At 39.3% G+C, this 44,682-nt stretch carries 36 protein-coding genes; 28 read left to right on the forward strand and 8 right to left on the reverse strand.

Annotated elements, in window-relative coordinates; translation table 11 throughout:
- Nucleotides 1-1,784 (forward strand): insulinase family protein (locus H5117_RS18015; RefSeq protein WP_182738821.1); only part of this gene is annotated, 1,784 nt, incomplete at its 5' end.
- A gap of 247 nt (nucleotides 1,785-2,031) precedes the next feature.
- On the opposite strand, the gene H5117_RS18020 is transcribed toward H5117_RS18015, so the two are convergent.
- Complete coding sequence (locus tag H5117_RS18020) at nucleotides 2,032-3,414, reverse strand: Na+/H+ antiporter NhaC family protein (RefSeq protein WP_024604188.1); 1,383 nt, start codon at nucleotides 3,412-3,414, stop codon at nucleotides 2,032-2,034.
- A gap of 323 nt (nucleotides 3,415-3,737) precedes the next feature.
- Between H5117_RS18020 and H5117_RS20735 the strand changes: the two genes are divergently transcribed.
- Both H5117_RS20735 and H5117_RS18030 read left to right on the forward strand, forming a co-directional pair.
- The gene (locus H5117_RS20735) at nucleotides 3,738-3,965 is read left to right on the forward strand and encodes a hypothetical protein (protein ID WP_370626123.1); all 228 of its coding nucleotides are present in this window, start codon (nucleotides 3,738-3,740) and stop codon (nucleotides 3,963-3,965) included.
- A gap of 201 nt (nucleotides 3,966-4,166) precedes the next feature.
- Entirely contained in the window at nucleotides 4,167-4,508 is a 342-nt protein-coding gene (locus H5117_RS18030; RefSeq protein WP_310736084.1) for a GNAT family N-acetyltransferase, read from the forward strand.
- Here the strand turns inward: H5117_RS18030 and H5117_RS18035 are convergent.
- The 3 genes from H5117_RS18035 to H5117_RS18045 are packed head-to-tail and all read right to left on the reverse strand — an operon-like array spanning nucleotide 4,505 to nucleotide 7,931.
- Nucleotides 4,505-5,113 carry a PqiC family protein gene (locus H5117_RS18035; protein WP_182738822.1) on the reverse strand — a complete coding sequence of 203 codons (609 nt, stop codon included), beginning with the start codon at nucleotides 5,111-5,113 and terminating at the stop codon, nucleotides 4,505-4,507. The two genes, H5117_RS18030 and H5117_RS18035, sit on opposite strands and share 4 nt — an antisense overlap.
- Nucleotides 5,113-6,768, reverse strand: coding sequence for an intermembrane transport protein PqiB (gene pqiB / locus H5117_RS18040; RefSeq protein ID WP_002959056.1), 1,656 nt, complete (start codon nucleotides 6,766-6,768; stop codon nucleotides 5,113-5,115). The genes H5117_RS18035 and pqiB overlap by 1 nt, the downstream gene beginning before the upstream one ends.
- Nucleotides 6,765-7,931 carry a paraquat-inducible protein A gene (locus H5117_RS18045; RefSeq protein ID WP_259404553.1) on the reverse strand — a complete coding sequence of 389 codons (1,167 nt, stop codon included), beginning with the start codon at nucleotides 7,929-7,931 and terminating at the stop codon, nucleotides 6,765-6,767. Before H5117_RS18045 ends, pqiB begins: the two co-directional genes overlap by 4 nt.
- A 164-nt stretch (nucleotides 7,932-8,095) precedes the next feature.
- On the opposite strand from H5117_RS18045, the gene H5117_RS18050 reads away from it, so the two are divergent.
- On the forward strand, nucleotides 8,096-8,842 hold the full coding sequence (locus H5117_RS18050) for an ABC transporter substrate-binding protein (protein WP_182738824.1): 747 nt from the start codon (nucleotides 8,096-8,098) through the stop codon (nucleotides 8,840-8,842).
- Here H5117_RS18050 and H5117_RS18055 read toward each other — a convergent pair.
- The gene (locus H5117_RS18055) at nucleotides 8,831-9,646 is read right to left on the reverse strand and encodes a thioesterase family protein (RefSeq protein ID WP_182738825.1); all 816 of its coding nucleotides are present in this window, start codon (nucleotides 9,644-9,646) and stop codon (nucleotides 8,831-8,833) included. The genes H5117_RS18050 and H5117_RS18055 overlap by 12 nt on opposite strands.
- 241 nt (nucleotides 9,647-9,887) lie before the next feature.
- Between H5117_RS18055 and dnaK the strand changes: the two genes are divergently transcribed.
- From dnaK to H5117_RS18115, 12 genes are all read left to right on the forward strand, one after another.
- A complete protein-coding gene (gene dnaK / locus H5117_RS18060) occupies nucleotides 9,888-11,804 on the forward strand; it encodes a molecular chaperone DnaK (protein ID WP_002959064.1) in 1,917 nt (638 codons plus the stop codon).
- Nucleotides 11,805-12,006: 202 nt separating this feature from the next.
- A complete protein-coding gene (dnaJ, locus tag H5117_RS18065) occupies nucleotides 12,007-13,146 on the forward strand; it encodes a molecular chaperone DnaJ (RefSeq protein WP_182738835.1) in 1,140 nt (379 codons plus the stop codon).
- A gap of 94 nt (nucleotides 13,147-13,240) precedes the next feature.
- Nucleotides 13,241-13,702: a Cys-tRNA(Pro) deacylase gene (ybaK, locus tag H5117_RS18070; RefSeq protein ID WP_024595562.1), complete on the forward strand. Its 462-nt coding sequence runs from the start codon at nucleotides 13,241-13,243 to the stop codon at nucleotides 13,700-13,702.
- 150 nt (nucleotides 13,703-13,852) lie between these two features.
- Nucleotides 13,853-14,257 carry a DUF1761 domain-containing protein gene (locus H5117_RS18075; protein WP_002959069.1) on the forward strand — a complete coding sequence of 135 codons (405 nt, stop codon included), beginning with the start codon at nucleotides 13,853-13,855 and terminating at the stop codon, nucleotides 14,255-14,257.
- Between the two features lie 92 nt (nucleotides 14,258-14,349).
- On the forward strand, nucleotides 14,350-14,718 hold the full coding sequence (locus H5117_RS18080) for a response regulator (protein WP_182712324.1): 369 nt from the start codon (nucleotides 14,350-14,352) through the stop codon (nucleotides 14,716-14,718).
- Nucleotides 14,719-15,022: 304 nt separating this feature from the next.
- Nucleotides 15,023-15,274, forward strand: a complete 252-nt coding sequence (locus H5117_RS18085) for a hypothetical protein (protein WP_024595559.1) — start codon at nucleotides 15,023-15,025, stop codon at nucleotides 15,272-15,274.
- Between the two features lie 161 nt (nucleotides 15,275-15,435).
- Nucleotides 15,436-15,699 (forward strand): hypothetical protein, encoded by a 264-nt coding sequence (locus H5117_RS18090; RefSeq protein WP_024595558.1) that lies wholly within the window; start codon nucleotides 15,436-15,438, stop codon nucleotides 15,697-15,699.
- Between the two features lie 190 nt (nucleotides 15,700-15,889).
- On the forward strand, nucleotides 15,890-17,620 hold the full coding sequence (locus tag H5117_RS18095) for an ATP-binding protein (protein ID WP_039488491.1): 1,731 nt from the start codon (nucleotides 15,890-15,892) through the stop codon (nucleotides 17,618-17,620).
- The gene (locus tag H5117_RS18100; RefSeq protein ID WP_182712321.1) at nucleotides 17,613-18,977 is read left to right on the forward strand and encodes a sigma-54 dependent transcriptional regulator; all 1,365 of its coding nucleotides are present in this window, start codon (nucleotides 17,613-17,615) and stop codon (nucleotides 18,975-18,977) included. The genes H5117_RS18095 and H5117_RS18100 overlap by 8 nt, the downstream gene beginning before the upstream one ends.
- 176 nt (nucleotides 18,978-19,153) lie before the next feature.
- Nucleotides 19,154-20,110 carry a porin gene (locus tag H5117_RS18105; protein WP_002959079.1) on the forward strand — a complete coding sequence of 319 codons (957 nt, stop codon included), beginning with the start codon at nucleotides 19,154-19,156 and terminating at the stop codon, nucleotides 20,108-20,110.
- 9 nt (nucleotides 20,111-20,119) lie between these two features.
- A complete protein-coding gene (locus H5117_RS18110; RefSeq protein WP_182716873.1) occupies nucleotides 20,120-21,595 on the forward strand; it encodes an SLC13 family permease in 1,476 nt (491 codons plus the stop codon).
- Nucleotides 21,596-21,809: 214 nt separating this feature from the next.
- The gene (locus H5117_RS18115; protein ID WP_182738836.1) at nucleotides 21,810-23,204 is read left to right on the forward strand and encodes a coniferyl aldehyde dehydrogenase; all 1,395 of its coding nucleotides are present in this window, start codon (nucleotides 21,810-21,812) and stop codon (nucleotides 23,202-23,204) included.
- Between the two features lie 136 nt (nucleotides 23,205-23,340).
- Here the strand turns inward: H5117_RS18115 and H5117_RS18120 are convergent, their stop codons facing one another.
- The gene (locus tag H5117_RS18120; protein WP_182738826.1) at nucleotides 23,341-24,066 is read right to left on the reverse strand and encodes a tetratricopeptide repeat protein; all 726 of its coding nucleotides are present in this window, start codon (nucleotides 24,064-24,066) and stop codon (nucleotides 23,341-23,343) included.
- 780 nt (nucleotides 24,067-24,846) lie between these two features.
- On the opposite strand from H5117_RS18120, the gene H5117_RS18125 reads away from it, so the two are divergent.
- From H5117_RS18125 to H5117_RS18155, 7 genes are all read left to right on the forward strand, one after another.
- The gene (locus tag H5117_RS18125; RefSeq protein WP_182738827.1) at nucleotides 24,847-25,710 is read left to right on the forward strand and encodes a DUF6279 family lipoprotein; all 864 of its coding nucleotides are present in this window, start codon (nucleotides 24,847-24,849) and stop codon (nucleotides 25,708-25,710) included.
- Between the two features lie 84 nt (nucleotides 25,711-25,794).
- Nucleotides 25,795-26,823 carry an XdhC family protein gene (locus H5117_RS18130; RefSeq protein WP_182738828.1) on the forward strand — a complete coding sequence of 343 codons (1,029 nt, stop codon included), beginning with the start codon at nucleotides 25,795-25,797 and terminating at the stop codon, nucleotides 26,821-26,823.
- Complete coding sequence (locus tag H5117_RS18135; protein ID WP_182716869.1) at nucleotides 26,817-27,410, forward strand: nucleotidyltransferase family protein; 594 nt, start codon at nucleotides 26,817-26,819, stop codon at nucleotides 27,408-27,410. Before H5117_RS18130 ends, H5117_RS18135 begins: the two co-directional genes overlap by 7 nt.
- Nucleotides 27,411-27,610: 200 nt before the next feature.
- Nucleotides 27,611-28,099 carry a (2Fe-2S)-binding protein gene (locus tag H5117_RS18140; protein ID WP_182738829.1) on the forward strand — a complete coding sequence of 163 codons (489 nt, stop codon included), beginning with the start codon at nucleotides 27,611-27,613 and terminating at the stop codon, nucleotides 28,097-28,099.
- Between the two features lie 12 nt (nucleotides 28,100-28,111).
- Nucleotides 28,112-30,403: a xanthine dehydrogenase family protein molybdopterin-binding subunit gene (locus tag H5117_RS18145; RefSeq protein WP_182738830.1), complete on the forward strand. Its 2,292-nt coding sequence runs from the start codon at nucleotides 28,112-28,114 to the stop codon at nucleotides 30,401-30,403.
- Nucleotides 30,404-30,587: 184 nt separating this feature from the next.
- Nucleotides 30,588-31,559 (forward strand): GTP 3',8-cyclase MoaA, encoded by a 972-nt coding sequence (gene moaA / locus H5117_RS18150; protein WP_182738831.1) that lies wholly within the window; start codon nucleotides 30,588-30,590, stop codon nucleotides 31,557-31,559.
- 147 nt (nucleotides 31,560-31,706) lie between these two features.
- Nucleotides 31,707-32,744 carry a GGDEF domain-containing protein gene (locus H5117_RS18155; protein ID WP_182738832.1) on the forward strand — a complete coding sequence of 346 codons (1,038 nt, stop codon included), beginning with the start codon at nucleotides 31,707-31,709 and terminating at the stop codon, nucleotides 32,742-32,744.
- A 10-nt stretch (nucleotides 32,745-32,754) separates the two neighbouring features.
- Here the strand turns inward: H5117_RS18155 and H5117_RS18160 are convergent, their stop codons facing one another.
- Complete coding sequence (locus H5117_RS18160) at nucleotides 32,755-33,693, reverse strand: LysR family transcriptional regulator (RefSeq protein WP_076925596.1); 939 nt, start codon at nucleotides 33,691-33,693, stop codon at nucleotides 32,755-32,757.
- A gap of 119 nt (nucleotides 33,694-33,812) precedes the next feature.
- Here H5117_RS18160 and H5117_RS18165 point away from each other — a divergent pair, with 119 nt between their 5' ends.
- The 5 genes from H5117_RS18165 (at nucleotide 33,813) to H5117_RS18185 (ending at nucleotide 43,183) form a co-directional block, all read left to right on the forward strand.
- Nucleotides 33,813-34,982: an efflux RND transporter periplasmic adaptor subunit gene (locus H5117_RS18165; protein WP_024595653.1), complete on the forward strand. Its 1,170-nt coding sequence runs from the start codon at nucleotides 33,813-33,815 to the stop codon at nucleotides 34,980-34,982.
- 9 nt (nucleotides 34,983-34,991) lie between these two features.
- Nucleotides 34,992-38,144: an efflux RND transporter permease subunit gene (locus H5117_RS18170; RefSeq protein WP_182738833.1), complete on the forward strand. Its 3,153-nt coding sequence runs from the start codon at nucleotides 34,992-34,994 to the stop codon at nucleotides 38,142-38,144.
- Nucleotides 38,137-39,549 (forward strand): TolC family protein, encoded by a 1,413-nt coding sequence (locus tag H5117_RS18175; protein ID WP_024596791.1) that lies wholly within the window; start codon nucleotides 38,137-38,139, stop codon nucleotides 39,547-39,549. Before H5117_RS18170 ends, H5117_RS18175 begins: the two co-directional genes overlap by 8 nt.
- 10 nt (nucleotides 39,550-39,559) lie before the next feature.
- Nucleotides 39,560-40,588, forward strand: a complete 1,029-nt coding sequence (locus H5117_RS18180) for a zinc-binding dehydrogenase (protein ID WP_024596792.1) — start codon at nucleotides 39,560-39,562, stop codon at nucleotides 40,586-40,588.
- 339 nt (nucleotides 40,589-40,927) lie between these two features.
- Nucleotides 40,928-43,183: an acyl-CoA dehydrogenase gene (locus H5117_RS18185; RefSeq protein ID WP_182720662.1), complete on the forward strand. Its 2,256-nt coding sequence runs from the start codon at nucleotides 40,928-40,930 to the stop codon at nucleotides 43,181-43,183.
- 190 nt (nucleotides 43,184-43,373) lie between these two features.
- Here H5117_RS18185 and H5117_RS18190 read toward each other — a convergent pair whose 3' ends face one another.
- Nucleotides 43,374-44,342, reverse strand: a complete 969-nt coding sequence (locus H5117_RS18190) for an integron integrase (RefSeq protein ID WP_182738834.1) — start codon at nucleotides 44,340-44,342, stop codon at nucleotides 43,374-43,376.
- Nucleotides 44,343-44,682: the final 340 nt, after the last annotated feature.

The following is a 44,682-nucleotide window of genomic DNA, read 5'->3' on the forward strand; positions in this document are numbered from 1 at the left end:
GTGACGAAATAGTTGCGACTATTATGCAGTACATCGATTTAATTAAAAAAGAAGGTGTTGATAGCAAGTACTTCAACGAAATTCGTACTTCCCTTAATAACCAATTTAAGTTTTTAGAAAAAGGTGATGAATTTAATTATGTAAGTTCGCTTACGCAAAGCATGCAAGATTATCCGTTAAATCACGCTATTAATGCACCTTATTATTATGCAAAGTTTGACGCTGACGCTGTAAACAATGTACTTGAGCAGTTAAATGCCGACACCCTTCGTATTTGGTATGTATCGCAGCAAGAAGAGACAGACTCACAACTACACTTTTACGACGGTAAATACCGCATCAGTGACATTAGCGATGATGAAATTGCCAGCTGGAAAAAACCAAGCGAATTTAAGTTAGCACTACCAACAGTAAACAATTTATTGCCTGAAAATTTTGCAATAAAAACGCAAGCATTTAAAGAGCAAAAACACCCAGAACTTGCTTACGATAAAAATGGTGTAAAAGTATGGCGCCAAGCAAGTCAAAAATTTGCAGAGCAGCCAAAAGGGCTTGTTGAAGTTTATATAAATACTCAACCAGGTTTGAACGATATCAAAGCAGAAGTACTTTATTCTGTTTGGGCTGATTTATACAATATTCAACAAAGTCAGTTAAGTACCGAAGCAGCAATCGCCGGTATGAGTGTAAGCCTTGCGCCGAGTAATGGTCTTGTTTTATCTATGAGTGGTTTTACAGATAAGCAAGATGTATTGCTTAAACAAGCTTTAACCGGATTAAAAGCCGATGAAACAGCACAAGCATTTAGCCAAGCGGTAGATCGCTTTAAGCGTAATTTACTAAACCAACAAAAGCAGTTTCCGTATGCACAAGCATTTGGCGAGTATTCAAAACTAACCCGTACAGGTGGCTTTGATACAGATGCGCTTATAAAAGCCGCTGACTCACTGAGTGTTGCCGACTTAGCACAATTAAAAACAGCTACGTTTGCACAAAACGATTTACGCGTATTTAGTTACGGTAACTACGATCAGCAAGATATTGACGCGATTGCACAAGAGTTAAGTGCAACATTACCAAGTAATCATAAGCGCAGTGAATTTGCACGAAGCAAAGCGTGGTTGCCACAACCGGGCGAAACACTGGTACTGCAAAAAGATATCGATGTAGCCGATGTAGCGGTGGTTGATATGACCGTTCATCCTGTTGCGGGTTACAAACAAAAAGCAGAAGCAGCTGTATTACAAAGCCACTTTAGAACAGTTGCGTTTGATAAAATGCGTACTGAGGAGCAACTTGCATACGCAGTAGGTGCATTAGCTCGCCCAATCGAGGATTACTCAGCAATTGGTATGTATATTCAAACACCAGTTAAAGGACCAAAAGAAATACAAGCTCGTTTTGATAAGTTTAAAAAAGAATACGCAGTTGAACTTGATAACATGAGCGAAGAGACTTTTGAGCAGCTGAAAAACTCTACCCTTGTATCACTTAAAGAGCAGCCTAAAAACTTAAGTGACGAAATGAGCCCACTTATAAACGATTGGTACCGTGAAAACTTTACCTTTGATTCTAAGCAAAAGCTGATTGATGAAGTTGAAAAAGTAACGCTTGCAGATATAAAAGACTACTACAAGCAAACAATGCTTAACCCTAATGCTGCACGTTTAAATGTGCAATTACGCGGGACTAAGTTTATAGAAAGTGACTTTGCCGATTTACCAAATCAAACTAAAATCACAACGCTTGATGCCTATTACAATGGTATTAAACTACAAAAATAAGCTTTATTTATGTAGCTAAAATAAACCCCAATGTATCACTACATTGGGGTTTATTATTTATCTCACTATATTTACTAATAATACCAATTCGCTTAATTAAGTGATCTATTTTGAGGATGGAAAAACGTGTTGATAGCTAGGCAAAAAATTCGCTATTTAGTTGTTCTAAATGAAATTTTTTTAACGCAGGTAGCGACTCGTTTAGCCCCGCAAAATGATTAAGTATTATTGCGGATTGGTATAGTATTTAAGCCATTATTAAAAAGCCTATAACAGCTAATGCCGCAGCAATTAGCGTGTATGGCAATTGTGTAACAGCATGGCTCATTAAATTACAACCAGAACCTTGCGCTGCGAGTACGGTTGAATCTGAGTAAAAACACGCTTGGCTACCAAAAGAAGAAGCCGATAATAGCGCCCCAATGACCAGTGGTATGTTTGCATCAACCGCATTAGCCAGTGGCATAACAATGGGAATTGATACAGCAAAAATACCCCAGCTAGACCCCGTTGCAAACGCTAAAATAGCCATTGAAATAAATACCACGGCTGGTAAGTATGCAGCGGTCATATAAGGACTTAAGCTGCCAATAACAAACTGAGGCAAACCAATTAAGTCGCATACATCTTTAAATATAAACGCAGCTATAACAGTACCAATCGCGGGGATCATACTTTTAAAGCCATCAAGCATGCGTTCAATCATTTCACTTACACTCATTAATTTTTGTAGAGCATAAAACGGGAGAGTGACCGCCATTGTTGCTAATAAGCCTTTGTATACGTCTATTTCAAAGTAAACAGTAAATGCAACCAGTAAAATAATCGGCACCAAAAAGTTACGTAATTTACCTTTAGGATCAGCATCTTCAAAGTTCTCTTCTACGGCTTTTACCGCATATTCATCTGCTGTTTGAACGTCATTGTATTGAGCAGGGTCGACTTGAGCTTGCTCAATTTGTGCCATTTGCTCTGCTTTTTTCATTGGACCAATCGCAGGAATAATACCCAGCACAACAAGTAAAACAACAAGCACTGCAAACCACGCATAAAACATGTACGGTATGGCTTGGATATAAACTGCAATCCCTTTGCCTTCTTCTGCAATACCGTTATCTACAAGTAAGCCACCAAAAAAAACCGCCCAGGTAGATAAAGGGACAAGTACACAAATTGGTGCAGCAGTAGAGTCTACAACATAGGCAAGCATCTCACGGCTCACTTTAAATTTATCGGTAATGCGTTTCATGGTTTCACCCACGGTAAGCGCATTTAAGTAGTCATCAATAAAAATAACTACACCCAAACAAAAGGTCATAAACAAAGATGAGCGTTTACCTTTAGTGTATTTAAGGGCTAACTTGCCAAAAGCCGATGCGCCACCTGTGCGCACTAATAGCGCGATTAAAGCACCGAAGCCACCACATACAAGTATTAGCCAGCCGATGGTTTCGTCTGTCATCACTTTTAGCGATGTACTCGCAAAGTTAGTAAGTACCTGTGCAGGATCGGCGATAACTAAACCAACTAAAGCACCAATAAGTAAAGATAAAATAGGGCGGCGTAATACAACAGCCAATACAACTACCACCAAAGGTGGCAGTAAACTTAACGCAGAAGGTTCAAGCATTTAAGTATTCACAAAATTAAAAGCATGTATAAAAATTACAATAGTATTAATTTTTAAACTGCTTATACAAAAACAAAGAAGATGATAAGTTTGTTGTAAAATCATCTTCCAAGTCACTGCTTTTGTACGCGAGGGAGAGACACATAAACAGTTATGTTAAATAGCGGCTTAAGTGAAACGCGTTGGCTTTGGCGCCAGACGGTGCAAGGAGTGCAAACCGCTATTGTTGTGCCTGTAAAAACATCGGCGCAAAAATAATCTGCTTTTTAATTTCAGTCAACAAAAAGTTACATGCAAAACAAAGTTTTTTAGAGGAGCTTACATTGAACGCTGTATTTAAAACAAATCGATTGTTGTTGCGCCATGCAAATGAGCTTGATGCAGCTATTTTACTTAAGCTAGTTAATCAGGCGAGTTTCATAGAGCATATTGGTGATAAAGCAATCTATACCCTTGATGATGCCAAGTCGTACATTATAGGGCCTGTTTATCTTTCGAGGTTAAATTTGCAGCAGTATGTTTGGTATTTAGGCAAGGCAGAGCCTATGTAGTGTGGTTATTCCCCATAAATAGGCGATAACACAGCATAAATGCCAAACATGCGCTGCCCGAAGGGTTCTACCTAGGGGCAATTAACTTTTTGTTGCTCGGTTTTTACTTAGCCCACTAGGTTATAAACCTCACGCCGCGATTAAATCGCCCCTAGATTGAACAAATTTTAATCCTGAAAGGTCAACAGGCCCTAGTCATTTATTGCTTCTCATGTACGCCAAGGCTTTGGGCCTTACATTATTACTTTGCATAATGCTGTAGTGGTTGGCGTTGTTGGGTTTTATAAACGCGCCGCGTTACTGCAACCTGATTTAGGTTTTGCACTTGTAAGCGGTTTTGAAAAAAAGGGTTATGTTTTTGAAGCGGCCAGCGCACTTTTGCAACATAAGCATGAATTTGGAATTACAAAACTGTGTGCAATAACATCACCAGATAATAGGGCATCGCAGAATGTGTTGTTAAAATTGGGTTTTAAAATAGAGGGCAAGGCGGTTATCAATGATGACAAAACCGCCGTGATTATATTGTCACTTAACGATTAAAGTCTTGCTTGTTCTATTTGTTTTGCAACATTTAGGTTTATATTTAGCCATGTTGCTTCAAGTGTTGAAACTAAACCGTCATAGCCATCATCATCAATAGGGACCAATTGCGAAAAATTATTAATACTTATAAGGCGTCGGCCTGTTTCAGGGTGTGTGTAATATAAACGCCAAAGCCCAGAAATATCAGCGTTACCTTGCATATCGCCATTAAAGTGGTGAATTTCGTATTCAAGCTCATAAAACGTTTGTTGATCAAGTTCAGTAATGACCGGTAAGCCTTTTATTACCATCCAGTTGGGCATAGCAGTAAAAAGTGTTTGCTGGGCTGTTGCAGTAAGCATTACATCCGGCGATTCGCCCCACAGGTTATAATTTGCAGCATGAATTTGGTTGCTATCTATTTTCATAGCAATGCCCAAATTATTTAAAGCGCCTCTAAGTACAACAGTTTGTATTCTTAGTTGCGCATCTGTATCTGCAACGTTTCGAGACGATGCACCTATAGGCTGCTCAAACTGGTAATACTGTGTCGCAGTTTGTATTGATGAACTACAACCTGCCAATAGTAATAATAAACTTGCAGTTAAAAATAACGATTTCATTATTGCTTCCTTGGTTTTGGATCTGCTGGTAATGATTTATCAAAAATTAGCATATTAGGTTGCTCGTTTAATCCGCGAGTTAGAGGCTGTAGGCCCTCACTTAAACGTTTAAACTCTTTTAATGTTTGCTGTATTTGATGATGAAGTTCAGAACCGGCTTGGTAACTGGCCATGGTTTTATCAAATTGGCGCATAGTGACTTCAAACTGCTCCATGCTTTTTGTCATCTTTTCGAAATTACGGTTAAAGTCGCCAGGTAAGTTTTGTGTATCTTTTTGGCTTAGCAGCTCTCGCATTTCATTAGCAAGCGCTCGGTAATCGGTAAATGTAGCTTGCATTTGTGCCAAGCTATCTTCAACTTTTAAGTTATTTACCTTATTAAGTACGTCAGAAACTTGATCTGCTAATACAGTTATACCGCTTGAAATACTCGGAAAAACATCATACTGCACAAGTTTACCTAGGTGCGCTTCTGGCGCGTCGGGGTATATATCAAAATCTACATACACAGCACCCGTTAATAAATTACCAGGCTTTAACGAGGCGCGCATCCCACTTTCAATCCAGCCCTTTAAACTGCCTTGCCAATACTCTTTTGCTGAAGCACTGTCATGATACAAGCGTCCGTATTCTACTTTTATAAGCACTGGAACCGCCGTATTATGGTTTCTAAAGTGGGCAGGTTTACCGTCAATAATTACATTGGCAGGGGTTTCAACAACAGTACCTACACGCATACCTCTGTATTCGACAGGTGCACCTGTGCGTAGTCCTCGAACTGACTGTTCAAATTCAATTAGGTAGTAATCAAAATCATAAAAGCGCTCTTCTAACGCCTCTTTATAGCTTTGGCTTAATGAAAAGCTATGCCCATCTTGTGCTATTTCACCCGGGGCCTGTTGTTCAGGTAAACCAACCGAAATACCGCCTTTTAATAGTTTACTCAAAGAGCCCGTATTAATATTGATACCATCGGCAGATAGGTCAATTTCAATTCCTGCGTTCACCCAAAATATTGAGTTCATGGTGATCAGATTTTGATAAGGGGCTTTAATAAATACGCCATACTTCATTGCTTGGTTTTCCCAATCAAAAGTGGCGGTTTCTATTTGCCCTATTTTATAATTTTTGAAGAATATACCGGTGCTTACATCAAGTACTTCAGCGTTGTAACTCATTAATTTAAAACGACCACCTTTCACATCTTTACCAATGAGGGCGGGTTCATCTTGTAACTTAAAACGCTCTTTTAGTTCTTTACTTTCACCGGGTGAAAACTCTAAATATACACCAGACAATAACGTACTCATCCCGCTAATACCTGTTTCATCAATGCGTGGTTTTACGACCCAAATTTTGGCATCGTCAGTCAGTAGCTCGTTGTAATTTTTATCTATTTGCGCGCGAGCAATTACGCTGTCTTGCGTGTCGGATAGCCGAACATGATCAATTTGACCTATTTTTACACTGCGCACTTTTATTTCAGTTTTACCTGCAATAATGCCTTCGGCTTGTGGCATCTCGATAAAAATTGTAGGGCCTTTATTAGCTTGGTATTGGTATAACATCCACATGCCCACTAAAAGCGCAATTGCCGGAATGATCCAGATAGCGGAAATTTTCGGTTCTTTTGTTATTTCGGCAGTTTCGGTCATGCTTTGTTCTCTGATTTTTTGTTTTTAGGGGAATCCCACAATAAGCGTGGGTCAAAGGCATGGGCAGCCATCATTTGGCATATTACCATAACTGTAAAAAATACAATGCCTAATCCTGGCGTTACTGACATTAAATTACCCAGCTGAACTAAGGCAACTAAAATAGCAACCACAAATACATCTATCATCGACCACTTTCCAATAAATTCAGTAAGTTGATAAATCCGGGTGTAACTTTTTGTATGCCTATTGGCAGGCCTTGTAACCATAAAGCATAAAAAGCTGAGTACAAAAGCTTTAGCAAGTGGCACCACAACGCTTGCTAAAAATATTATGGCGGCAATAGGGTAGGAGCCACTTTTCCAAAGTGTAATTACACCACCAATTAAAGTCGAAGGCGATTCATCTCCCAAGCTAGTGGTATGCATAATCGGTAAAATATTAGCTGGAATATAACAAACGACAGAGGTTATTAACCAAGCTGCTGCTTTTTGTACGCTGTAAGGGTTTCGCACATGCGTTTTTGTATGGCAACGCTGACAAATATTACCGGTACATAGTTGATGGCAAACATGACAGGCTTTAATATTTTCATCTATTGCACGTTTAGCATGCTCAGCGCCTTCGAGTATTTTTACAGGCTTTATTTGAGCCCATAAGCGCGGGCGATTTAAGTGAACGAGCGCAGCTATGTATAAAATAACAAACCCCACATAAGCCCAAAAACTCGTGCCGAAGCTAATATCAGCCAGCGACATGATTTTAACCATACTAACAAGTACACCAATTAAAAATATTTCAGACATAATCCAAGGCTCTAACGCCAAAGTGAACTTTAGTAGTCGCCTTGCAATGCTCTCTGGTAATGCTTTTAAAAGCCCAAGATGCAAAGGAATTAAAATAACAAGCAAACCCATGGGCAGGGCAATAATGCTCAAATCAATAAATAAGCCAAGTAGCTCACTATCATAATTAAACAAAATTCGAGCCGCGTCGGGCAGTGTAATAGTTTGAGTTATACCGCTACTACTAAATGAAATAAAAGGGTAAAACATACTGCTGAGCAACATTAATAGTGCGCTAAAGCTTAGTGCAACTATGCGACTGTCGTGATTAACATCGGCTTCGCAAAGTTTATGGTGACAATGTGGGCATATCGCCATTTGTTTTGCGATTATGCGAGGTATATCTATGATCAGATCGCAGCAGGGGCATACAGTTTGCAATTTAATACCAAGCAAGAAGAATATTTCTTCAATTTTGCTATATTTAATACATTAATACAACGCGTTCTGCTATCAAGCAGCTCATTATATAAAGGAAGCGTGTGAAATATTATTTGTACTGCATATTAATATGGCTCTTTATTTGTTCGCAAAATGCTGTGGCTATTAATAAAGAGCGAGAAGTAATTATCGCCGCGAGCGCATCAATTCCGCCCTATGTTTTTGCAAAAACAGACTCGGGTATACACCTAGGTTTAATCAAAGCCGCGTTAAAGGCTAATGGATTTGCCAATATTAATGTGCAATATATGTCGAATAAACGCGCTGAGCATCAATTGCACAATAAAGGAGTAGATATACTTTTAAATTATGCTGGAGGAAGTAGTCCTGGTGTTTACCCAAGTAAACCGGTACTTAGTTATGAAAATGTAGCCATTACACTCAAGCGAAATAAATATAATATTGATGAAATAGAAGGCATGTTTAATAAAAACGTTCTTGCTTTTCAAAATGCAATTGCATATCTGCCTTCTATATTTAAAAGTAATGTTAAACACTTTAGCTCATATCAAGAGGTTATTAATCAAAAGGCGCAGGTAGATAAGCTGTTAAAAGGTTGGGTGGATGTAATTGTGTTAGATAAGCGTATTTTTTACTATTACTACAACCAACATAAATCACCCGAAGCTGTGCAAATTTACACTTTATTTCCAAAAGCAGAGCGACCTGCTTATTTTAATAACCTCTCTTTAGCTACTGAGTTTGATATAGGTTTGGCGCTCATCAAGCAAAACGGCACTTATAAAAGAATTGTTGGTGAAGGCCAAACCCATTCATCAATCAAATAATGCCACTGTTTGACGTGTAAGCGCTATTAGCTCACCGGATTGTGACCATATACAGCCATCTTCTAAACCGTAACCATCTTTTGAATGATGAGTGATTGCTTCAAAGCCAAGCCATTCTCCAGGTGTTAAGTTTGGCTCTTGTACAAACTCTAAATACCATGACATGCTACTAGCTGGAGCGGGTTGTTTAAACATTTGTAATAACGTAGGTGGCCATGCATCTGTTAATGCAATTACATGCGCTTCTGTTATTTGCTCTGGGGTGTGCTTAAAGCGCATCCAGCCCCCTAGGTGAGAAGTTTCTGCGCTGCTAAATGGCATGGCACCTTGTTGAGGGCATAAATCAACATGTTGAAAAAATTCAGGCATCTGGCCTTTAATAAAAGGTAGAGTTTGGCGCTCGTCTACCGGTTTTAACCCTAAAGACTTTGAAACAGGCACATTTACACCCGACTCTCTACTTTTAGCAAAACACGCTTGTACAATTACACACACTTGTTCATTTTGAATCGCTTTGGCGAGTACCTGTGTGCTGCTTTTACCTTGTCGTAATATTTCTACCGATAACGAAAAAGGAGTATTAGCTAGTAATGGCCCTACAAAATTTGTACTGAGTGAGAGTAGGCGACGATCATTGGATACTTTTCCTCTGATAGCTTGATACAACAGTGCGGCTGAGAGCCCACCAAAAGCAGTTCTGCCTTGGCACCAGTTTTCTGGAAATTGCATTGTGCTAGTTAATTGTTCGGTATTGTCTGAACTTCCAATTTTTGCAGCTTGGAGAAGTAATTGTTCAAAATGCATGAAGATGTCCTTTTATAGTGCGATTTAATAAATTTATAACACAACCAAACTAGTCAGACCAGTAATTAAAAACGTCTCTGGCGGTGCAAAAATCACCATTCCTTACAATTATTAGGGTTATTTTGTAAATAAATCACAAAAAATGGATTTTTTTTCATTTTTACAGTTGAAATAAGTTTGGCGCATCCCTATTTACTATGTCATCGAACGTATTAACGAATATTGAAGTTGGAGAAGTTTCATGGGTAAAATTATTGGAATAGATTTAGGTACTACAAACTCTTGTGTTGCAGTACTTGATGGTGGCAAAGCACGTGTTATTGAAAACGCGGAAGGCGATCGCACAACCCCGTCTATTATTGCTTACACGCAAGACGGCGAAACATTAGTAGGTCAATCTGCTAAGCGTCAAGCGGTTACTAACCCGACAAACACATTATTTGCAATCAAGCGTTTAATTGGTCGTCGTTTTGAAGACGAAGAAGTACAACGCGATATCGGCATCATGCCGTTTAAAATCATCAAAGCTGATAACGGCGATGCATGGGTAGAAGCGGGTGGCGAAAAACGCGCTGCACCACAAATTTCTGCTGAAGTACTGAAAAAAATGAAGAAAACGGCAGAGGACTTCTTAGGTGAAGAAGTAACTGAAGCTGTAATCACAGTACCTGCATACTTTAACGATTCACAACGTCAAGCAACGAAAGATGCTGGCCGTATTGCGGGTCTTGAAGTTAAACGTATTATCAATGAGCCAACTGCTGCGGCACTTGCTTACGGTATGGATAAAAACCGTGGCGAAAACATCGTTGCAGTATATGACTTAGGTGGCGGTACTTTCGATTTATCAATCATTGAAATTGATGAAGTTGAAGGCGAGCACACTTTTGAAGTACTTGCTACAAACGGTGATACTCACTTAGGTGGTGAAGATTTCGATAACCGTGTAATCAACTACTTAGTAGCTGAATTCAAGAAAGATCAAGGTTTAGACTTAAAAACTGATCCTCTTGCAATGCAACGTGTTAAAGAAGCTGCTGAAAAAGCAAAAATTGAACTGTCATCTGCACAATCAACTGAAGTAAACCTTCCGTATGTAACTGCTGATGCATCTGGTCCTAAGCACATGAACGTGAAACTAACACGTGCTAAGCTTGAATCACTAGTTGAAGATTTAGTAACTAAATCTCTAGAGCCACTTAAACGTGCACTTGCTGATGCTGATTTATCAGTAAGCGACATCAACGATATTATTCTTGTTGGTGGCCAAACACGTATGCCTTTAGTACAAAAAACAGTTGCTGATTTCTTCGGTAAAGAACCACGTAAAGACGTAAACCCTGATGAAGCAGTTGCAGTAGGCGCAGCGATTCAAGGTGGTGTACTTGCTGGTGACGTTAAAGATGTACTATTACTAGACGTTTCTCCATTATCTCTAGGTATTGAGACAATGGGCTCAGTAATGACTGCATTAATTGAGAAAAACACGACGATTCCTACTAAGAAATCGCAAACATTCTCAACAGCTGAAGATAACCAATCTGCTGTAACAATTCACGTGTTACAAGGTGAGCGTAAACGTTCAAGCGACAATAAATCTCTAGGTCAATTTAACCTAGAAGGTATTCGCCCAGCACAACGTGGTACACCGCAAATCGAAGTAACATTCGATGTTGATGCCGATGGTATCTTACACGTATCTGCGAAAGATAAAGATACAGGTAAAGAGCAAAAAATCACAATTCAAGCATCTTCAGGCCTAAGTGATGAAGAAGTTGAAAAAATGGTTCGTGATGCAGAAGCACATGCTGAAGACGATAAAAAGTTTGAAGAACTTGTAGCTGCTCGTAACCAAGCTGATGCTCTAGTACACGGTACTCGTAAGCAAATTGAAGAAGCTGGCGATGCATTACCAAGCGAAGACAAAGAAGCGATTGAAGCGGCTGTTGTAGATTTAGAAGCTGCTATTAAGAGCGACAACAAAGAAGAGATTGAAGCTAAAACTCAAGCTCTTGCTGAAAAGTCTCAAAAACTAATGGAAATTGCACAAGCGAAAGCACAGCAAGGTTCAGCAGATGCAGGCGAGCAACAGCAATCAGCTAAGCAAGACGACGACGTTGTTGATGCAGAGTTCGAAGAAGTGAAAGACGACAAGTAATTGTTGCTAACGCTTCTCGCTAGCCAAAAACACTTAACTCAATCGAGTGTTTAGGTTAGGATGAACAATTGAGGCGCGCGAGCAATAGCTTGTCGCGCCTTTTGCATGTATTTAAGGTTTAAAAATTCAATGATAAATCGATGCGATTTATCGGTTTATCCAGCAGCTCACGCTGCAAACAGAAAAGAGTAGTGTGATAGATATGTCAAAACGCGATTATTACGAAGCCCTCGGCGTAAGCAAAGATGCGAGTGAGCGAGACATAAAAAAAGCGTATAAACGCTTAGCGATGAAATATCATCCAGATCGTACCGCAGGCGATAAAGAGCTTGAAACTAAATTTAAAGAAGTTAAAGAAGCTTACGAGATTTTAACTGATCCTCAAAATCGCCAAATGTATGACCAACATGGTCACGCGGCATTTGAGCAAGGCGGTGGCGGTGGTCATGGCGGCTTTGGTGGCGGTCATGGCGATTTTGGTGATGTATTTGGTGACGTATTTGGCGATATTTTTGGTGGCGGCGGTGGTCGACGTCAATCTCGTCAACAACGTGGTTCTGACTTACGTTACAACATGGACTTGAGCTTAGAAGAAGCGGTTCGTGGTAAAGAAGTTGAAATTAAAGTACCAACATGGGTGGGTTGTGAGCCATGTGATGGCAGTGGTGCTAAAGCAGGTTCTAAGCCTAAAACATGTACTACGTGTCATGGTGCTGGCCAAGTACAAATGCGCCAAGGTTTCTTTGCTGTTCAGCAAACGTGTCCAACGTGTCAGGGACAAGGTCAGATTATTTCAGACCCTTGTAACAAATGTCATGGTCAAGGCCGCGTAGAAAAAACTAAAACGCTTTCAGTTAAAATTCCAGCTGGCGTTGATACTGGAGACCGTATCCGCTTAACTGGTGAAGGTGAAGCCGGAATGCACGGCGCGCCATCTGGCGACTTGTACGTGCAAGTATCTGTTCGCGAACATGAAATATTTGTGCGTGAAGCAAATAATTTATACTGTGAAGTACCAATTAGCTTTACAACAGCAGGTCTTGGTGGCGAAATTCAGGTGCCAACACTTGATGGTCGTGCAAAACTTAAAATACCTTCTGAAACGCAAACGGGCAAAATGTTCCGTATGCGTGGCAAAGGCGTTAAGTCTGTTCGAAGTGGTGCCCAAGGCGATCTAATTTGTAAGGTAGTAATCGAAACGCCAGTTAATTTAAACGAGCGTCAACGTGAACTACTGCAAGAGTTAGATGAAAGTATGGGTACAGATAGCTCGAAAAATCGTCCTAAAGAGCAAGGCTTTTTTGACGGTGTTAAAAAGTTTTTTGATGATTTAACTAAGTAAATTATTATTAATAATGAAACGGCGCTTTTTAGCGTCGTTTTTTTTGCTTTAAATTTTATTTTTGTTACTGTTAAAAAAAACACGATTAAATAGTATGACCCCAGCAATCGAATTACTTAAAAAACAAAAAATCCCCTTTGAAGTACTCAGTTACGAACACGATGCAGGTAATAGTCAATATGGGCTTGAAGCTGTTGAAAAGTTAAATTTAGATAGCGCCCAAGTATATAAAACTCTCGTTCTTGAAACGCATGAAAGGCAGCTAATTGTTGCTGTTACTCCTGTGTCGCAACAAGTTAACTTAAAACAGTTGGCAAAATTATGTGGTGCCAAAAAAGTAGCCATGGCTGCCCCGCAAAAAGTTCAAGCTAGCACTGGTTATATTTTAGGTGGAGTAAGTCCACTTGGGCAAAAAAAACGCTTAGCTACGTTTATTCATAGTAGTGCTTCACTTTTTGATACTATTTATGTGAGCGCCGGAAAGCGAGGTTTAGAAATCGCACTCTCCCCAACTAATTTAGCGGCGTTAACTAGCGCTAAATTTGGCGATTTATAGCCTTTATTTTTAAAATTACTCTCCATAAAGGCAATTAACTCAAGTTAAGCAATTTGCTCAATACCTTATTTGTAACTACATTGAGAGTATCTTTATACCGTTAATATTTAATACCAAACGGTATTACACATTTTGTATACGGCTGTTTGTATGAACCTTTTAGATGTAGATTATTTTGCAATACTGGTGGCTGCACTGTCTTCTTTTATGCTTGGCGGCATATGGTACTCAAAAGCACTCTTTAAAAACGCTTGGCTAGAAAGTATTGGCTTAACTGACCTTGATTTACAATCAGCCAATCCTAAGTTGATATTTGGCGGCAGCTTCTTTTTAGTATTTATAGCGGCTTTAATGTTGTCTCTATTTTTAGGTAAAGACGCAAGCTTAGTTGAGTGTATAGGAACAGGCTTTGTAATCGGCTTTTTTTGGATCAGTAGTTCACTAGGATTAAGTTATATATTTGAGCAACGCCCTTTAAAGCTATTTTTAATTAATGGGAGTTACTGTATTTTACAGTTTTCGTTAATGGGGCTTATTTTAGGTATTTGGCCGTAAGGGTTGAGTAGCCGTTAATGCCCGGTTTGATTCTTACCTGAGAGTAGAGTAGGTTTATATAATCGTATTTACATGATTTGGTAGCGGTATTAATGAAAATATTAGTAGTTGATGATATGCCACTCATGCGTCATGTTTTAATTAATATGCTAAGAAAGTTGGAGTATTGCAATATCGTTGAAGCTACAGATGGATTACAAGCTTTGGCTTTATTACGTGAGCAACATTTCGATTTGGTTATTACAGATCTTCATATGCCAAAAATGGATGGTGTTGATTTACTCACAAACATTCGAAAAGACAGAGCCCTTGCTGATATTCCTGTGTTGATGGTTACCTGTGAGGATAGTACAGATAAAGTTAAGCAAGTTATTGCGGCTAAAGTATCGGGGTTTATAATCAAACCTTTTAATATGAATGTATTATCATCTCAATTAAACCGCTTCTTTTTCAAAGATTAGGTTATATTTTTCATCATCATTAAATTATTATGAGCTCACTTTAATAACCATACCGCGTAAAAATTCTAAAACCCAGTGGTCACCTTTACCCACCTAATACAAATGAGCAATAATACCTAATCATTTTGCGAGGCTAAATGTGTCGCTCCCTGTGTTAAAAAATTCTCATTTAGAACAGTTAAATAGCGAATTTTCGCCTAGCTATCAACACGTTTTTCTACCCTCAAATAGATCACTTAATTAAACGAATTGCTATAAACTGGTATCATAAAGAATAATTTTTTATATAGTACTGAAGGACTTAATGGCAAAACCTAATAAAAAAGGCCCCACTAAAACGGTCGATATTTTTTGCTCTGCTTGTAAAGCTTCCTTATTTAAATATCGAAAAGGAGGCAAAGGAGCATTAGTTAAGTGTTTTAAAGAGCGTATTAGTCAAGACTTTACACAAGAACCCTGTATTTGTCCTAACTGCAGTCGGCCTTTTGCCCGAGAAGCGATTATTCGTGGTGCACCTGCCTATAAAATAATTGGTGGCAAAGTAACGTTTAAATAATTCAGATACAGTAAAATTTCTTCATACGGACATATGGCCTTGTTAGAATTTACCATATTGATAGAATCGCTCGGTTTGCTGTTTCAATGAATGAAAAAATACCCTCCCCATGGATCGGGCCAGTTTATTGGGTTATTTAAAAATGGATAAAGGATAGTTTCGTGATAGCACTCTTATTTGACATCATAGGTATGACAGGTACTTTTTTAGTAGTTGGTTCATTTTTCTTACTGCAGCTAGGAAAGACGTCTCCATCTAGCCTAACGTATAATATGATGAATTTAACAGGGGCGATTTTGTTGTTAATTAGCCTTTGCTATAACTTTAATTTAGCGAGCTTTGTGATAGAAATATTTTGGATAGCTGCTTCATTAATTGGTTTATACAAATACCTAAAAAACAGATCAGCTTTAGCTACAAATTAATAACGTATTAATTTTGTTCTAAACCTTAAACACTGCAAGCACAACTGTTTGCGGTGTTTTTTGTTTTTAGGACTAAATTTAATTAACAAGTATAATTAAATTCATTTGTTAACAAAAAGTTTATATCCCTGCCTCATATAAGTCGTTACACTAGCGACCTTAAATTTTTAGGCTATTTCTCGGGTAGGCCATGTTTACGTTTTCTAAAAAAATAATTACAGTATGTATATTATTAGTATTAATTTTGGTTGTTACATTTTGGGTAGGCCGCGCTCACGATATTGAAAAAGCAACAGCTCAAGCGCAGCGTCAGGTTACTCAATTAAATAATTACATTGATACTGAACTCGCTCGTTTTTCGGCTATTCCCCAGCTACTTACTTATAATCAGTTAATGATTGAATTTGCAAACGGCGACCAAGCCCATTACAACGCTATAAATAACTACTTAGCTGATATACAACAAGCCAGTGGTGCATCAGATATATTTGTACTTAATGCCCAAGGCGCAGTAACGGCAAGTAGTAACTGGCAAGCCGATTACACATTTTTAGGCAGTAACTTTGCCTTTAGACCTTACTTTAAACGTGCATTTGCAGGTGAAAAAGTGGCCTACTTTGCACTAGGTATGCGTTCAAAAGAGCGTGGTATTTATTTTTCGCAGGCTGTTTATCACGACAACAAAGCGGTTGGTGTTGTTGTATTAAAAGTGAATGTAAGCAAATTTGAAAACGACAGAGAGCTTTTAAATACATCTAAAGGTAGCCATTTTTATTTAGAGCTTAGTGATAATGTAATTGCGATGTCTGATATGCAAACATGGCGTTTAAATAGCTTCAGCGAGTTTGATATAACAAAGCGACGTAATATAAAGTTACGCCGTGCTTATTTAGATCATCAACCTGTATATATTAAGCAATTTCAATATAAGAGCCAGGGTATTTCGCATTTCAAAATTAATAAAAACCTTTATGTGAGTGCGACAAAACCATTGCGTTACTTTAGTGCACATATGAACGTACTTGTTGATATTACAAAAGTAAATTCAGCTCAATTAATACGCTTGTTTTGGGCATTTAGTATTTATGCTTTAGTTATGATTGTTGGTTATAGTTTACTTGCTCGTTTTGCGGGTTATAAAAAGCTCGTTTACTCTAGGCATAGTCTTGAGCAAAAAGTGATTGAGCGCACACAAGAGCTTGAGAAAACGCAAGTTGCATTAGTTCAATCAGCAAAACTTGCAACAATTGGGCAGTTAAGCGCAGGTATTAATCACGAAATAAACCAGCCCCTTAGCGCTATGAATACTTACCTAGCAAGCGCCAAACGTTTACTCGCTAAGCAAAATTACACCGCACTTGGCGAAAGCATAACGGTGATTGAGGGGCTTGTAGGTCGCGTACACAAAATAGTGGGGCAGCTAAAACATTTTAGCAAACCATCACAAACTCAATTAAGGCCTTATCCGTTAGCTGGTTTATTAAATAACGCCTTGATGATTGCCAGCTCACAACTAAAGCAAGATAACGTACACGTAGAGCAGCCTAATTTAGATAGTGGGTTAATAGTGTGGGTTGATTCACTTAAATTTGAGCAAGTGTTGGTTAACTTAATAACTAACGCGAGCCAAGCTATGAATGGCGCAATAATACGTAAATTAAGTTTTAATGTTGAGTGCTTTGATAACCGAGTAAAACTCTCAATTTTAGATACAGGGCCTGGAATAGAGCAACATGCTTTTGGTAATATTTTCGAACCTTTTTATAGTACTAAAGAAAGTAACGGCTTAGGCCTTGGATTATCTATTTCAAAACAAATCATTGACTCGTTTAATGGCTCTTTAAGTGCGCACAATCGACTGCAAGGCGGGGCTGAGTTTATAATCAGTCTATCAAGCACGCAGGATAAAACAGATGATTGAAAACTCACCGTGTAAGCACATCATTGTAGTTGATGATGAAGCGATGATCAGAGATTCATTAAAGCAATTACTTACTCTCGAAGGCTATACAGTTGAGTGCTTTAATGATGCAAGTACGGCTCTAACAAAGCTTAATCGACGTTTTATGGGCGTTGTACTGAGTGACATAAATATGCCGACAATGGATGGGCTAACTTTGCTTGAGCAAGTCACGGCATTTGATAGTGAACTGCCTGTTATATTTTTAACAGGGTACGCCGATGTAACTATTGCTGTTAAAGCTATGCAATTAGGCGCGTATGACTTATTTGAAAAACCAGTAAACGAAACATTGCTTGATTGCATAGCAAGAGCATGCGACAAGCGTAGCTTAGTGATTCAAAATCGTGCACTAAAACTTGCTGTACAAAAAACCTCAGCGCCGGGTGTACGAATACTGGGTGATACTCCTAAAATGCAAGATATGATGCATTTACTCAATACGGTTATTGATACCCCAGCTGATGTAATGATTGAAGGTGAAACTGGCACGGGTAAAGAGCTTGTAGCGCGTTACTTACACGATCAAAGTATTCGCTCAGCAAGTAACTTTGTGGCTATAAATTGCGGCGCGGTGCCTGAGCAGTTGATAGAAAGCGAGTTATTTGGTGCTGCAAGTGGTGCCTATACCGGAGCAACTCACACTCGTAAGGGAAAGTTTGAATTCGCACAAGGTGGTACAGTTTTTTTAGATGAAATAGAAAGTACCCCAATGTCGTTGCAGGTTAAATTATTACGCGTATTAGAGGAGCGAAAAGTAACTCCAGTAGGTGATAATAAAGCAATTGAATTAGATATAAGAATTGTTGCAGCCACTAAAGTAGATTTGCTTTTATTAGTTGAAAAAGGTGAATTTAGAGCAGATTTATATTATCGGCTAAGTTTGGTAAAAGTCGATATACCGCCTCTTAGAGCTCGAAAAGCAGATATAGTATTACTGTTTAAGCACTTTAGCTCTATTGCAGCAACACGCTATCACAAGCCGCCAGCACCTCTTAATAGCGAAATACAACAGCGACTCTTAGCGTACGACTGGCCTGGTAATGTAAGGGAGCTTAGAAACCAAGCTGAGCGCGCGGTTTTATTAGGAGTAGAACTTGCTTTTAGTGTTAGCAAAACGCAGGCTAAAGGTGAGCTTTCTCCCGATTTAAGCTTATCTGAAAAAGTTGCTTTTTATGAGCAGTCATTAATAGAAGAAGCCCTAGAGCGTAACCATGGCAGTATTAAAAATACGATGGATACACTGCAAATCGCTCGTAAAACCCTTTACGATAAAATGAGTAAATACAATTTAAACCGTGATATGTTTATTGACTAAATTGTGTGGTTTATGTGACAACTTCGTTTTTATGGTGTGTGGGAAACCGCACATTTATTCTATTTTTTATACGCAATACCCATTAACCATCTGAAATGTAATAGTATTTTACCATTGGCAGTAAAGTTGCCTTATTAGGTCTGACAACAAGTAGATTCTAATAATTAGGACACATAATGATAAAGTTTACACACTCTACTATTTTACTCACCTCAATAAGTAGCTTAGCTTTTTACTCGTACACGGCTTGTGCTACTGAATATGATGTTTATGGTAAAGCCGAAGTACAAATTGCTAATACAGATACGGGTATTATGCGTTACGCAGAAGAAGGCACGCAGATTGAAGCGCCATTTTCGCGTATAGGTATTCAAGGGCAACACAAATTAAATGAATATTTAAACGTTGTTTTTAAATACGAAGTGCAAGTAAAAGGCTTTGAGCAAGATGATACCGAAGAGCCATTTAGTGCAAGGAATACTTATCTTGGTTTAAAAGGTCAATTTGGCGAGCTTGTAGTGGGAAGAAATGATACTCGCTTTAAATACTCTGAGGGCAAAGTTGATAACTTTAATGAAACCCAAGGTGACATAGCCCAAGTTATTGCAGGACAAGATAGACTTGGTGATACGCTAACATACACTTCTAATTATTGGCATAATACGCAATTTTCGTTTACTTATGCTCCAAAAGACGACAACAAAGATAACGAAGCTGGATTTGCAGCAACTTTTATTTATGGTGATCGTAGCTTAAAAAACACCTCATATTACTTATCATTAAGCCATGTTGATTCTCTTAATAATATTAATGCGAGCCGAATAGCAGCAGCCTATAAATTTGAACAATTACAGCTTGGTGCACTATATCAGCATTCTGAATCAACAGATGGTATAAAATCAGGTAACGGTTATGTGTTAAGTGCAAGCTATACGCTTGATAAATGGGTACCTAAATTACAGTTTGCTAAAGATGACTCTTTACTTCGTCAAACTTCTGAGGCAACACAATGGACTACGGGCCTTGACTATGTATTTGACAAGCAAACAACTGCTTACCTTTTATACACCGACCTTAATTTAGAAGAACAAGACGACAGCAGTGTTGCGCTTGGTCTTAAATACAAATTTTAGAGGCCTGCCATGACAGATAATATACTCACGCAAAAACCAGATAAGAAAAGAAATTTCCAATGGCTTTTTTTGATACTAGGCCCTGTAGTAATGCTAATGACATGTTTACTCGATCCACCAACGGGTATGTCTGTAGCGGCATTTAAAACCGCAGGTTTAGCATTTTGGATGGCATCGTGGTGGGTGAGCGAAGTAGTACCAATTCCAGCAACTGCTTTGCTCCCTCTGGTAATATCACCACTGGCTGATATAGCAGCAATTAAAAGCGTGGCTGCCCCGTATGCGCACCCGCTAATATTTTTATTTTTAGGTGGTTTTTTAATTTCTATTGCTATGGAGCGTTGGGGGTTACATAAACGTATTGCGCTAAGCACCATGTTATATGCGGGTAAAAAGCCAAGCTTGCAAATTTTAGCCATGATGCTGGTAACCGCATTTTTGTCGATGTGGATGTCTAATACCGCAACAGCTGTAATGATGCTGCCTATTGCGCTTTCAATTACTAATTTAGTTAAGCAATCAGACCCGAGTAATGAAGGTTTTGGTAAGGCTTTACTGTTATCAATCGCTTATGGTGCAAGTATTGGTGGTATTGCTACCTTAATCGGTACTCCGCCTAATGCTTTAATGGCTGCGTACTTGTCTGATAGTTATCAAATAGAAATTGGCTTTGCGCAATGGATGATTGTAGGCGTACCACTGTCTTTAGGCATGCTAATTATTAGCTGGGTTTGGCTTACTAAATTTGCGTATAAAGTAGATGCTAATATTAAAAACGATCAAAAAATTGATACAAAAGCGGTGTTTTCAACGCAGTTAAAAAGCCTAGGTATAATGCAGCGCGCCGAAAAAGGCGTGTTATTTGTGTTTGTTTTAGCAGCACTGTGTTGGATATTTAGACCTTTATTAGGTGATATAACAGGTCTTAATATTTCAGATACTACTATTGCAATTGCAGCGGCATTGCTGTTGTTTGTAATGCCAGCGAATAAAGGCAAAGATGAGCGTATCCTTGATTGGGAAAGCGCAGCTAAAGTGCCGTGGGGCGTTTTATTATTATTTGGTGGCGGGCTTACACTTGCATCTCAAATTAAGTCATCAGGGCTTGCTGAATTTATTGCTCACCTAATTGAAGGCGCCAGCACTATTCCACTTGTTATGAGTGTACTTGTTGTTGTGGCATTAATTACGTTTTTAACTGAGATCACAAGCAATACAGCAACTGCAGCTGGCTTTCTTCCTTTGTTAGGGCCCGTTGCAGAGTCTATAACAGGTTCACCATTGGTTTGGGTTATTCCTGCAGCTATAGCGTGTAGTTGTGCGTTTATGATGCCGGTAGCGACACCACCAAATGCTATTGTGTTTGGCTCAGGGCAAATTCAAATGCGCGACATGATAAGAGCGGGCTTTGTGCTAAACATTGTGGCTATTGTATTAATTACGTTGGTTACAATGACGATTGCAGCCCAAGTATTTGGCTTTTAAAGCTGAACTAAATTAGTTCTAACCAACCTATGCCAGAGTAGCTTTGTTTATATTTACAGTTTTAAACAAAGCTACTCTTTATGCTTATTTATATTGCTTAAGAAGCTCTTTTTTAGATAATTAGTGTTATTGCTCGAAAAACAGAACAAGGTTATAGTCGTTAATAACTTTAAAAATTGAGTAACCTATTTTGAGCACTGAGACATCACATGCAATGCCTTTAATTCCCCAGTTTGATGAATTGCAAAAAAGCTTTCTCGAAACGCCTTACTTGCCAATTGATAAACGTCTCGTTTTATTGAAAAAACTCCGTGTACGTATTGTTGAACTTGAGCAAGAGCTAGTAGATGCTGCTTCAAAAGACTTTGGTTACAGAACCGCTTTCGATACATTACTAGGCGATATATTACCTACAGTGCAAACACTCGCGCACATTATTAAAAAATTGCCAAAATGGGCAAAGCCAAGTAATCGCTCTGTGGGTTTAAGCTTATGGCCTTCAAAAGTAAGTGTTAATTATCAGCCCAAAGGTGTGGTTGGTATTATTGCACCGTGGAATTACCCTATTCAGTTAGCGTTAGTACCTGTGCTTACCGCCATAGCTGCCGGTAATAGAGTGATGCTTAAATTAAGCGAATTCACACCTCATACAAACGCCGTTATCGAAAAAATATTTAAAGATGATCTGCAAGCTCATTGTAAAATAATACTAGGGGGGAGTGATGTTGCAGCACAGTTTTCATCACTGCCATTTGCTCATTTATTATTTACGGGTTCTACGAACGTAGGTAAATTAGTAATGGCGTCAGCGAGTCGTAATTTAACGCCGGTAACGCTTGAACTCGGTGGTAAATCGCCAGTTATTATTATGCAAAATGCCGATATTAAAAAAGCGGCACAAGCCTTACTGTTTGGCAAAATGGCCAACGCAGGGCAAATATGCGTTGCACCTGACTACGTATTAGTACCCAAAGAGCTTGAACATCAGCTTATTCAGCAATTATGTGAGCTGTATAAAAAGCATTTTAAAGACGGTGTTGAAGGTAAAAACTTAACTTCTATCATTAGCGATGCGCATTATAAACGTTTGGCAACCTACTTAGAGCAAGCCCAAGAACTGGGTGCAAACATTATTAAGCCACTTGAACACAATCAGCAAGACGAAGAAAAGCATCGTATGGGGCTGCATTTAGTGACTCAAGTAACTGACGAAATGCAGCTTATGCAAGATGAGTTATTTGGTCCAATACTGCCAATAATGAGTTATGAAAAGCTCGACAGCGCAATTGACTATATTAAAGCTCATCACCACCCATTAGCGCTTTATATTTTAGGCCAAGATAAGCACGCTCAAGAATACATTATGAAGCAAACAATCAGTGGCACTGTGGCAATAAACGATACCTTAGTGCAAGTAACTGCTGACGATGCTCCTTTTGGTGGTGTAGGCCATTCAGGAATGGGGCATTATCATGGTATAGAAGGTTTTTTAACGTTTAGCCATGCTAAAAATACGTTAGTAGCGGGCTCGTTTAATCCTCGCATTGTTATGCTACTAAAACAAAGCAAACTTATTATTAAGCTTCTAAAGTGGCTTTACATAAAATAATAGGGTGCTGATTTGGTAAAGTTGAATAGGTGTTAACTTGCTAATCAAGATATATTAAAAAGGCTGAATTACATTATGTAATTCAGCCTTTTTTAGATTAGTTTAAAGCTACGGTCTTAAACTCTAAAATAAGACTTTAAAATAAGCGACCTTCGCCAGCATAGGTACCCACTTGTATTTTTGCATAAATGGCATCGGCTTTTTCTTTAGCTGCTTCAATTTCTTTAGGCAGCATTTTACGCTCATCAAGTTTACGGCTATGACTCGCTTGCATATTACCGTTGTACTCAGCGATAGTATTCCAAATATATGACTTTTCAAGATCTTTTGGCATACCTAGTCCTTCAAAATACATGAGGGCTAAATTAAATTGCGCTAAAGAGTAATTGTTTGCAGCTGCTTTTTCGTACCAGTTACGTGCCGCTTCATAGTCTCGTGTAACACCCACGCCATTAGCGTATATTACGCCCAAATTAAATTGGGCTGCAGGTAAATTCTTCTTAGCTGCTTTTTCAAATAAGGTAACTGCCATTTGATGATCAAGTTTTACGCCTTTACCTTCATCGTATAAAACAGCTAGAGCAAACATCGAATCAGCATGGTTCTTTTTAACGCCTTGTTGATAAAGCGCAGCTGCTTTGCGGTAATCGCGTGTTACACCGTATCCACCTTCGTATAATTTGGCTAGTTCGTAAATTCCTGGCGCAAAACCTTTATCTGCTAGGTATTGGAATTCTTTTAGGGCGACTGCAAATTCACCTTCGTTAGCTGCTCTTATGCCATCTTCTAATGTTGCATGAGCGAAAGGGCTGGCAAGTAAAACGCCAGCAAGAATGAGTGCTTTTAAATTAAACTGTGACATATTAATGCCTCCAATTATTAATAGTTTCGATAGATTTTAGGGCCAGTACATTTTTTAGATTAAACATCCACTGCTATTTAGGCTCGCCCTTGAGGCGGTTTGCTCTTTGTTGCTCGGTTTTTTAATGAGCTTACTAAGTTACAAACTTCGCGCGGCGATTAAATAGCGCCTAGATAGAACAGATTTAATCCTAAAAGGTCAACAGGCCATAGTTAAATGCTAATTTATTAAATTTTTGCACTATTTGCACATTATAAACGTTTAATACCCTATACATTTATGTAAAGACTAAATCGGCTACTATAAATAGATGCAAAAAAAGGGGTCTACTGTTATGTTTTACGCCAGCTTTAGTGTAAACGCAAGGCGGTACCTTATAAGATCGTGCGTATAAAATGTAAATAACACCGCGGTGGACTTTCAAGGCAAGCTAATGAGTTTAAGAAGTGTAAGATACAGATTTTATAGAAAATTTAAAGATATAAAAAAAGCCCGTTAGGGCTTTTTTGAGTCATATTAACCGTCACTAATATGAGCAATGTAGCAAGTAAATGTGATATTTGATGTTATAACTTGGGTCGAGTAAGCAATAACACGAAGCGGCACGTTCTTCTTTTAATGTGTCAGCATCCTTGCTGAATATCCTTCCATAGGCACTGAGGTCGGTACACTTTGTTTCTGATAATGATTATTAGTTAGATTACCGCGCAAGTCAATACTTAATGATAATTATTATCAAATAAGATTTTCATGAGTATAAAATTTTAAATAAGGAAAGTGATGCTTAATAATCTTAAAGCTAAAAAAGTGATAAATGCATGCTTTGCTATCAGCATGGTATTTTTGTGTAGCTGTTCAGCCTCATTCACTTATAACAACTTGAGCTGGCTTTCGTCATTTTGGGTAGATGATTATATTGATTTAAATAAAACACAAAATAAGCAGCTCAAACAGATTATTAACACGACCCAAGCCTGGCACAGAAGTACGCAGCTGCCTGCCTACAAACAAGACATTCAAAATATTAAGGCACTTTTTAACACCACACTAAGCATTGATCAGTTAAAAGAGCAGGTGGTTTTTGCTAAAAAGCATTGGCAAAACCTACTTGAATACGCGCACATGCCTTTAGCTGAGCTTGGGGCAACCTTATCAAGTGAGCAAAGAGAAGAGCTTTTAAACAATATTCAAATAAAAATTAACGACGAACGTGAAGAGTTAAACGAACAAAGCCCGCTTGAGCGAAAAGATGAGCGTTTGGAAGAGCAATTTGAATACTACGAGCAGTGGATAGGAAAGCTTAATAAACAACAAAAAGCGCTGATTAAATCAACTAATGAGCAACATCAAGACTCAGAAGCGTTGTGGTTAGAGTACAAGCAAACCCGTTTGAATGCGGCCAAACAGGTATTTACAAATGCTGAAATTACAAAAAAAGAATTTATAAATCAGTTGAGTACAGTTATTAAAGAGCGCGAACTATATATGAGCGACGCACTATTGAAAACCAATGAAGCAAACTTAGATTTATATATAAATTTACTCTACGAATTAAACTCAACCTTAAATGATAAACAACGCCAAAGCGTTAATGATCAATTTGATGAGTTAATTGAGACCTTAAACGATATAATAAAAAACTAAATTGTGCGTGAATTATTAAGTTTTAAATTAGCTGTTTAGGCTGATTTGTTTTTAAACGCAAAAATGCTTTTTAAAGGGCAATATATGGTTACAGATTTGAAAAGTATCTTAAACACTTGGTATCCCAACAGGGACAACCAAGAATGGGTTTTAGCTACTTTGTACAAAATTGAAGGCTCTAGCTACAGAAAGCTAGGTGCTATGATGCTTATTTCGAGCCTAGGCGAGCGCTTGGGGATGCTTTCGGGTGGCTGTTTAGAAGCTGACATACAGCGCCATGCTAAACAAGTAATGAGTACTTTAAGCAGTAAAACCATTAGTTATGATGCTACCGATGAAGACGATTTAACATTTCAACTTGGCATTGGTTGTGGGGGCATAGTACATATTTTACTGCAGCCCATTCACAAAGCTAATGACTATTTACAGTTAGAGCTTGTATCTAAAGCACTTAATGAGAATAAACCAGGGCGATACCTTCAACAAGTAAGCCCCATTTTGCCAGCCGGTAGTGGTGTATTTACGCAAAATAATGAGTTGCATGGTTTATCAATGAACCGCAAAGCGCAATTGGTAGAATTACAAGGCGCTACGTGCTTGCAAACCTCTATTTATCCACCGCCCCATCTATTAATAGTAGGTGGCGGCGCAGATGCAGTTCCGGTTTATACATTTGCCAAACAACTTGGTTGGAGTGTAACTGTATGGGATACACGCGCGGCTAATGCAAAAAGACAATATTTTAAAAATGCAGATGCTATTTTGCGCATCACACCGAGTGAGTTAAAAGAATATTGCATAACCCATAAAGTTGATGCGGCTATTTTAATGGCTCACAGCGTTGAACTTGACGCCAGTACGTTGGCTCAATTTAAAGATGTTCCGTTTAAATATATAGGGCTATTGGGTCCTAAGCACAGACGTAAACAAGTTTTAGAGCACGCAAATACGCATGTTTCACAAATTAAGTCTCCTGTTTTTGGACCTGTCGGTTTAAATTTAGGGGGCGACTCGCCAGAGAGTATTGCACTATCGCTGATCAGCGAAATACATGCAGTGCTGTGTGATAAAGATGCCCAATCACTTAGCCATTGGGGGCAAGACCCGTGCTGATTGCAAAAGTAGTGTTGGCAGCAGGTCAATCATCTCGTTTTGATGGTTGTAAGCTAATAGCCGATGTGGGCTTAGGGCAAACAATGATTGAGCGAGCGGTTGAAGTGCTGCAAGCGCTTGATGATTCACCCGTATATGTAGTTACAGGAAAGTGGCACGCAGAGGTAGTAAAAGCACTCAGCGGGCATTCAAATATACATATTATTGAAAACAAACGATGGGATGACGGCTTAGGTGTTTCAATTGCTGTCGCTTCGCAAGCGCTATCTAAACACCATGCTTATAATGGGATTTTATTTATGCTTGCGGATCAGGTTGAGCTAAAAGTAGCGCACTTAAGTGAGCTAGTTACTGGTTTTAAACGTAATCCATCGCGCTGGTGCGCAAACTATGGCGAGCGTTTAGGTGTACCCGCTATATTCCCAGCGGTTGATTTATCTCAGCTTGCAAGCTTAACTTCAGATAGAGGTGCGCAGCAATTACTGCGTTCCAGCAGTGAGGTCGTTAATACAATTAGTTTAAGTAGTGCGAGTGTAGATATAGATACTCAAAAGCAGCTAAGTAATTTTATAGCTAAAAATGAGTGAAAAAGTAGTCGTAGGGCAAAATAAGTTTTTAGCTGCGCTAACGCTTTAGTGCAGTGGTTATGGTATTTAGCTGTTAATGTAGCTGGTGCGGTAACTATATGTGTTATGGATTAGTAGTTACAACAATCTTAACTGTTATAACCTGCGTTTAAATTAAACAATATAAACGCAGGTTATAAAGCTTAATCAAGGGGCAAGCTATGGTGACGTTTACAATTAATGGCAAGGTGGTTGAATCACACGCAAGTGAAGATACACCATTGTTATGGGTTATTCGCGATGAAATTGGATTAAAAGGTACGAAGTTTGGTTGCGGTATTGCAATGTGTGGTGCGTGTACGGTGCATTTAGATGGGCAAGCAACTCGCTCATGTGTTTTACCAATTGGCGCAATTTCAGGAAAAAACATTACCACAATTGAAGGGCTTAATAACGAACACCCACTTCAAAAAGCATGGGTTGAAGAGCAAGTACCACAGTGCGGTTACTGTCAGTCGGGGCAAATAATGCAAGCTGCTACATTACTGGCAGCTAATCCAAGTCCTTCAGATGAAGAAATTGTAAGCCATATGAATGGTAACTACTGTCGCTGTATGGCTTATAAACGTATTAAAACTGCTATTCAACGCGCTGCAGATGAGTCACAAAGTGTAGTAAATATATTTGATCCAAATGCACAAGACGCTTAACTGGAGCCAATAATGAAAAAATTATTTCAAAAAAATAGCGAAACCGTTAATTTAAATCGTCGCTCGTTTATGATTGGCACTGCTAGCGCAGGCTTAGTCATGGCGTTTGCCCCTGCGTTATTTTCGGGTTCGCTCAGTGCAAAAGAATCAATTGCGCAACAGGCTTTTTCACCCACTATTTGGTGGACTATGAGCACCGACGGCGCCGTAGAAGTGAGTATTGCTAAAGCTGAAATGGGTCAACATATTGGTACTGCTCTTGCGCGTATTGTGGCTGATGAGCTTGAATGTGATTGGGATAAAGTATCAATTACCTATGTAGATACTCATGAAAAATGGGGCTTTATGGTAACGGGTGGTTCATGGTCTGTATTTCAAAGCTTTAAGCCATTATCTCAAGCCGGCGCTGCGGGTCGAATTGCATTAATAGAAGCTGGAGCTAAAATGCTCGGCGTGCCTGCAGATAAATGTCGTGCAGAAAAGGGCTATATTATTTCAGGCGAAAAATCGGTTAGTTACGCAGACATAGTTAAAAAAGGCGAGTTTAATCGTACATTTACCAGTGATGAAGTTGCAAACCTTCCACTAAAACCGGCTAATAAACGTCATTTAACAGGGCTTAAACAAGACTTTAAAGCGCTTGATATACCAGCCAAAACAAATGGTACAGCAGTATATGGGATAGATGTAGAAGTTGAAGGCATGCTGTACGCGCGCCCAGTTATTCCACCAACTCGTTATGGCAGTACAGTAACAAATGTTGACGATAGTGCAGCAAAAGCAATTAAAGGTTACAAAGGCTATGAAATTTTAAATGACCCTAGTAACACAGTGCAAGGCTGGGTTGTTGTATTAGCTGATAGTTACCCAAGTGCTATTAAAGCAGTAGATGCTTTAAACGTGAGTTACAAAAAGGGTGAGTCGGCAAATATATCTGAAGCTGATATTCAAAAAGAAGGTAAGCGATTATGCGAGCAACGCGACTCGGGTACTTTGTTTGTTGATGAAGGCGATATAAAGAAAACCCAAGCAGACGCTAGTGAGTCGTTAGAATCAATGTATACCACAGCGACAGCGAGTCATTATCAGCTAGAGCCATTAAATGCGGTTGCAGAGTTTAAAGACGGAAATTGGATTATTCATACCGGTAACCAGTGGCAGTCACTTACGTTACCAGCGCTTGCTAAAGCACTCGATATAGAACAAAACAAAGTAATTATTCGTCCTTATTATTTAGGTGGTGGTTTTGGTCGTCGATTATTTGGTGATTGGACTGTGCCTGCGGCTCTAACTGCAAAAGCAGTAGGTAAACCAGTAAAACTGGTATTTACACGGGCAGATGATAGTTTATTCGATCAGTCTCGTTCTGCATCTGCTGCAAAAATGACGGCGTCGTTTGATAAAAATGGTACATTCACAGGAATGGAACATGCATTTGCTGCTGGTTGGCCTACTAAAGCTATGGCACCAGGGTTTTTATCACCGGGTGTTGATGGCAAAGGTAAATTTGATGCATTTTCGGCATCAGGCGCTGATCATTGGTACAGCATGAGCAGTCATCGTGCACGCGCTATTAATAACGAAGTTGCACAAAGCACCTTTAATCCAGGTTGGTTACGTTCAGTAGGGCCAGGTTGGATTGCATGGAGTCTTGAGTCGTTTATCGATGAAATTGCCCATAAGCAAGGCAAAGATCCTGTTCAATTTAGAATTGAAATGTTAGATGGTAAAGGCAAGCAAGCAGGTAAAGCACCTGAGAGCGTTGGCGGAGCACTGCGCTTACGTAATGTGCTTAAAACAGTGTCTGACAAAGTAGCTTCTGTAAAATTGGCGAAAGACGAAGGTATTGGTTTTTCTGTAAGCTCAGGGCAAGAACGTACCATGCCAGCATGGCTTGCAACCGCAGCGCATGTTCACGTTAACCGTGATAGTGGTAAAATAACGCTTAAAAAGCTTTATGTTGTTGTAGATGCGGGCTTAATAGTTCACCCAGATGGCGCACTGGCACAAATTGAAGGGTCGTTACTATGGGGTAGCAGCCTTGCATTGCATGAATCAAATACGTATAAAGATGGGCAAGTATCTGCGACTAACTTTAATACTTATTTACCGCTAAGAATGCAAGATGTGCCAGATATGGACATCGAGTTTTTACAAAGCGATGAGTTTCCAGTTGGTTTAGGTGAGCCTGGGGTGATAGGAGTTGCTCCTGCTATTGGTAATGCAGTGTTTAATGCTGTAGGCGTGCGTTTACGTGACCTACCAATGAAGCCAAGCGAACTTAAAAAAGGCTTAGAAGCGTAAAACAAAAATAACTAAGGGGTATGCTTTAGGCTGCCCCTTTAGTTATTAAATATATTTATGTAATTATTATTTATGTATCAATAGGTAGCGTTGTTTATACCAGTTTGCTTAATTAAACGATTAAGTATTAGTGCAAATTGGTATTAGGTTGTTATTACGTGTTGATATTAGTTAAGGTTTATTTATGCTAATCGACCCAACAGGGCGAGAGTTTAGTTACTTACGTTTGTCTATTACGGATGTATGTAATTTTAAGTGTGTTTATTGTTTACCAGATGGTTATCAGGGCGGTCACGACCGTGGCTTCCTCACAATTGATGAAATTAGCAATACGCTTAAAGCGTTTGCACACCATGGTATTGAAAAAGTAAGGATCACTGGCGGAGAGCCAACCCTTAGAAAAGACTTTATAGATGTTGTTCGCGCGGCAAAAGATGTTGCGGGCATAAAAAAAATTGCAATGACCACCAATGGTTTTTCTCTTCATAAGAATATTCATGACTGGGTAGATGCAGGCTTAAACGCTATTAATGTAAGCATTGATAGTTTAGATTCGCGCATGTTTAACACCATTACTGGGCATGACAAATTTACCTCAGTAATGAAAGGTATTGATACTGCGCTTGAAACGGGTATTGATTCGGTAAAAATAAACAGCGTGCTGATGAAGCAATACAACGCAAAAGAGTTTGATACATTTTTAAATTGGGTTAAACACCGCCCCGTTACCATCCGCTTTATAGAATTGATGCAAACAAACGACAACAAAGCCTTTTTTGATGCTAACCATGTTTCTGGGCAAGTTTTAAAAACTCAGCTATTACAAACGGGTTGGCAGCAAGTTGCGCGTAGTGCATCAGCAGGTCCTGCTCAAGAGTTTGCCCACCCTGATTATCAAGGCAGAATTGGTTTAATAATGCCTTACAGCAATGATTTTTGTAGTACCTGTAATCGACTAAGGGTTACAGCAAAAGGAAATCTGCACTTGTGTTTGTTTTCTGAAGAGGGTATTTCGCTAAGAGAATATATGAACAACAGTTCGAATAGTGAATTAATGGCATTGTTATCTCGTTATATTAAAACTAAGAAGCCAACTCATCTTTTGCATCAAGGTAATACGGGCATCACCACTAATTTATCTATGTTAGGTGGTTAATTTTTAGAGCTAATTTGTAAACAAAAACATCAAACGTGTCCCTAAATCACCAATAAAAGGGTGTGTTTACATGGTTTTAGAGCAACAAAGCTTGTTAAATTGTATTTTCACGTTAAACTTACTTTTTATTTTTATTAAGTGATTAGAATGGATATCGCAGCCCTTAATAGCACTAAATCATTAAGAAAGGACGTTCTAAGAGGAATGTGCCTTTGTTTTGGTGTTTTATCGGTTGGATTTGCGGGATTTAATTTAACTGTAAATAACTTTCCATTGCTAGGCTATATCGAAATCTGTTTTTCTATTTATTGTATATTTACTTATATTTCACTTAAACGCCGTCCACTACAGTTTTGGCAATCCGTTGTAATGTGCGCACTTATCACATTCATCGTTATTTTGGGTACATCTTTGGCGTCGCCTCGTAACGGTGTATATGTATGGTCGTTTGCATTACCTATCTTGTACTACCTACTATTAGGTAAACAATATGGTGTAATTTTCTCTGCAAATTTATTAGTGATCCAAGTGTTTATTTTAGGTAGTCAGTCTACTCTTGCCCCCTTTGAGACTTTTAACTTATCTCTTAATCTACTCTGTGCTTATTTAAGTATTTGGGCGATTTCTCATGTTTTTGAAGGGAGCCGCTCACATTTTTCAAGGCGACTTAAAAATTTAGCGTTACTTGACCCACTAACGGGTGCAGGCAATCGCCTTTCAATGAACCACTACTTTGAAGTTGAACTACAAGATAAGTCACAGTTATATTTGTTTTTACTCGATTTAGACTTTTTTAAGCAGATAAATGATGAGCATGGCCATGGTGTCGGTGACCAAGTACTTATCGAAGTGGCCACTTTACTAAGGGTTGTGCTTGGTAGAGGGTATGTATTTAGAGTAGGCGGTGAAGAGTTTGCTTTATTTAGCTCTTTTGCAAATGAAGAGACTGCACTTAATACCGCTGAACAAATAAGAGCACGTTTTGAAAATACCACATTTGACATTGACGGCCTTGCAATCAATGTTACAACTAGTATTGGTGTCGCAAAATTTAAAAGTACCAATTCATTGGAAAGCTTTGTAAATCAAGCTGATAAACAGTTATACAAAGCAAAGCAATTTGGTCGCAATAAAGTGTATTGTAAGTTTAAAAAAGAAAATGATTACCAGGCAGTCGTTGCGTAAGTCGTGCTACTTAGTACATTTGTTCAAAGTTAGGGATCCCGTTTTCCCAAATCGGTTTATCTTTTCCTAAATGCTCACGTACAGCATCAAAAAATAATCGGGTTCTTACTGGTAAATCTCGATGCGGGTATACGGCATACATAGCGCTAAATTCCATCAGTTTTACATCGGTCAATAAAGGCACTAACTTACCTTGTATTATTTCATCACCAATAATAAATGCAGGGGCGACAAAGTAAGTTGTGCCCGACAATGTTTTCATTAACAATGATTCTGCATCATTTGCCCTAAACACACTTTTTATTTTTTGCTCGCAGCGTTCACCTTTACTATCGTAGTAATCTATAGCTTCTACTCGAATAGAATTACTGGCATAGCTTGCTGCTGGTAATTGCGCTAACTCTTCCATTGTTTTTGGCATACCATAAGTTTCAATAAACTGTGGCGCAGCTAAAATTAATAACCGGTTACGCGCTATTTTACGTGCAATAAGTGACGAGTCTTTAGGCTCTCCTACACGAAAAGCCAAATCAAATCCTTCAGAGACAATATCAACTAATCTATCGTCTAAACGCAGTTCAACTTCTACTTGCGGAAAGCGTTTTTGAAAATCATTAAGTACAGGTTGTAAATAACGACGACCAATAAGTGTTGATGAAGTGATTTTTAAAACGCCGCGCGGCTCTAAATGGTAGTTTTCAGCCATGCGCACGGTTTCGCCGAGCAGCTCTCTAAGCTCAGCTGCTTTTTTGATCATTTCGGCGCCCGCCGCTGTGAGCGAAAATGAACGGGTAGTTCGGTTAAGTAACCTAACGCCTAACTCATCCTCTAAACGGCTAATTTGTTTAGATATAACAGAGCGATCTATGTTGCGTATTTCTGCAGCTTTAGCAAAAGAGCCTTGCTCAACTACTTCAAGTAACATTAAAAGTCGACTTGTTGTATCCATTATTACACCTTAACTAATCTATTGATGCCATTTTGGCATTAATGAATTTAAAAATCTATGGTTTTTACACACGGGTTTAATCCGTATTATGCGAGGCTAATCAACAATGGAGCGTCTTCATGAACAAACATCTAATTGCTGCTGCACTTACTGCGGCATCTTTAACACTTGCGGGTTGTGCTGATGAGAGCACAGCTCAATCAGCACCTGCACAGCAACTTCAACCAATTGATGTAGCACAGGTGCTTGTTAAGCCGGTACAGAGCTGGCACACATATACAACTCGTTTAGAGTCTCCACAAGAAGTTGCTTTAATGCCGCGTGTATCAGGAATCATCGATAGCATTGAATTTAAAGAAGGCGACGTGGTTAAAGAAGGCGATGTTTTATTTCAATTAGATGCTCGCCCATTTGCAGCGGTTGTTGCAAGCTTAAAAGCACAAATTAAAAGTGCAGAAGCCGCACTTGAACAAGCTAAAAGTGAAGACAAACGTGCGGTACGCTTATTAGACCGTAAGGCAATCTCAACTGAGCAAGCACAAGCGCGTACTTCAACACTGCGCCAACGCGAAGCACAGCTTTCTGCACTTCAAGCACAACTTACCTCAGCAGAACTTGATTTAGAATTTACGTCAGTAGTATCACCAATTGATGGCATTATTTCTCGCGCAAATATTACCAAAGGTAATAACGTACTTGCGGGTCAAAGCGTATTAACGTCAATTGTTTCAAACCAAGCTATGTACGCTTATTTTGATGTTGATGAGCGCACATGGAATAGCTCTTTCAATGATGTTACTGCTGCGAGCCACCAAACTGTTGTAATGCAAAAAGTCGGTCAAAGTGATTTTGCATATAAAGGCTACATTAACTTTATCGATAACCAAATTAATTCATCAACGGGTACATTACGCGTACGTGCAGTATTTAATGAAGACAACAACCAATTACGCGCAGGCTCGTTTGCACGTATTAAGCTTGCAGCCAACTCTATTAGCGACGCTATTATTATCCCAGAACGTGCAATTGGTACTGACTTAAAAAATCGCTTTGTACTAACCGTTGGCGAAAACAACGTACTTGAATACAAACTAATTACTATTGGTGAGCGTTACGGTGCATTACGTGCGGTTACTTCAGGCCTTAACGAAGGTGATGTAATTGCTGTAAATGGTCCTGCTCGCGTAGGTCCTGGTATGCCAATCTCTCCTCAAACAGTAACAATTGATACAAGCGGTGTGGCATTTACATTGTCAAACGACAACGCACAACTCGTGGCTAAGCAATAAGGTTTATTGATGAAATTTTCGCATTTCTTTATACAGCGTCCAATATTTGCGGCCATGCTGTCATTGGTTATTTTAATTGCTGGTGGCATATCACTATTCCAATTACCAGTAAGTGAATACCCAGAAGTAGTTCCTCCAACAGTTGTTGTTACCGCCAACTACCCAGGTGCTAACCCTACCGTTATTGCGCAAACAGTGGCAACACCGCTGGAGCAAGAAATTAACGGCACTGAAAACATGCTATATATGTTTTCGCAAGGTACTAGTGATGGCCGTATGACATTAACGGTAACTTTTGCGTTAGGTACCGATTTAGACCGTGCTCAAGTACAAGTACAAAACCGTGTAAACAGTGCACTTCCGCGTTTGCCAGAAGAAGTACAGCGTTTAGGTGTTGTGGCTGAAAAGTCATCACCCGATTTAACCATGGTAGTGCATTTATACTCACCTGAAAAAACGCACGACACAGCTTACTTATCTAACTATGCTGATTTAAACATTAAAGATGAAATTGCGCGCTTACCAGGCGTAGGTGATATTCGCATGTTTGGTGCTGGCAAATACTCAATGCGAGTATGGCTAAACCCAGATGCACTTGCTGCACGCGAATTAACAGCAACAGATGTAGTAACAGCACTTCGCTCGCAAAACCAGCAAGTTGCTGCAGGTAGCTTAGGTGCGCAACCAATTTCAAACGACAGTCAATTTCAAATATTGTTAAACGTTAAAGGTCGTTTAAACAGTATTGAAGAATTTGAACAAGTTATTATTAAAGTAGGCGACGAAGGTCAGTTAACGCGTTTATCTGATATAGCCCGTGTTGATCTAGGTCAAGACACTTACGCACTGCGTGCAGAGCTTGATAACCAACCAGCTCTTGCAATGCCAATATTCCAACGCCCAGGTTCAAACGCTATTGAGCTTTCTGATCAAGTACGCGAAACAATGGCGCGCTTATCTAAAGATTTCCCTACTGGTGTTGAATACGACATTGTGTACGACCCTACGGTATTTGTTCGCGGCTCAATTGACGCGGTAATTGCAACGTTGCTTGAAGCAATTGTACTGGTAGTTATTGTTGTTATTGTATTTTTACAAACGTGGCGTGCATCTATTATTCCGTTAATTGCTGTGCCTATTTCACTTATTGGTACATTTGCCGTAATGCAGTGGTTAGGTGTATCAATTAATACCTTGTCGTTGTTTGGCTTAGTATTGGCCATAGGTATAGTTGTAGATGATGCGATTGTAGTTGTTGAAAATGTAGAGCGTAATATTGAAAAAGGCTTATCGCCACTTGAAGCAACCCGCGTTGCAATGAGCGAAGTAACAGGCCCTATTATTGCCATTGCGCTAGTACTAAGTGCCGTATTTATTCCTACTGCGTTTATTACCGGTTTATCAGGTCAGTTTTATAAGCAATTTGCACTTACAATTACAATTTCGACGATTATCTCAGCGTTTAACTCATTAACGTTATCGCCTGCACTTGCTGCATTGTTATTAAAATCGCACGATGCAAAACCAGATGCGTTCACGCGTTTACTTAATAAATTGTTTGGTCGTTGGTTGTTTAAACCATTTAACCGCATATTTAATCGTGGTGCAAAAGGTTACGAAAAGCTGGTACAAAAACTAATTCGTATGACCGTTGTTGTAATGGTGGCTTACATTGCACTTGTTGGCGGCACAATTAAGTTATTTGATACCGTACCAGGTGGCTTTATTCCACAGCAAGATAAACAGTATTTAGTGGCTATTGCGCAGTTACCTGACGCATCAAGCCTTGATCGTACTGAAGATGTACTTGCTCAAATGCAGCAAATGGCATTAGAAGTCCCAGGCGTTGCACATACTGTTGCTTTTCCTGGCTTATCAGTGAACGGTTTTACAAACAGCCCTAACAGCGGCATTGTATTTACACCACTTGAGAGCTTTGACAAACGTACCGACCCAAGCCAATCAGCGATGGCGATAGCGGCGCAGTTGAATAAACGTTTTGCTGCCATTGATGAAGCATTTGTAGCGGTATTTCCACCGCCGCCAATTCAAGGATTGGGCACAACAGGTGGTTTTAAACTGCAAATAGAAGACAGAGCTAATAAAGGATTTGAGGCACTATTTAATAGCCTGCAAGCCGTTATTGGTAAAGCGCAACAAGACCCAGCATTAATGGGCCTGTACTCAAGTTTCCGTATCCAAGTTCCACAAATGGATATTGATATTGACCGTGAGCAAGCGCTTATTCAAGGTATTCAACTTGATGAAGTATTTAATGCACTGCAAATTTACTTAGGCTCTGTGTACGTAAATGACTTTAATATGTTTGGTCGTACGTACCAAGTAAATGCACAGGCTGATGCTGACTATCGCTTAGACCCTGATCAAATACTTAATTTAAAAGTACGAAACCGCTCAGGTAATATGGTGCCACTAGGCTCTGTATTAACAGTAACACCAACAATTGGTCCTGACCGTGTTATGCATTACAACGGATACCCAAGTGCAGAACTAAATGGTAGCCCAGCGCCAGGTTATAGTTCTGATCAAGCACAAGTTGCTATTGAAAAAGTACTCGCAGACACACTACCAACAGGTATTGAATATGAGTGGACTGAAGTAACGTACCAACAAGTACTTGCCGGTAACACCATGGTTTATGTATTCCCGTTAGTTGTATTACTTGTATTTATGGTACTTGCAGCGCAGTACGAGAGCTTACGTTTACCACTGGCAATTATATTAATTGTACCAATGACTATTTTCTCAGCCTTGTTAGGTGTGTGGTTTGTCGGCTCTGACAACAACATATTCACCCAAATAGCGTTAATAGTACTGGTCGCGTTGGCTTCTAAAAATGCAATATTGATGGTTGAGTTTGCAAAAGATAGACACGACTCAGGCTTATCGCACTTAGAGGCAATACTTGAGGCATGTCGTATGCGCTTGCGCCCAATATTAATGACGTCGATTGCATTTACAGCAGGTGTTGTACCGTTAGTACTTGCCACCGGTGCGGGCGCCGAAATGCGACACGCAATGGGTAACGCCGTATTCTCAGGCATGATAGGTGTAACCGTGTTTGGTCTATTGTTTACGCCGGTATTTTATATGTTAGTGACTAACAAAAAAGAGAAAGCGCAGGAGAATACTCATGACTAAATTAATGCAAAAAAGGCTTAAAACAAGTCTAACTGTCAATGCGGTATTAGTCGCTGCGTTTTTAGCCGGGTGTGCGAGTAAAATAGACACCATGAGTGAGCAAAAAGCCGTTAACGAATTTGTTGCTAAAGCTAATATTGCTAGTAACGTTAGCGTTGCTGATGAAACAAACTGGTGGAAAAAGCTTAATTCTGATCAACTAAATGATCTTGTTACTGGTGCGCTTGCAAATAACTATAATTTGCAAACAAGCCAGCTAACACTTAAAAGTGCATTAGCGCGATTAGGAGAGCAAAAAGCCCAGTACCTTCCGCAAGGTGGCGTAAATGTTGGCGCAGCTCGAAGCGATGCACCAAGCGTTTATGACCGTCAATCAAGTGCAAACGTTGCACTTGATTGGCAGCTAGATTTATTTGGTCGCATTACGGCGTTGGTTGATGCTGCAAATGCATCGGCCATGAGCCAAGCAGAGCAAGTACGTTTACTGCAAATTGAAGTAGTTTCGTCAGTTGTTAAAGGCTTTGTAAGTTATCAAGGTAATGTTGAAAAACAACACATTGTAGCACTTCAAATTGAAGCGCTTGAGCAAAGTATTGACGTTCTTCAAGCCCGTGTTGACGAAGGTGTTGCAAACGAGCTTGATTTAAACCGTACGATGGCGCAGCTTAGGCAGCAACAAGCACTAATACCTGCCATTGAGTATGCAAAATACAGCGATTTATCTGCTCTTGCAGTACTAAGCGGTAAGTTAGCGCAAAATATTGCTATTGAAAACGAGCAAAGCGTGCTTGAACGTGACTTTAGCGTTGCACTAAAAAACGCTAATAATGCCATTGCCTTACGTCCTGATATTAGCCGTGCACTGTTTGACTTTAGCCAAGCAAATAGTTTAAGTGTTGCAGCTAGCAAAGCGTTATTACCCGATATTAGCTTATCTGCATTTGCAGGGGTTGTGAGTATAGACAGCACAGGCTTAAAAAATACCGATCAGCAGTGGCAAGTAGCGCCGCAGTTGCAATGGTCGTTATTAAGCTACCCAGCATTATTAGCACAGCGCGACGCACAGCAGTTTTTAAGTGAAGCCGCATACAGCGATTATCAACAAGTGGTATTAACTGCACTAAGTGAAAGTGAACTTTCACTGCAATTGTTGGTCAATCAGGCACAGCAAAAACGCTTTGCCGATGAGCGCTATGACTTTGCTAATAAAGCATTTTTACAAGCCCAGGCAATGTACGAAGAAGGCCAAATTCCTTACCTTGAGTTGTTAGATGCGCGCCAGGATGTTTTAATAGCACAAGAAAATGCTGTTGAAACAACAATTTCTTCACTGCTTGCCAAAGTAAATGCTTACCAGTCATTTAATGGCCAATGGAGTTATGCGTTAAACGACACTAATAAGTAGAGTTATATTGATGCCAAATACTGAAAATTTACATGAATACATTATCCCGCATACAATGCGCGCTATTGTACTGCCAGAACCAAATGAAGCAATTGACTTAGCGGATGCTGAGCTGCCTGTTCCAGACTGTGCAGATAACGAGCTGCTTGTAAAAGTAGAGTACGTTGGTTTAAATCCAGTTGATGGTCAATTTGCTAAAACAGGCTTTTGCAAGTGGCAGTATCCACACATTTTAGGCTTAGATGCCGTAGGTGTTGTGGTTAAAGCTAACAAAGGTGTGTTTCCAAATGTTGGCGAGCGGGTTATGTGGCATGCCAACATTGGTGAGCAAGGTGCTTTGAGCGAATACACCAAAGTGCCTAACTTTGCAGTGTCGGTTGTGCCAAGCGGTTTAAATCCGGCCATTGCAGCAACACTTCCATGTGCAGGTATGGCAGCACTTATCAGCTTAGATAAAATAGGCATTAGTGAAGGCGATACTATTTTTATTGAAGGCGGAGCCGGAGCGGTAGGGCAGTTTGCTATTCAATATGCAAAACAGCGTGGTGCAGATGTATTTACCACCGCATCAAAGCGTAACCATAAATTGGTTAAGCAGCTAGGCGCTGATGTGGTTTTTGACTATAGCGATAAAAAGCTATGCGAAAAAATCCGCAGAGAACTTGGCCCGCAAGGCTTTGATGCGGTTATTGATACGATAGGTGGAGAGTGTACTCAGCGTAATATTGAGTTAATGCGTTTTTGCGGACGTATTGCCTGCTTAAATCCGCTACCTTATTTTGATCAAGACTTAATGTATCACCGAGCGCCGAATATTAGCGTTGTATCGATTGGTGGTGCATGGCTTGCTAATAGTTTATGTGCACAACAACGCTTGAGCTTTATGGGCAACCTGTTACTTGAAGGAGCTGTTAGTGGCGACATTAAACACCCAGAAATAACGCCCGTAGACTTTAGTGCTGAGTCAGTATCGCAAGCGCTTAATAAACAACTTGCTGGTGGTTTTACCGGCAAGCAAGTTGTTAAAGTTGCTAAGTGAAGCGCTTATACAATTTGATTTAAATTTAAGTAGTTTTAGTTAGATTAACTGATAATGTAGCCTCTATAAATTGAATAAAAACGTAGCCTATTTGTGCTGCGTTTTTTTATGCCCATCAAAAAATAGATACAGCGCTAGCGCTTTTGCTGTTTTATTCATCATTTTAGTCAAAATACTTTTTTTCAGCGTACAACTGTAAGCCTTTGTGTTTCAACAGTTTACGTTCAGGTAAAGAAAATAAATTGAAAAAACTGTTAATTAATTGAATAGAGTAATTGATCTAAACGATTTTTTATGACGTAATGTAGGTATTATTTAGCTGGTCGGATGAGTTCAATCATGAGTTTACGTACAAAACTAAAAAAAGTATTACCAAGTATTTCTATCACAGAACAAGAAGCGCTAGACGCGGGTGATGTATGGCTTGAAGGTTCTATCTACCAAGGTAAACCTGATTTCAGTGCACTTCGCGACGTACCTGCTGCTACATTAAGCGCAGACGAGCAAGCATTCTTAGACGGTCCAGTAAAAGAACTACTGGGCATGATTGATGATTCAGTGATTCAAAACGGCATTCATTTACCAAATGACATCTTAGAATTTTTGAAAAAAGAGCGTTTTTTCTCGCTTATCATTCCTAAGTCGTTTGGTGGTTTAGAGTTTAGCCCTTATGCAAACTCTACCATTGTTGGCACAATTGCGACTAAAAGCTCAGCAGTTGCGGTAACCGTAATGGTTCCTAACTCGTTAGGCCCAGGTGAGTTATTACTTCACTTTGGTACGCAAGAACAACAAGCACATTACTTACCACGCCTAGCAAATGGTACAGACATTCCATGTTTTGCATTAACAAGCCCAGAAGCGGGTTCTGATGCAGGTGGTATTCCTGATGTTGGTAAAGTAACTAAAGGTATGTACAACGGCGAAGAAGTCCTTGGTTTAGAAATTACCTGGGACAAGCGCTACATTACACTTGCACCTATTGCTACCGTACTTGGTTTAGCATTTAAAGTAGTTGACCCTGATGGTCTGCTAGGTGGTAAAGAAAACCTAGGCATTACCTGTGCACTTATTCCTAAAGAGCACCCAGGTGTAGAGCTTGGTAATCGCCACGACCCAATGGGTATTCGTTTTTACAACGGTACTACACGTGGTAACAAAGTATTTGTACCAATGGATTTTGTTATTGGTGGACAGAAAAACATCGGCCGTGGTTGGCAAATGCTGGTTAGCTGTTTAGGTGCTGGCCGTGGTATTTCATTACCTGCGCTAGGTGTTAGTACAGCACAAGTTGCATTTAAATCAGCATCTGAATACGCAGCAGTGCGTGAACAGTTTGGTTTAGCCATTGGCCAGTTTGAAGGTATTCAAGAAAAACTAGCTGACATTGCAGGTAAAACATACCTACAAGAAGCAATGCGCGTACTTACAACTGAAGGCTTAGGCATGGGCTTAAAACCATCAGTTGTTACAGCAATCGCTAAATACCATATGACAGAGCTTGGTCGCGACGTACTTGATTCAGCAATGGATATTCAAGCGGGTAAAGCGATTCAAAACGGTCCACAAAATACATTAGCAAGTGGTTATGTTGCTCAGCCGATTGCCATTACGGTAGAAGGCGCGAACATTCTTACACGTAACCTAATGATCTTTGGTCAAGGTGTTATGCGTTGTCACCCATATTTACAATCTATGGTTGAGTCAATTCACAGTGAAGACAAAGGCGCAGATAAAGAATTTAACGGCATTTTGCGTAAAACAATCGGCTACAGCACAGCAAACAGCTTACGTGCTTTCCGCTTAGGTGTTTTACCATTTACAGCAAGTGCAAACTCTGATTTGCCAGAAGTACGCGACTACGAAAAAGCAGTACATAAACTATCTGCAAAACTTGCAGTGTACGCAGACTTTTCGTTACTTGTACTTGGCGGTAAGTTAAAACAAGCAGAAATGCTATCGGCACGTTTAGGCGATGTAATGAGCTTCTTATATGCAGCTATGGCATCAATTAAATACTACGAGCAAAAGGTATCAAGTAGTGACCGTGAGCAAGCAGCGCCGTATTTCCATTACGCGACGCGTTTTGCACTACAAAGTGCTGAAGAAGCATTGCATAAGTTTTTAGATAACTTCCCTGCAAGCGGTACACGTAAGTTTATTCGTTTCATTACAATGAACTACTCAACTAAAATGCCAAAAATTAGCGACGATTTAATCCGCGAACTAGCTAAGCAAGCTCAGCTAGATACCGCATTTAAAGCGCAAATCACGCATTTAGTTAAACCAGTAGTGGGCGATGGCCATCATATTAATGAGCAAGCTTACAAAGCTAAAATGGCATCACTTGGCGAGCTGGCTAAAGTTAAAAAAGCATTACGTGCTAAAGTAATTAAGCCAGGTGCACGTTTTAACATCACGCTTGATAATGCACTAGCGGCAAACGTAATTACGCAAGCTGAGCACGTTCAGTTAATTGATTACAACATCAAACGTGAAAAAGCGATTCGTGTAGATGAGTTCGATTTTGATATGAACATACTAGACGATAACGCACAGCCAATTAACCCGCTTAAAAGCGTAGTTAATCAGTAAGTTAAAGTAATTAAATTCAATGATGCAAAGCGCCCGCAGTATCGGCGCTTTTATTTTTGAAAAGTATTAGTGTGGAGCCCCGCTTGTGTAAAAACAAGCGGGGCTTTTTTATGTGTTATTTAAAGTAGAAATAGATGACGGTATTGGTTTGAAAGTGAATATGTATCTGTAGAGGATTAAAAAGAGACGCTTATAATCTTGAAAAAGGGCTAACAACCCCGTTAGCACCTTGCTGTAGTACATGGGTATAAATTTGTGTAGTTTTAACATCAGAATGGCCAAGCTGAGCTTGAACAGTTCTTATATCGGCGCCATTTTGCAGTAGATGAGTAGCAAAAGAGTGTCTCAATGTATGAGGTGTTATTATTTTTGTTAACCCTGATTTTTGGACGGCTTTTTTAACCTCTTTTCTAATACAAGAGTGATGAAAATGATGTCGTCTTATTTCACCACTTTGAGGATCTGAACTTAATATATGAGAAGGAAATAAATACTGCCACGCAAGCGATTTTGCGGCACTTGGATATTTTTTTGTTAAAGCATATGGCATCCATACGCCAGAATATTCCGTATTATTTAAATCCAGTTTTAAATAGTCATCAACGTTCAAAATTTGATTTCTCAGCATAGGAATTAGCTCTGTGGCCAGCGTAACAATGCGGTGTTTATTACCTTTTCCATTCCATACTTGAATGCATTTATAATCAAAATCAATATCTTTCACCCTTAATTGCACCGCTTCCATTACTCTTAAGCCACTTCCATACATAAGGGCTGCAATTAAATAATAGCGCTTATTTAAATGAGCCATCAACATTTTAACTTCCTCTGGGGTCATCACTACAGGGAGCTTTGCTTGTTTTTTACTACGGGCAAAATTTAAATTTAATGAGAGTTCTTTTTTTATTATGTGCTTGTATAAAAATGACAATGAATTGAGTGCGGTAGCTTGCGTACGTGGTGCAACGTTTTGCTTTAACACTAAATGTTCTAAGTAGCGCTCGACTTCATTGTCTCCCATTGAGGCGGGATGGCGTTTATTATGAAAATGGATATAAGATGCAATCCATCTTAGGTAAGTATCTACGGTGCGTAATGAATATTGACGAACCAACATATAATCGGCTATATAATTTAAAAATGGAGAGCGTGTTTTCATATTACCACCAACAATATAACTGTATTTATATACAGTATGGTTGTACTACTCCCATATTCAAGAAAATGAGCGACGAGCGCATTTTGTCTTTTATTGAGAGTTTGTGTGCTAGTAAAAAATTATATATAGCAATGTGTTAAGTTATTTGGTAAAAATGATTTATTGAATACATGAGCGTGACATTGGCAGATATATGCGCGATGAGCGCACTATAAAATTGTTGAACTAAGCCGCTACGCGGAGATCCTATTCTGACCATTTGAGCCACACTTACCTTGGGGTTATCCCATAACTTGGAGGTAAGTCATGAATACACTCATTGAACAAGTCAAAACTGAAA

This window comes from Pseudoalteromonas sp. SG45-1 (assembly GCF_014164135.1).
Taxonomy (GTDB): domain Bacteria; phylum Pseudomonadota; class Gammaproteobacteria; order Enterobacterales; family Alteromonadaceae; genus Pseudoalteromonas; species Pseudoalteromonas distincta.

Coding starts and splice junctions, on each gene's coding strand:
- H5117_RS18175 (WP_024596791.1), top strand. CDS start 38,137: ATGACTAAATTAATGCAAAAAAGGCTTAAAACAAGTCTAACTGTCAAT.
- H5117_RS18145 (WP_182738830.1), top strand. CDS start 28,112: ATGAAAAAATTATTTCAAAAAAATAGCGAAACCGTTAATTTAAATCGT.
- H5117_RS18100 (WP_182712321.1), top strand. CDS start 17,613: ATGATTGAAAACTCACCGTGTAAGCACATCATTGTAGTTGATGATGAA.
- H5117_RS18095 (WP_039488491.1), top strand. CDS start 15,890: ATGTTTACGTTTTCTAAAAAAATAATTACAGTATGTATATTATTAGTA.
- H5117_RS18170 (WP_182738833.1), top strand. CDS start 34,992: ATGAAATTTTCGCATTTCTTTATACAGCGTCCAATATTTGCGGCCATG.
- H5117_RS18160 (WP_076925596.1), bottom strand. CDS start 33,693: ATGGATACAACAAGTCGACTTTTAATGTTACTTGAAGTAGTTGAGCAA.
- H5117_RS18140 (WP_182738829.1), top strand. CDS start 27,611: ATGGTGACGTTTACAATTAATGGCAAGGTGGTTGAATCACACGCAAGT.
- H5117_RS18075 (WP_002959069.1), top strand. CDS start 13,853: ATGAACCTTTTAGATGTAGATTATTTTGCAATACTGGTGGCTGCACTG.
- H5117_RS18105 (WP_002959079.1), top strand. CDS start 19,154: ATGATAAAGTTTACACACTCTACTATTTTACTCACCTCAATAAGTAGC.
- H5117_RS18155 (WP_182738832.1), top strand. CDS start 31,707: ATGGATATCGCAGCCCTTAATAGCACTAAATCATTAAGAAAGGACGTT.
- H5117_RS18085 (WP_024595559.1), top strand. CDS start 15,023: ATGGCAAAACCTAATAAAAAAGGCCCCACTAAAACGGTCGATATTTTT.
- H5117_RS18130 (WP_182738828.1), top strand. CDS start 25,795: ATGGTTACAGATTTGAAAAGTATCTTAAACACTTGGTATCCCAACAGG.
- H5117_RS18055 (WP_182738825.1), bottom strand. CDS start 9,646: ATGCATTTTGAACAATTACTTCTCCAAGCTGCAAAAATTGGAAGTTCA.
- dnaJ (WP_182738835.1), top strand. CDS start 12,007: ATGTCAAAACGCGATTATTACGAAGCCCTCGGCGTAAGCAAAGATGCG.
- H5117_RS18185 (WP_182720662.1), top strand. CDS start 40,928: ATGAGTTTACGTACAAAACTAAAAAAAGTATTACCAAGTATTTCTATC.
- ybaK (WP_024595562.1), top strand. CDS start 13,241: ATGACCCCAGCAATCGAATTACTTAAAAAACAAAAAATCCCCTTTGAA.
- H5117_RS18110 (WP_182716873.1), top strand. CDS start 20,120: ATGACAGATAATATACTCACGCAAAAACCAGATAAGAAAAGAAATTTC.
- H5117_RS18125 (WP_182738827.1), top strand. CDS start 24,847: ATGCTTAATAATCTTAAAGCTAAAAAAGTGATAAATGCATGCTTTGCT.
- H5117_RS18045 (WP_259404553.1), bottom strand. CDS start 7,931: ATGGCGATATGCCCACATTGTCACCATAAACTTTGCGAAGCCGATGTT.
- H5117_RS18080 (WP_182712324.1), top strand. CDS start 14,350: ATGAAAATATTAGTAGTTGATGATATGCCACTCATGCGTCATGTTTTA.
- H5117_RS18165 (WP_024595653.1), top strand. CDS start 33,813: ATGAACAAACATCTAATTGCTGCTGCACTTACTGCGGCATCTTTAACA.
- H5117_RS18190 (WP_182738834.1), bottom strand. CDS start 44,342: ATGAAAACACGCTCTCCATTTTTAAATTATATAGCCGATTATATGTTG.
- pqiB (WP_002959056.1), bottom strand. CDS start 6,768: ATGACCGAAACTGCCGAAATAACAAAAGAACCGAAAATTTCCGCTATC.
- H5117_RS18120 (WP_182738826.1), bottom strand. CDS start 24,066: ATGTCACAGTTTAATTTAAAAGCACTCATTCTTGCTGGCGTTTTACTT.
- H5117_RS18180 (WP_024596792.1), top strand. CDS start 39,560: ATGCCAAATACTGAAAATTTACATGAATACATTATCCCGCATACAATG.
- H5117_RS18035 (WP_182738822.1), bottom strand. CDS start 5,113: ATGAAATCGTTATTTTTAACTGCAAGTTTATTATTACTATTGGCAGGT.
- dnaK (WP_002959064.1), top strand. CDS start 9,888: ATGGGTAAAATTATTGGAATAGATTTAGGTACTACAAACTCTTGTGTT.
- H5117_RS18115 (WP_182738836.1), top strand. CDS start 21,810: ATGCCTTTAATTCCCCAGTTTGATGAATTGCAAAAAAGCTTTCTCGAA.
- moaA (WP_182738831.1), top strand. CDS start 30,588: ATGCTAATCGACCCAACAGGGCGAGAGTTTAGTTACTTACGTTTGTCT.
- H5117_RS18020 (WP_024604188.1), bottom strand. CDS start 3,414: ATGCTTGAACCTTCTGCGTTAAGTTTACTGCCACCTTTGGTGGTAGTT.